The sequence below is a fragment of the Nocardia sp. NPDC004573 genome (assembly GCF_053602135.1).
Genome location: NZ_JBSGDA010000019.1, coordinates 79,211 through 136,881, shown reverse-complemented (window position 1 = coordinate 136,881; position 57,671 = coordinate 79,211). Strand labels below are relative to the sequence as shown.

Genomic DNA, 57,671 nt, shown 5'->3' with positions numbered 1-57,671 from the left:
ATCGAGGCGTCGAAGCTGGGCGAAGCGAAATGCAATGCGCGCGTGTCGGAGTCGACGTCGTAGCGGGCGTTCTGCTCGTCCCGGAAGTTGGCCAGACCGGCGTGGGTGACCACGACGCCCTTGGGCACACCGGTGGAACCGGAGGTGTAGATGACGTACGCGGGGTGCTCCGGCCGCACCGGGCGCACCCGGTCGGCGTCGGTGACCGCGGCGTCGTCGAACCCGCCGAGATCCAGTTCGTCGAGCACCAGCCACTCGACCGACTCGGGCAGCTCGGCGCGCACCGACGCCACGGTCAGACCGATCGGCGAGCCCGAGTCGGTGACCATGTGCGCGATGCGGTCGGCGGGGTAGGTCGGGTCGATCGGCACGAACGCGCCGCCGGACTTGGACACCGCCCACTCGGCGAAGTACGACTCGTCCGACCGAGGCACCGCGACCGCCACCAGATCCTCGGTGCCGATGCCGCGCTCGATCAGCAAGCGGGCCAGGCGGTTCGACCGTGCGTCCAGCTCGCCGTAGGACACACTTCTGCCCTGGAACACCACGGCGGGCGCCTCAGGGTCGATGGCGGCGGCTTCGGCGATCAGGTCCGGCAGCGTCCGCGCGGGTGTGGCGGGCGCGCCGGTGCGCGCGATCAGGTCGGCCCGCTCGGCGGCGTCGAGCACGTCGATCGCGCCGACGGCGACCGAGGCGTCGGCCGCCACGGCCGCGAGCACGCGTTCCCAGCGGTCCACGATGGCCGCGGCGGTCGCCTCGTCGAACAGCTCGGTGGCGTAGGTCAGCGCCAAAGCCATGGCGCCGGAACCGGATTCACCGCGCTCGGCGAGGGTGAACTGCAAGTCGAAGCGGGCGACGTTCTCTTCCAGGTCCAGTGCGGACACCGAAAGGCCCGGCAGCTCCAGGGTGGTGCGCTCCAGGTTCTGGAACGCCAGCATCACCTGGAACAGCGGGTTGCGGGCCTGCGAGCGCTCCGGCGCGAGCAGTTCCACCAGCCGCTCGAACGGCACGTCGGCGTTGCCGTAGGCGTCCAGGTCGGTGCGGCGCACCCGGTCGAGCAGCCCGGCGAACGACTCGCCCGGCTCGATGCCCGTCCGCAGCACCAACGTGTTGACGAACATGCCGACCAGGTCGTCGAGCGCGGCTTCACCGCGGCCCGCGACCGGGGTGCCGACCGCGACGTCGTCGCTGCCGGACAGCCGCGCCAGCAACACCGCCAGCGCGCTGTGCATCACCATGAACAGCGACGCACCGCGCTGCCGCGCGAGGTCCTCCAATGCGGCGACCAGGTCACCGGGGAGTTCGCGGTGCAGCGTCGCGCCGCGATGCGAGGCGACGGCCGGGCGCGGGCGGTCGGTGGGCAGAGCGAGCTCGTCGGGGATGTCGTCGAGCGCGCGCCGCCAGTAGGCGACCTGCTTCGCCAGCAGCGAGTCGGGATCGTCCTCGGACCCCAGGATCTCCCGCTGCCAGACCGCGAAGTCGGCGTATTGCACCGCCAGCGGGGCCCAGCCGGGAGCGCTACCGGCGCTGCGCGCGGTGTAGGCGGCCATCACGTCGCGGGTCAACGGGCCCATCGAGAAGCCGTCGGCCGCGATGTGGTGCACCACCACGACGAGCACGTGCTCGTCCGGCCCGGCCGTGTACAGCCGGGTGCGCAGCGGAACCTGTTCGGCCACATCGAATCCGGTGGTGACGAACTCGGTCACCGTCTCGACCAGCCGCGCCGGGTCGACCGCAACGGGGTGCAGGTCGAGGGCGATGTCCTCGGCGGGCACGATCACCTGCACCGGGGTGCCGCCGTGCTCCGGGTACCGGGTGCGCAGCGATTCGTGCCTGCGCACCACGTCTGCTACCGCCAGCCGCAGCGCCTCGACGTCCAGCGCGCCGGTGAGCCTGATGGCGATCGGCAGGTTGTAGGCCGCCGAGGCGGTGTCGTACTTGTTCAGGAACCACATGCGCTGCTGCGCGAACGACAGCGGCACCAGCTCGCCTGCCGCGCGCTCGCGCGCGACCAGCCGGGCGCGGGCGGCGCCGTCGGCGTGCGATTCGACTCGCGCGGCGAGCGCTTCCACGGTGGACGCCTCGAACAGGGTGCGCACCGCGACGGTCGCGCCCAGCGCGGCGCCGATGCGGGCGACCACTCTGGTCGCGATCAGCGAGTTGCCGCCGAGGTCGAAGAAGTCGTCGTCCACGCCGACCCGTTCCAGGCCGAGCACGTCGGCGAACACCGCCGCGACGGTCTCCTGCACCGGGGTGACCGGCGCGCGGAACGCGCGCGAGGTCGCCGTCGGCGCGGGCAGCGCGCGGCGGTCCAGCTTCCCGTTGACCGTCAGCGGGATCCACTCCAGCCGCACCACGGCCGAGGGCACCATGTAGGCGGGCAGCTGCGCGGCCGCGCCGTCGCGCACCGCGTCGAGCACCGGCTCCGCGCCCGGCTCGGACACCACGTACGCGACGATCCGCTGATCGCCGGGCTGGTCCTCGCGCACGATGACCGCGGCCTGCGCGATGCCCGGCTGCGCCAGAATCGCGGACTCGATCTCGCCGAGCTCGATGCGGAAGCCGCGCACCTTCACCTGATCGTCGGCGCGACCGAGGTATTCCAGCTCGCCGAACCGGTTCCAGCGCGCCAGGTCGCCGGAGCGGTACAGCCGCCCGCCCGGCGCGTCGCCCAGCGGGTCGGCGACGAAGCGGGTCGCCGACAGATCGGGGCGGCCGAGGTAGCCGCGCGCCAATTGCGGTCCGGCCACATACATCTCACCCGCGACGCCGACCGGCACCGGGCGCAGCCTGCTGTCGAGCACGTACACCCGCAGCCCGGCGATGGCGCGGCCGACCACGCTGCCGGAGGCGGCGGCGATGGTCCCGGCGTCCAGCGCGCGGTAGGACACGTGCACCGTGGTCTCGGTGATGCCGTACATGTTGACCAGCAGCGGCCCGGCGGACGCGCCGGTGCCGTCGCCGTGGCGCGCCACCCACTCCGAGAGCCTGCGCAGCTCCAGCGCCTCACCGCCGAACACCACGTAGCGCAGCGCCAGCGGCGCGGCGGCGGGCGCGGCGTTCCGGTCGGCCTCGGCCAGCTGGTAGAACGCCGACGGGGTCTGGTTGAGCACCGTGACGCGCTCGGCGCGCAGCAGTTCCAGGAACTGCTCGGGTGAGCGCGAGGTGTAGTAGTCGACCACCACGAGGGTGCCGCCGAACAGCAGCGGACCCCACAGTTCCCACACCGAGAAGTCGAAGGCGTAGCTGTGGAACAAGGTCCACACGTCCTCGGGCCCGAAACCGAAATCGCGGTCGGTGTTCGCGAACAGCCGCACCACGTTCCGGTGCGCGACCGCGACGCCCTTCGGGCGGCCGGTCGAGCCGGAGGTGTAGATCACGTACGCGACGTTGTCCGGGGTGAGCGCGGCGTTGCGGTCGGCGTCGGTGATCGGCGCGTCGTCGGCGTCCTCGACGTTGCCGGTCTCCACCGCGAACCCGTCGAGCACGACCGACGGCAGCCCCGCGGGCACCTCGACCTGCACCGTGGAGTCGAGCACCACGCTGGTGGGCCGGGAGTCGGCGAGCACGTACGCGATGCGCTCGGCCGGGTAGGTCGGATCGACCGGCACGTATCCCGCGCCGGTCTTCACCACGGCCAGCAACGCGACCACGAGGTCCAGCGACCGCGGCAGGATCACCGCGACCAGCGTCTCCGGTCCCGCGCCGTCGCTGATCAACCTGCGCGCCAGCACGTTCGCGCGCCGGTCCAGTTCGGCGTAGGTCAGCGTCTCCACGCCGAAGCGGGCCGCGACGCGGTTCGGGTGCGCGGCCACGGCCGCGTCGAACAACCCGACCAGGGTGATGTCCGGATCGGCGAACAAGCCGGCGACGCTCTCGGCGCCGGAGGACACCCAGCGCTGCGAGACGTCCAGCCGCTCGCCCTCGCCGAGCAGATCGATGTCGCCGATGGCGACCTGCGGATCCTCGGCGACACCACGCAGGATGCGCACGAACCGATCGGCGAACGCGGCCACCGTCTCCGGGTCGAACAGCTCGGTGGCGTAGTTCCACGACAGCGTCAGCCCGCCGTCGGCGGCCTCGCCCACGGTGAGCTGCACGTCGAATTTCGCGGTGCCCGGGTCGAAGTCGACGGCGGCGACTTCGAGGCCGCCGGGCAGCGCGACGGCGCCGAGCGCGGCCGCCGAGGCGGCCTCGAAGGTCAGCGCGACCTGGAACAGCGGGTGGTGCGCCTGCGAGCGCACCGGGCTGAGCACGTCCACCAGACGCTCGAACGGCACGTCGGCGTTGGCGAACGCGGCCAGATCGGTGCGGCGCACCTGCTCGAGCAGTTCGGCGAACCCGGCGCCCGGATCGACCTCGCTGCGCAGCACCAGCGTGTTGACGAACATGCCGACGACGTCGTCGAGCGCGCGTTCACCGCGGCCCGCGATCGGCGTGCCGATCGCGACGTCGGTGCTGCCGGACAACCGGCCCGCCCACACCGCCAGCGCGGCGTGCACGACCATGAACAGCGTCACGCCGCGGGCGCGCGCCAGCTCGGCGAGCGCCTCGTGTACCCGCGCGTCCACCGAGAAGTCGTGCGTGCCACCGGCGTTGGCGGCGATCTCCGGCCGGGGCCGGTCGGCGGGCAGCTCGATCTGATCGGGCAGATCGCGCAGTTGCTCGGTCCAGTAGGCGATCTGCCGGGCCGCCACGGAGTCCGGATCGGTTTCGCTGCCGAGCACCGCACGCTGCCACAGCGCGTAGTCGGCGTACTGCACCGCCAGCGGGGACCAGGACGGCGCCTCGCCGCGGGCGCGCTCGGTGTAGGCCAGCACGACGTCGCGCAGCAGCGGCCGCAGCGAGAAACCGTCCGCGCTGATGTGGTGCATGACCAGCACCGCGACGTGATCGGTCGCCGACAACGCCAGCAGGTTCGCCCGGAACCCGATCTCCGCGGTCACGTCGAAACCGGCGCTCGCCAGCTCCACGATCCGCGCGGGCAGTACCTCCGCCGCGACGGGTTCGGCGACCAGGTCGAAAGCGACCTCGCCCATCGGCAGGACCCGCTGATAGCCGGTGCCCTCCACCTCGGGGTAGACCGTGCGCAGCGCCTCGTGCCGTGCGAGCACGTCGTTGACGGCCGCACTCAGCGCGGCGACGTCGAGTGCACCGGTCAGCCGCAGCGCCACCGGGATGTTGTTCACCGCCGTGCGGTTGTCGAACCGGTTGAGGAACCACATCCGCTGCTGGGCGAGCGACAGCGGCACCAGCGCGGGGCGCTCCTGCGCGACCAGCGGCGTCCGGCCGCCTTGCCCGGCGGCCGATTCCACCTTCGCCGCCAGCGCAACAACGGTGGACGCCTCGAACAGCACCCGCACCGGGACCTGCGTGTTCAGCGCCTCGCCCAGCCGCGCCGCCACTTGGGTGGCGACCAGCGAGTTGCCGCCGAGGGCGAAGAAGTCGTCGTCCAGACCGACCCGATCCACGCCGAGCACCTCGGCGAAGGTCTCGGCCACGATCTCCTGCACCGGCGTGGCGGGCGCGCGGAACACCGCGGCCTCGAACACCGGTTCCGGCAGCGCCTTGCGATCCAGCTTGCCGGAAGCGTTCAGCGGGAACTCGTCGAGCACCACATAGGCCGTGGGCACCATGTACCCCGGCAGGCGCGCGCCGAGCTCGGCCTTGACCGAGTCGACGTCCACCACCCGGTCCGGGTCCGTCACCAGGTACGCGACCAGCTGGTCACCGGTGCGCTCATCGGTGCGCACCACGACCACCGCCTGCGCCACCGAGTCCAGCGCCGTGAGCGCCGCCTCGATCTCGCCCAGCTCGATGCGCAGACCGCGCACCTTCACCTGGAAGTCGGTGCGGCCCAGGTACTCCAGCTCGCCGTCTTCGGTCCAGGCCACCAAATCGCCGGTGCGGTACATGCGCTCGGCGTCGCCGAACGGGTTGGCCACGAAGCGCTCGGTGGTCAGATCGGGGCGACCCACGTAACCGTGCGCCAACTGCGCGCCCGCGAGGTACAGCTCGCCGGGCACGCCGACCGGAACCGGCCGCAGTCTCGAATCCAGCACGTACACCTGGGTGTTGAACACCGGAGCGCCGATCGGCACCGACACCGTGTCGGCCTCGGTCACCTCGTGGAAGGTGACGTCGACCGCGGCCTCGGTCGGACCGTAGAGGTTGTGCAGCCGCGCACCGGTCAGCTCGCGCAACTTCTGTGCGGTCACCGCGGGCAGTGCCTCACCGGAGGCGAAGACGTTGCGCAGGCTGGTGCACTCGGCCGCGCGCTCCTCGGCGACGAACACCGACAGCATCGACGGCACGAAGTGCGCCGTGGTGACCTGCTCGTCGACGATCAAGCGCGCCAGGTACGCGGGATCGCGATGCCCGTCCGGCTTCGCGACCACCAGGCGGGCGCCGACCTGCAACGGCCAGAAGAACTCCCACACCGACACGTCGAACGTGGCGGGCGTCTTCTGCAACACCACGTCGTAGGCCGCCAAACCGTATTCGGCGTGCATCCACACCAGACGGTTGACGATCGCCGCGTGCGAGACCGCCACGCCCTTGGGGCGGCCGGTCGAACCGGAGGTGAAGATCACGTACGCGGTGTTGGCCGGACGCAGCGGCTTGTGCCGATCGGCGTCGGTCAGCGGCTCGTCGGAGAACTCCGACAGGTCGAGTTCATCGATGCGCACCTGTCGGGAAACCGTGGTCTCCAGGTCGGAACCGGAGGTCAGCACGCACACCGGGCGCGCGGTCTCGAGGATGTAGTCGATGCGCTCGGCCGGATGGTCCGGGTCCAGCGGCACGTACGCGCCGCCCGCGGCGTTCACCGCGTACATGCCGACCACGAGGTCGATCGAGCGGCGCATACCCAGTGCCACATACGATTCCGGGCCGACGCCGTTGACCTTGAGCCAGCGCGCCAGCTGGTGGACCCGGCGGGCGAACTCGGCGTAGGACAGACTTGTCCCCTCGAACGTGACCGCCGGGCTGTCCGGGGTACGCGCGACCTGGGCCTCGAACAGCGAGACCAGGGTCGCCGCGGCGTCGCCGACCGGCGAGGTGAGCGCGGCGTCGACCGCGAACTCGGTGGCGTTCCACCGCTCGATCACCAAGGACCGCTCGGCGTCGTCCAGCAGCTCGATGTCACCGACGGTGACCGACGGTTCGGCGGCGACACCGCGCAGCACGCGCACGAAGCGCTCGGCGAACGTCCCGGCGAACACGCCGTCGAACAGGTCGGTGGCGTAGACGAGTTCGGCGTCCATCGCCGCCTCGCCGCCGGGGACCTCGCTGAGCGTGAGCTGCAGGTCGAACTTCGCCGTCGGCTGGTCGATGCCCAGCTCGGAGACGGTGAGACCGGGCAGCTCCAGCGCGGTGCGGCCGAGGTTCTGGAACGACAGCATCACTTGGAACAGCGGGTGGCGTGCCTGGGACCGGGCCGGGTTGAGCACCTCGACCAGCCGCTCGAACGGCACGTCGGCGTGCGCGAACGCCTGCAGGTCGCGCTCGCGGACCCGGGCGAGCAGATCGGCGAACGAGTCGCCGGGGTCCACTTCGGCGCGCAGCACCAGGGTGTTGACGAACATGCCGACCAGGTCGTCGAGCGCCTGCTCACCGCGTCCGGCCACCGGGATGCCGATGGCGATGTCGTCGGAGCCGCTCAACCGCGCCAGCAGGGCGGCGAACGCGCTGTGCACCACCATGAACAGCGTGCTGCCGTGCGTCTGCGCGACCCGGTTCAGGTCCTCGATCAGCTCGCCCGGCACCCGGAACCGGTGGGTGCCCGCGCCGTAGGAGGCGATGGCGGGCCGCGGGCGACCAGGTAGGCGCAGCTCGTCGGGCAGCCCGGCCAGCGTCTCGCGCCAGTAGTCCAGCTGCTCGGAGATGAGCGAGGTCGGGTCGTCCTCGGAGCCGAGCGTGTCGCGCTGCCACAGCGCGAAGTCCACGTACTGCACGGCCAGCGGCGGCCAGCCCGGCTGGGCCGCGGAGGTCCGCGCCACGTAGGCGGTCATCAGGTCGCGCACCAGCGGGCGCATGGAGAAGCCGTCTGCGGCGATGTGGTGCACCACGACGACCAGCACGTAATCGTCGTGACCGAGCCGGTAGGCGCGCAGCCGCACCGGCGGCCGGGTGGTCACGTCGAAGCCGCGTTCGACGAATTCGTAGAGGACGCCGAGCAGTTGCCCCTCGGCCACCTCGACCACGTCCAGATCCGGAATGGCCCTGGTGGCGTTCAGCACCCGCTGGTAGGCGACCCCGTCGCGGGACGGGTAGATGGTGCGCAGCGATTCGTGCCGCGCGACCACGTCGGCGATCGCGCCGCGCAGCGCGTCCAGATCCAGCGCGCCCTCCAGCCGCACCGCGGCCGGGATGTTGTTCGCGGCGGAATCGGCGTCGAAACGGTTGAGGAACCACATGCGCTGCTGCGCCAGCGACAGCGGCGGATGCTCGGGACGCACCTGTGCCGTGAGCGCTTGGCGCGCACCGCTGCCCGCGTGCGACTCGACCCGCGCGGCCAGCGCGGCCACGGTCGGTGCCTCGAACAGCGCGCGCACGCCGACCTCGGTGTTCAGCGCCGCGCTGAGGCGGGCGACCACCTGGGTGGCCACCAGCGAGTTGCCGCCGAGTTCGAAGAAGTCGTCGTCCACGCCGACGCGCGGCACGCCGAGCAGGTCGGCGAAGATCTCCGCGACGATCTCCTCGATCGGCGTCGAGGGGGCGCGGAAGACCCTGGCCTCGAACACCGGGGCGGGCAGCGCTTTACGATCCAGCTTGCCGGAGGCGTTCACCGGGAACGCGTCCAGCACGACCAGCGCGGCCGGGACCATGTACCCCGGCAGCGCCGCCGACAGCGCGGTCTTCACCTCGTCGATGTCGACGGCCACATACGGTTCGCAGACCAGGTAGCCCACCAACTGGTCGCCGGCGTGCGCGTCGGCGCGCAGCACGACCACCGCCTGCGCGATCCCGGGCTGTGCCAGCAGCGCCGACTCGATCTCGCCCAGCTCGATGCGCAGACCGCGCAACTTCACCTGGAAGTCGGTGCGACCCAGGTAGTCCAGCTCGCCGGCGGGGGTCCAGGCCACCAGGTCACCGGTGCGGTACATCCGGTCGCCCGGCGCGCCGTAGGGGTTGGCCACGAACCGGTCGGCGGTGAGATCCGAACGGCCCAGGTAGCCGAGCGCCAGTTGCTCGCCCGCGAGATACAGCTCACCCGCGACACCCGGCGCGACCGGGTGCAGGCGGCTGTCGAGCACGAAGACGCGGGTGTTCCACACCGGACGTCCGATCGGCACCGACACCGTGTCGGCGTCGGTCGCCTCGTGATACGTCACGTCGACGGCGGCCTCGGTCGGGCCGTACAGGTTGTGCAGACGCGCGCCGGTCAGCTCGCGCAAACGCTGCGCCGTCTGCGCGGGCAGCGCCTCACCGGAGGCGAAGACCTGCCGCAGCCGCGGCGCGGGCAGGCCGTCGCCGTTCTCGTTGCCCAGCGTGGAGACGAACACCGAGAGCATGGACGGCACGAAGTGCGCCGTGGTGATTTCCTTCTCGGCGATGATCCGGGACAGGTACACCGGGTCGCGGTGCCCGTCCGGCTTCGCGACGACCAGCCTGGCGCCGGTCTGCAGCGGCCAGAAGAACTCCCACACCGACACGTCGAACGTGGCGGGGGTCTTCTGCAGCACTGCGTCCTGGGAGCCGATCGGGTACGCGTGCTGCATCCACAGCAGCCGGTTGACGATCGCGGCATGGCTGACCGCCACACCCTTCGGGCGACCGGTGGAACCGGAGGTGAAGATCACGTAGGCGGTGTTCTCCGGCCGCAGCGGGCGCGTGCGCTCGTCGTCGCTGATCGGCGCGCCGCTGGTCGCGGCGAAACCGGGCACGCCCTCGATACCCTCCACCGACAGCGCGGTCACTTCCGGCTGCGGGTCCAGGCCGAAGCCGTCGGCCGACCGGTACAGGATCATCCGCGGCCGAGCGGTCTCGATGATGTAGTTGATCCGCTCGGCGGGCTGGTCCGGGTCCAGCGGCACGTAGGCCGCGCCCGTCTGCACCACCGCGTACATCGCGACGACCAACTCGGTGGAACGCCGCAGCGCCAGGGCCACCAGCGATTCCGGGCCGACGCCCGCGCCGATGAGCTGGCGGGCGATGCGGTTGGCCCGCTCCTGCAACTGGCGGTAGGTCAGCCGTTCGTCGTCGAAGTCGAGCGCGATCGCGTCGGGCGTGGCCGCCGCCTGCGCGTCGAACAGCGACACCAGCGTCGCGACCTGGTCCACCGGGTGCGTGGTGTCGTTCCAGTCGATCAGCACCCGCGCGCGTTCCTCGGACGCGAGCAACTCGATGTCGCCGATCGGGACGTCCGGGTCGACGGTCACGGCCGCGAGGATGCGGTCGAGGCGGCGGGCGAACGCCGCGACGGTCGGCTCGTCGAAAAGATCGAGAGCGTAGGAGAACTCGGCCGACATGCCCGCCGATTCACCCTGCTCGTCCTGCGTCTCCGACAGGGTCAGCTGCAGGTCGAACTTGGCCAGCCGTGCGTCGTAGTCGATGCCGTTGACCGACAGACCGGGCAGCTCCAGGCTCGCCTGCCGGGTGTTCTGGAAGGTCAGCATCACCTGGAACAGCGGGTGGCGCGCCTGCGAACGCGCCGGGTTGAGCACCTCGACCAACCGCTCGAACGGCACGTCGGCGTGCGCGAACGCGTGCAGGTCGGTCTCGCGCGCGCGGGCGAGCAGATCGGCGAAGGTCATCGCGCCGTCCACCTCGGTGCGCAGCACCAGGGTGTTGACGAACATGCCGATCAGATCGTCCAGCGCGGCCTCACCGCGACCTGCGACCGGGGTGCCGATGGCGATGTCGCTGGTGCCGCTGGCGCGGGCCAGTAGCACCGCCAGCGCGCTGTGCAGCACCATGAACAGCGAGGCGTTGTGCCTGCGGCCCAGCTCGATCAGGGCGCGCTGGGTCTCGCCGGAGATCACGAACGGGTAGGTGCCGCCGCGGTAGGAGGCGACCGCCGGGCGCGGCCGGTCCGAGGGCAGCGTCAATTCGTCGGGCAGATCGGCCAGTTCGCGCGTCCAGTAACGGATCTGGTTGGCGATCAGCGAACTCGGGTCGTCCTCGGAACCGAGCACCTCGCGCTGCCACAGCGCGTAGTCGGCGTACTGCACCGGCAGCGCCGACCACGCCGGCGCCTCCCACGACGTGCGCGCCGCATAGGCCACCATGACGTCGCGGGCCAGCGGTCCCATCGACCAGCCGTCGGCGGAGATGTGGTGCACCACCATGCCGAGCACGTACTCGGTCTCGCTGATCTCGAACAGCCGCGCGTGCAGCGGCACTTCGCTGGTCACGTCGAATGCCATCGAGGCCAGCTCGACCAGGTGATCGATCAGGTTGTGCTCGGTCACCGGCACCGGGGTCAGGTCCGGCACGATCTGCGCGGCGTCCAGCACCACTTGCACCGGGCCGGTCTTGGTCTCCGGGAACACCGTCCGCAGCGACTCGTGCCGATCGATCACGTCGATGACCGCGACCTGCAAAGCGGCGATGTCCAGATCACCGGACAACCGGATGGCGACCGGGATGTTGTTCACCGCCGAGGAGGTGTCGAACCGGTTGAGGAACCACATGCGCTGCTGTGCCAGCGACAGCGGTACCTGCTCCGGACGATTCCGGGCCACCAGCGCCTTGCGCGCGCCGTCCCCGGCGTGCGACTCCACCCGCGCGGCCAGCGCCGCCACCGTGGACGCTTCGAACAGCATGCGCACCGGCACCCTGGTGTCCAGCGCGATGCCGAGGCGGGAGGCCACCTGGGTGGCGATCAGCGAGTTGCCGCCCAACTCGAAGAAGTCGTCGTCCACGCCGACGCGGGAGATGCCGAGCACCTCGCCGAAGATCTGCGCGACGATCTCCTCGATCGGCGTGGTCGGCGCACGGAATTCGCGCACCTCGAACACCGGCGCCGGCAGCGCCTTGCGGTCCAGCTTCCCGGAGGCGTTGAGCGGGAACGCTTCCAGCACCACGATCGCCGAGGGCACCATGTACGCGGGCAGCGTGCGATGCAGCGCGTTCTTGATGCTGTCCAGGTCGACCGGGCCCGCTCCGGTCACCACGTAGGCGACCAGCTGATCACCCGCGACGGTGTCCATCACCAGCACCACGGCCTGGGTGACGGCCGGGTGGTCGAGCAGGGCGGTCTCGATCTCGCCGAGCTCGATGCGCTGACCGCGGAACTTCACCTGGAAGTCGGTGCGGCCGATGTACTCCAGCACGCCCGCGCCGCCCACTTCGGGATCGCGCGGATGCACCCAGCGCACCAGGTCGCCGGTGCGGTACAGGCGGGAGCCGGGCGGGCCGAACGGGTCGGCGACGAACCGCTCGGCGGACAGGTCGGGGCGGCCGTGGTAGCCGCGGGCGGTCTGCACGCCGCCGAGGTACAGCTCGCCGGGGACGCCGACCGGAACAGGCGCGAGGCCCTCGTCCAGCACATAGGTCTGCGCGTTCCACACCGGACGGCCGATCGGCACCGACGTGGGGGCGACCCCGTTGACGTGCCAAGCCGTGGCGTGCACGGTGAACTCGGTCGGGCCGTACAGGTTGTGCACCGCGGCCGTGGAGAACTGCCGGAACGCGGTGACGGTCGCGGGCGGCAGCGCCTCACCGGCGACGAGAACCGCACGCAGCGAGGCGCATTCGGCGGTGTCCGCGGACCCGGCGAACACCGACAGCATGGACGGCACGAACGAGGTCATGGTGACCCGGTGCCGCCCGATGATCTCCGACAGGTAGATCGGATCGCGGTGGCCGTCGGGCGCGGCGATCAGCATGCGGGCGCCGACGGCCAGCGTGCCGAACAGCTCCCACACCGACACGTCGAAGGTGACCGGCGTCTTCTGCAGGATCACATCGCCCGGGCCGATCCGGTATTCGGCGGTGATCCAGGCGATCTGGTTGACCACCGACGCATGGCTGACCGCGACGCCCTTGGGGCGGCCGGTCGAGCCGGAGGTGTAGAGCACGTAGGCGGTGTTGGCGGCACGCAGCGGTGCGCGGCGCTCGGCGTCGGTGACCGGCTCGTCACCGAATCCGCTCAGGTCCAGGGTGTCCAGCGTCAGCACCGGGATGCCCGCGGCGGCGACGTCGTCGGCCGTGGTGGTGAGCACGCACACCGGCGCGGAGCTGTCGAGCACGTATTCGGTGCGCTCGGCGGGGTGGTCGGGGTCGATGGGCACGTAGCCGCCGCCCGCGGTGAGCGTGGCGTAGATCGCCACCAGCATGTCCACCGACCGGCGGATGCCGACCGCGACCAGCGTCTCGGGGCCGACGCCCGTCTCGATCAGCTTGCGCGCCAGTCGATTCACCCGCGCGGCGAACTCGGCGTAGGTCAGCTCGACCGGCGCGCCGAAATCCTGCAGGCCGCGCGAGCCGCCGTCGAACACGACCGCCGGATCGTCCGGCCTGCCCCGCACCTGCTGCTCGAACAACTCCAGCACGGTGGCCGCAGGCACGTCGTGACCGGTGTGGTTCCACTCGGCGAGCACCCGGTCGCGCTCGGCCTCGTCGAGGATCTCGATGTCGCGCACTGCCTTTTCCGGCGCGGCGACGGCGGCTTCCAGCACGCGCAGGTAGCGGCGGCCGAACTCGGCGACGGTCGGCGCGTCGAACAGGTCGGTGGCGAAGGAGATGACCGCGCCCATGCCCGCGGGCTCGCCGTTCGCGCCGCGTTCCTCGGTGACCGTCCACTGCAGGTCGAACTTGGCGATGTCGACCTCGAGCTCGTCGGCGGTGACCGAGAGCCCCGGCAGTTCCAGGGTCGCGTGCGACATCTCCTGGAACGACAGCATCACCTGGAACAGCGGGTGGCGCGCCTGCGAACGGGTCGGGTTGAGTACCTCGACCAGCCGCTCGAACGGCACGTCGGCGAACGCGAACGCCGCGAGGTCGGTTTCCCTGGTGCGGCCGAGGAATTCGGCGAACGGCTCGCTGCCGTCCACCTCCGACCGCAGCACCAGGGTGTTGACGAACATGCCGATCAGGTCGTCGAGCGCCTGCTCACCGCGCCCGGCGACCGGGGTGCCGATCGCGATGTCGTTGGTGCCGGACAACCGGGCCAGCAGCACGGCCAGCGAGGCGTGCATGACCATGAACAGGCTCACGCCCTGCGCACGGGCAAGTGCGACGAGCTCGCGGTGCAGCTCGGCGTCGATGTCGAAGCTCACCCGGCTGCCGTGGAAGCTCTGCACCGGCGGACGCGGACGGTCCGCGGGCAGGTCCAGCTGGTCGGGCAGGCCCGCCAGCGCCCTACGCCAGTAGGCGATCTCACGCGCCGCCATCGACGCGGGATCGGATTCCGCGCCCAGCAGCTCGCGCTGCCAGACGCTGAAGTCCTGGTACTGCACCGGCAGCGGCGCCCAGCTCGGCGCCTCGCCCGCGGTGCGGGACAGGTAGGCGGCGGCCACGTCGCGCGCCAGCGGGCCGAAGGAGAAGCCGTCGGCCGCGATGTGGTGCACGACGAACGCCACCGCGTAGTCGGCGACGCCGTTGCCGCGGCCGCCGGTGACCGCGAAGACCCGCACCCGGATCGGCAACTCATGCGAGACGTCGAAGCCGCGCGCGGCGAATTCGGCCAGCGCGCCGTGCAATTCGGCCTCGTCGATCGGCTGCACCTCGATGCCGAGCTCGACCTGGTCGACCGCAAGCACCTGCTGGTAGCCGCCGTCGCCGGACTCGGGGAAGATCGTGCGCAGCGACTGCTGCCGCTCGACCACGTCCAGCAGCGCCGACTGCAACGCGTCCAGGTCCACCTGGCCGCGCAACCGCACCACGAACGGCAGGTTGTAGGTCGGCACGGTGGGGTCGAACTGGTTGATGAACCACATGCGCTGCTGCGCCAGCGACAGCGGCACCCGCTCCGGCAGCTGCTGGGCCACCAGCGGCGGACGCGATTCGCCCACCGGCGCGGCGTTCTCGGCGCGCGCCGCGATACCGGCGACGGTCGGGGTCTCGAACAGCGCGCGCACCCCGATCTGGGTGCCGAACGCGGCGCCGATGCGCGCCACCACCTGGGTGGCGACCAGCGAGTTACCGCCCAGGTCGAAGAAGTTGTCGTCGATGCCGATGCGCTCCTGGCTGAGCACGTCGGCGAAGATGCCCGCCACGATCTGCTCGGCCTGGGTGCGCGGCGCGCGGAAATCACCCGCGTCGGCGCTGAACACCGGCTCCGGCAGCGCCTTGCGGTCCAACTTGCCGCTGGTGTTCAGCGGGAAGGCGTCCAGCACCATGATCGACGCGGGCACCATGTAGCTGGGCAGCTGCTCGGCGGCGAACCTGGTCAGCTCCACCGGCTCCACGGTGTGGCCGGGAGCCGGGACGACGTAGGCCACCAGCTGCTGGCCGGTCGCGGTGTCCACCACCAGCACCACGGCCTGGCTGACCGCGGGATGCGCGAGCAGATCGGTCTCGATCTCCCCGAGCTCGATGCGCTGACCGCGGAACTTCACCTGGAAGTCGGTGCGGCCGATGTATTCCAGCGTGCCCGCTTCGTTCCAGCGCACCAGGTCGCCGGTGCGGTACATCCGCTCACCCGTGCTGGACAACGGGTTGGCGACGAAGCGATCCGACGTCAGGTCGGGACGGCCGCGGTAGCCGCGCGCGAGCTGACGCCCGCCCAGGTACAGCTCGCCCGGCGCGCCGATCGCGGCCGGACGCAGCCGCGAATCCAGCACGTAGACCTGGACGTTCCACTCCGGGATGCCGATCGGCACGGTCACCGTGTCGGCGGCGGTCGCTTCCCAATAGGTCACCGAGACCGCGGCCTCGGTCGGGCCGTACAGGTTGTGCAGTCCCGCGTCGGTGATCGCGCGGAAGCCGGCGGCGGTCTCCGGCGGCAACGCCTCGCCGATCACGAACACCGCGCGCAGCGTGGCGCATTGGGCGCGCGTGGCGTGCGCGACGAACACCGTGAGCATGGACGGGACGAAGTCGGTCACGGTGACGCCGTGCCGGGAGATCATCTCCGCCACGTACAGCGGATCGCGATGCCCGTCCGGCGAGGCGATGACCAGCTTCGCACCCACCAGCAGCGGCAGGAAGTAGCCCCACAGCGACACGTCGAACGTGGTCGCGGTCTTCTGCAGATACACATCCGCCGCGGTCAGCCGGTACTCGTCGAGCATCCACAGCTGCTGGTTGACGATCGCGTGATGGGTGACCGCCACGCCCTTGGGGCGGCCGGTGGAACCCGAGGTGTAGATGACGTAGGCGGTGTTGTCCGGGCGCAGCGGCGCGAGGCGGTCGGCGTCGGTGACCGGATCCGCCGAATACGCCGAGGTGTCCAGGGTGTCGATCTCCACCCGGCGCACCGATTCCGGCAGCTCCAGTTCGTCGGCCGAGTGCGTCAGCACGCACACCGGCGCGGCGCTGTCGAGGATGTAGGCGGTGCGCTCGGCCGGATGATCCGGGTCGATCGGCACGTACGCGCCACCGGCCTTCAGCACGGCGTGCATGCCGATCACCAGCTCCAGCGAGCGGCGCATGCCCAGCGCGACCAGCGACTCCGGGCCCACGCCGTCGGCGATCAGGAAACGGGCCAGCCGATTGACCCGCGCGTCGAACTCCCGATACGTCAGCGTCGCGCCCTCGAAGTCGAGCGCGATGTTGTCCGGGGTCAACGGCATCTGCGCGTCCAGCAGCGCCGCGAGTGTGGTCTCCGGAACCTCCTGCTCGGAGTCGTTCCACTCCAGCAGCGTCCGCTCGCGCTCGCCGGAGGTGGCGACCGGAAGCCCCCACACCGTTTCGTCCACCTCGGCGGCGAGGAAACGATCGAAGAACTCCAGGAAGCGGCCGTGGTGGCGGCGCGCCTCGTCCTCGGTGTAGAGGTTCGGGTTGGTCTCGAAGTCGATGTGCGAGCGGGTGCCTGCGACCGACTGGTAGAAGTTGACGCCCAGGTCCTCGATGCTGCCGGTGGACAGCACGCTGAGCTGGCCGACCATCGGTCCCATCACCAGCTCGTCGTGGAACAGCATGATGTTGACCCACGGCCCGAAGAACTCCGTGGTCACCACGCCGTCACCGGCCGCGTCGCGGCGGATGTCCTCATGCCGGTAACGCTGGTGACGCAGCGCGCCGGAGACCTCGACCTGCACCTGCTTGAGCAGCTCCGACACCGTCGTGTCGTGGCCGACGTGCAGCCGCAGCGGCACGATGTTCGACGACACACCGCCCGAACGGCGCATCGCGGCGGTGGTGCGCGCGGTCACCGGCAGGCTGAGGATGACGTCCTCGACGCCGTTCCACTGCGCCAGGTACGCGGCGAAACCGGCCAGCAGCAGGCCGGCGGGCGAGGAATCGTGCCGCGCGACCGCGGCCTCCAGCAGGCCGTTCTGCTCGTCCGACAGCGCCGCGCTCACGATGCCGTTGATCGCGGCGGGCGGCGCGGAACGACCGGTCAGGCTGGTGCCCTCTTCCAGCCCCTCCACGCGCTGCGCCCAGTACTCCTTGTCGGAGGTGAAACGGGAGCTCTCCCGATAGGCGATCTCCTGCTCGTACAGCGTGTACAGATCGGTCGCCTTGGACGCGGCGGGTTCGGTGCCGGCGACATACGCGGTGTAGAGCTCGGCGATGCGGTTGAGGTTGGTCATCGCGCCGAAGCCGTCGAGCGCGATGTGGTGGGCGCGGGAGTACCAGTACCAATGATCGTCGGCCAGTTGCAGCGCCGCGATCATGATCAACCGGTCGTTCAGCAGGTCGAACGGGCGGCTGTACTCGGCGCGCATCCATGCCATCGCAGCGGCGGCCGGATCGGCCTCGCCGCGCAGATCGACGTAGACGACCTTGTCGTAATCGGCGATGGCGTGGTCGACGTACTGCAACGGCTCGCCGTCGCGCTCGATGATCCGGAGGAAGCCGGAACCGAGCTCGTGCGAGGCATCGATGCTGGCGCGCTCGAGCACATCGACATCCAGCTCACCGTGCAGGTCGACGTATTGCGCGATGGTGACCGGCACCTGCGGGTCGACGTGCTGCGCGTACCAGATGCCCAGCTGAGCGGGAGACAGCGGGAACGCGCCGGACAGGCCGGGTTCTGCCCCAGCACCAGCGTGTGCCCGTTCGCCACCAGTTTCGCCGTTTCCGCCGAAATCCAGCCGGTCCAACCGTAACCTCGCTTCCGGAACACCACGCAAGCGCTCCCCGACCACACCCGGAGGGGGCGCACACCTGTCCGAGCGTGGCGCCTGCGTCTCCGGGTTGAGTTCTCACATCAAATCAGGCAAAAAATGTTCAATTGAACTATCTGTCCAACGTGCCGGGCTTGTTACATGAGCTCGACCGTGCCCAGAACCCACCGACCGGCTCCGCCGGGACCTTCTTTGCGAATCACCGGATCAATCTACCGTCGCCCCCGGCGAGCGACCAACCATCGGTCATAGCGGGCGAACATCATCGCAGGCAGTGGCTTTGCAAAGGTTTGCCGGAAGGATGTTGCGGTTCTCACATGAGTCACCACGGCACCAATTCGGGCGCTTCGGCAGCGGCGGGCGGGCGCCTGAGGCGCCCGCCGTCAGGACCCGCGCACGCGCGCCGGGTCGTAGAGATGCGATTGCGCGCACGACATCGAGGGGGTGAGCGCACGGCCCACCAGGATCACCGCGGCCTGTCGCAGTCCGGCGGCCTCCACCTGGTCGGCGATGTCGGCCAGGCTGCCGCGCAGGACGAGTTGCTCCGGCTGGCTGGCGCGGTAGACGACGGCGACCGGGCAGTCCGGGCCGTAGTCGGCGGACAGTTCGGCGGCCAAGGCGCGGACGCGGGTGATGGCCAGGTGCAGCGCGAGCGTGGCGCCGGTGGCGGCGAAGTTCGCCAGCGCTTCGGACTCGGGCATCGCGGTGGAGCGGGCCTGCGTGCGGGTCAGCACGACCGATTGCACCAGCTCGGGCACCGTCAGCTCCGCACCGAGCACCGCGGCCGCGGCGGCATAGGCGGGCACGCCCGGCGTGACATCCCACGCCACCCCGTGCGCGTCGAGCCTGCGGGTCTGCTCGGTCAACGCCGAATACAGCGACGGGTCGCCCGAGCACAGCCGGGCCACGTCGCGGCCAGCCCGGTCCGCGCGCACCAGCAGCTCGGTGATCTGGTCGAGGTCCAGATGCTGGGTATCGACCAACTCGGCGTCCGGCGCGCAGTACGCCAGCACCCCTGGATCCAGATAGGTCCCCGCGTACAGGCACACCGGCGACGCGCGCAGCAACTCGACCGCGCGCACCGTCAGCAGATCGGCCGCCCCCGGCCCGGCCCCGATGAAATGCACGGTCATGCGCGCGAGTGTATTGACCGCCGGTCACCACGCGGTCGGCGACCGAGCGCCCAAGCCGACCAGTTCCTCGGCTCGCTCGCGCCGGTCCCCCGATCCGCCGCCCTGGGCCGATTCCGATCACCGGGCCCGGCGGTGCGCCGGGACTTCGAGCGCTTCGACCGCTTCCGGCTGGGCGACCGCATCCGCCGCCCAGCACACGCTATTCGCGGCGGCGACGCGACCGTGAATCCCGCGAGGTGCACGGTGGCGCGGCCCCCGCCGCTCAGGCGGTGGCGTCGAAGTGGGCGATCACCTTGTCGGGGCGAAGACGGACGACGAGTTCGCCCGGGACGCCGTTGCGCTTGCCGAATTCCTCGGCGCGGTCCGCGCCCATGTAACGGCCGCCGATCTCGGTGGCGGTGCGCAACAATTCATCGGGGTCTTCCGAGAGCGTGACGGTGCCCCGCAACTGCACCGACGCGTAAGGCGGCTGCTCCAGGTCCACGCACACCGAGACGCGCCCGTCCCTGGCGAACGCCTTGCCCTTCGCGGTGGACTTGCCGGTGTTGAAGACCAGCGCGTCCTCGTCGAGGACGAACCACACCGGCGTCACCATCGGGCTGCCGTCGGCGGCCACGAACGCCACCTTGCCGGTACGGGTGCCGTGGGAGAGGAACTCGCGCACTTCTGGATCGGAAAGAGAGGCCATCCGCCCACCCTAGGTCGCGGCAGAGCACGGAGCACGGGATGAATCGCCGCGTTCGAGGCCGGAGGCGACGCGCCCGCAACATCACAGGACGCCGAAAACAGTTCCGGCCCTGGATCCGCCGCCTTGCTCCGAGGGCACCACGGCTCCCTGACACCGACCCGCTGGGTTTTCATAAGTATCTGCTTATCATCTACCTATGTTTACTAATTCCACCGATCTACCCTCCGACGACCAGCCCGGCGGGCCGGATGAACAGCCGTTCTCCGACGGCACCGTGCTGATGCCCTGGCAAGCCGGGCCGCGACACGACACCCGAGGGCCGGTGTTCGTCAGCGTGACCGACTTCCTGGCCGCCTCCGACGAGGAGGTTCAGGCGATCTACAAGACGGGAATGCGACTGGGCCGCAATTGGCCGGTGATGCACGGCGCGGTCGGCTTGTGGTTGTGGGCTCGGCCGTCGGAAGCGCGCGGCGGTTCGATCTCGGTGTGGGAGACCGAGCAGGACATGCGACGGTTCGTGCGCTGGCCGGTGCACGCCGAGATCATGCGGAAGTGGCGCGGCCGCGTCGGTCTCGCCACCGACTCGTGGCAGGCCGCCGGGTTCGAAGTCCAGGAGGTGTGGGCACGGGCGCGGAACACCATCGAACGGCGCCCGCATCCCCAGGCCGGGTGACCAGCGGGTCAGGGGGGCAGGACCCTGGCGTCGGCCGGGATCATGCCCAGTTCCCGGATCTTCTCCAGCCGCGCCACCGCGCCGTCGATCGCATTGTCGTGCAGACCGGCGTCACCGAGCGCGGCGCGAAAGCGGGAGATGTCGACGCCTTCGACCGCGCGGAGCACCTCCGCGTCGAGGCGCTGACCCTTCTGCGCCATGGCGAAGTCGGAGTCGATATTGATCTCGAGCGGTCGAGTCGACAGCGGGAATGATCGGCCGTGATCGATGGCGACGACTTCGAGCTGTCCGTCACGTTCCACGGTGCGATAGTTGCCGGTATGGCGATCCATGGAGCCGATGACATAGTCGAGTACCGCGACTTGTTGCTGCTGGACTTCGGGATAGTCGGCCACCGGCCTCGACGGCTTGGACTCGACGAACTGCTGGATCATGCCGGGCCCGGACGCTCTGCCATCCGGCCCGATGACGCCGTCGGTCCTTGCCGTCGGAGGCACCCTGCCGAAACCGAGTAGTTCATCGACCCGATAGGCCGCGATTTCCCGGCTCGTCAGCGCGCCGGGAGCGTGCACGAATGGCAGCCCTGCGTCGTATTGCTCACCGTGGATAGGCTTGTAGATATTCAATTCCCCATCGTCGGAACGCATCTTCCGGACTGTGGTGGAACTTTTCGCCACCGCTATTTTCATGTCGCCTTCGAACTCGACATCCGTGGTCAGCCGGCGCGCGCGCATGGCGGATTCGGCCGCACTGGGCTGGTAGTCCCACACCCGCTGCCGAGCCGCCTGCGCCGGATGCGGCTGCACTCGGGTGCGCGCTTCTTCCACCAGGTGCGAGGACCGCTCGTCCGCGTCCCGGAACGTGCGGGCGCCGAGGTCCAGCGTGCCGCTGGTGCGCCGATACGTGCCCGCGGCGGTGCGAGTCCCCAGATCGAGGGTTCTGGTCAGGCGCCGGGTGATGTTGCGGAGGAGCGGGGTGACAGCGTCTCTCACCGAGCCGGCGGCGCCGACGCGCCATTCGAACCCGATGCCGGATTCCCGGACCAAGGCGTGCGACCGCTCGGCCGTTGCGGCTCGGCCGGGCTTTCATCGACAACGCGGTAGTAGCTCATCGCTTGCGAATCGAGCAACGCGCGCAGGAAAGGCGGACCCTCGTCCGGCATTATCCGCCCGGGCGGGTGGAAGACTTTGATACCGCGCTCGTACAACCGTTCGGCAAGGAGGCATCCGTCGGGATCGATCACCGTGAGCGTCACGCCACCGTCTGGATTCGACCCGAATTCGGCTACTCGGCGCGGTTGCGCATGACCGACGTCATAGATTGCGACCAGAGTCGGCGCGTACTCGGCCATGATCCCTCACCTTCACCTGCGACAACCGCCCGGCAGCGGTTCGACGTCCGGCCCGGGCGGAGGTCCGGGACGGACTGTCGACGTCTCAGGAAGGGAACTTACTACCGATCGGTCGGTTTCTTCGGACCAGGGCCGTCGCTCAGCACAGCGGCGCCGCGCTCAGTCCGAGATGCCGCGCGGGCGAGGCCGGGGGCCGATCCGATCGAGCAGCGTGTTCACCTCGTCCGGGAAGCCGTTGGTGACCAGCTTCGGGGTCTTGGCCGGAAAACGGCGTGTCACGTGCTCCTCCGCGGCGGAGCCCGGCAGCACGTAGACGGGTTCCGGCTTGTTCTGCAACGGCCGCACCACCTCCGCCAAGTGCCCCTTCCGGTCGTCGAGGAAAGCTCCGATCACATCCTCACCGGCCGGGCAAACGGCCATGCAGTAGCCGGCCTTGTAGTTCGGTTTGAACGACAGGCTCTGCCACATCGAGAACGACTCACCCGTGGTCACGCGTTCGCGGTACTCGGCACGGTCGGCGCTGTCTGCGATGGTTTCGGCCCACGGCCTCGAAGAGTTAGACGTGCTGGAACACCGGAACTCATCGCGGGACCACCGCAGGACTCTGCCGTCGGCTTCGCTGTTGGAAGCCTGCGGTAGTCACCTTCGTGACGACCTGGGTGGTCGAGCCGAGGACCGTCAACGACGCCGACCGAGGAGGGTGTCGCTCTGGTCGGCGACCATGGCGCGGATCGCCGTGACGACGGCGGCCACTTCGGGGCGGCGGAGGGTCTCGGTGCGGGCGACGAGCCAGTAGCCGAGCGTCACGGTCACCGAATCGGAGAGGACGCGAACGAGATCCGCGTGACGGTCGGCCATGAAGCAGGGCAGCAGACCGAGGCCCGCCGACGCGCGCGTGGCCTCCACGTGCACGAAAACGTTGGTGGAGGAGACGGATTCGCGCATCGTGGGCGCGAAACTGGAGGCCAGGTCGAGATCGTCGACCTGCAGCATCGAATCGATGAAGTAGACCAGCGGATAGCGCGCCAGGTCCTCGATCGTCGCGGGCGCGCCGTGCTCGCGCAGATATTCGCGGGAACCGTAGAGGCCGAGGCAGTAGTCGGCCAGATGCGCGGCGGTGGCGCGATGCACCTGCGGCCGGCCCACCACTATCTCGAGGTCGAGTCCCGACCGCTGTTGCGAGGCGCGCCGGGTGGTCGCCACGATCTCCACCGAGATCTTCGGGTGCCGTCGGCGCACCTCCGCGGCCGCGGGCGCGGCGATGTAGGCGCTGAACCCGTCGGTCGCCGAGATTCGGACCACGCCCTCCAGCACCCGGTTCCCGCTCTCGTCCGCGGCCAGTGATTTCACCGCCGACTCCACCGCCTCCGCCGCGGCCAGGGCCTCCCGGCCGAGATCGGTCAGTTCCCAGCCACCGGCCACCCGGGTGAGCACCCGGCCGCCGAGGGTCTGCTCCAGCGCGGCGATACGCCGGGAGATGGTGGTGTGGTTGATGCCGAGCTCTTCGGCCGCGGTCACGAATCGGCCGGAGCGCCCGACGGCCAGGAGCACGAGAAGGTCGTCCGCGCTGGGACGGCCAGCAGAGGCCGGACGCATATCTGCATCTTTGCAGAGACGAACTGCATTAATGGTCATTGCGGCGCAAATCTTCTGCACTAATACTCGGTGCAGCCAGGCAATGTGGGGGCCGTCACATCGAGTTCGAAGTGTGGCCCCCGGCACGAAGGAGAAGTGCGATGAGGGAGCACAGCGCCGCGACGACAGCGGCGGCGGATTCCGGCGGGACGACCAGCGGCCTGCGCCGCGTGGTGGCCGCGTCGATGGCGGGCACCGTCGTGGAGTGGTACGAGTTCTTCCTCTACGGCACCGCCGCCACGCTGGTGTTCAGCAAGGTGTTCTTCGCCAAGGGCACCAGCGACCTGGACGCCATCCTCGCCGCGTTCATCACCTACGCGGTCGGGTTCGCGGCGCGCCCGCTCGGCGGCGTGGTCTTCGGGCACTTCGGTGACAAGTACGGCCGCAAGAAGCTGCTGCAGTTCAGTCTGGTGCTGGTGGGCAGCGCGACGTTCCTGATGGGCTGCCTGCCCACCTTCGGGCAGATCGGCTACTGGGCGCCCGCGCTGCTGGTGACGCTGCGCTTCATCCAGGGTTTCGCGGTCGGCGGGGAGTGGGGCGGCGCGGTGCTGCTGGTCGCCGAGCACAGCCCGAGCCGCAGCCGCGGCTTCTGGGCGAGCTGGCCGCAGGCGGGCGTGCCCGCGGGCAACCTGCTGGCGACGGTGGTGCTGCTGGTGCTCACCTCCACGCTGTCGGACGAGGCCTTCCTCGGCTGGGGCTGGCGGGTCGCGTTCTGGCTGTCGGCGGTCGTAGTGCTGATCGGCTACTACATCCGCACCAAGATCACCGACGCGCCCATCTTCGTCGCGGCGCAGAAGGAAGCCGAGCAGATCAAGGCGACCTCGCTGAGCGTGGTCGAGGTGCTGCGCCGCTACCCGCGCGGCGTGCTCACCGCGATGGGGCTGCGTTTCGGCGAGAACGTCATGTACTACCTGGTGGTCACGTTCACCATCACCTACCTGAAGACACAGGTGCACGCCGACACCGCGGTGATCCTGTGGTGGCTGCTCGCCGCGCACGCGGTGCACTTCGTGACCATCCCGCTGGTGGGCGGCCTGTCCGACCGCTTCGGCAGGCGGCCGGTCTACCTGATCGGCGCGCTCACCGCGGGCACCTGGGGCTTCTTCGCCTTCCCGATGATGGACAGCGGGCACAACGTGGTCATCATGTCCGCCATCGTCATCGGCTTGATCTTCCACGCCTTCATGTACGCCGGACAGCCCGCGATCATGGCCGAGATGTTCCCCACCCGGATGCGCTACTCCGGTGTGTCGCTGGGCTATCAGGTGACCTCGATCGTGGCCGGTTCGCTCGCGCCGATCATCGCCGTCCGGCTGCTGAACACCTACCACTCCGCGGTGCCGATCGCCTGGTACCTGGCGGGCGCCGCGGCGGTGAGCGCGATCGCCGTGCTCGTCGCACGAGAGACGAAGGGGCTGAGCTTGGAGAGCATCGATCACGCCGACGCCGCGACGCTCGGCGCGCGGGCCGAAGTGACCGTGCGATGAATGCTCTGGCGGGGCGCAGCGCCCTGGTCACCGGCGGCGCGAGCGGCATCGGCGCGGCGTGCGCCCGTGCCCTCGCGGCGCGCGGCGCCACGGTCACGGTCGCGGACGTCGACGAGGCAGGCGCGAAGACCGTGGCCGGGGAACTGGGCGGCACGGCGTGGGCGGTGGATCTGCTCGACGTCGCGGCGCTGGAGGACCTGGCCCTCGACGTCGACATCCTGGTGAACAACGCCGGGGTGCAGCACGTCAGCCCGATCCAGGAGTTCGCGCCGCAGCGCTTCCGCGACCTGCTCACGCTGATGGTCGAGGCGCCGTTCCTGCTGGTGCGCGCGGCGCTGCCGCACATGTACCGGCAGGGCTGGGGACGGATCGTCAACATCTCGTCGGTGCACGGCCTGCGGGCCTCCGAATACAAGGTCGCCTATGTGACGGCCAAACACGGGCTGGAAGGACTGTCGAAGGTCACCGCCCTCGAAGGCGGTCCGCACGGCGTGACGAGCAATTGCGTCAACCCGGGCTATGTGCGGACAGCGCTGGTGGACAAGCAGATCGCCGACCAGGCCAAGGCGCACGGCGTGCCCGAGCAGGAGGTGGTGGAGAAGATCCTGCTCACCGAGAGCGCGATCAAGCGCCTCGTCGAGCCGGAGGAGGTGGCGTCGCTGGTGAGCTGGCTCGTGTCGCCGGAGGCGGGCATGGTGACCGGCGCGGCCTACACGATGGACGGCGGGTGGAGCGCTCGATGAGGGGGCGCTCAACCCAGCGCGGTCAGCGCCATCCCGCGCAGCACCGGCCGAGCCCGTGCGGCGGTCGCCTCGCTCGCGCTGTGCGGGGTGGAGTTGATCAGCCCGAAGACGGCGTGGGCCTGCACCCGCGCCGTCTCCTCGGGTAGCTCCGGATGCAGCTCGCGCAGCACGCCCACCCAGATCTCCACGTACCGGCGCTGGGTGCGGCGGATCTCGCGACGGGCGGCGGCGGGCACGTTGTCCAGATCGCGGTCCTGGATGCGGATCAGCTCCGGTTCGCCCAGCGCGAAGTCCAAGTGGTGATCGACCAGCCCGGCCAGCGCCTGTTCGGCGGAGTTCGCCCCCGCGACCACCGCCTTGCCGCCGTCGAGCAGACGCTGGCTCACTCCGACCAGCAGCTCGACCAGCAGCGCCTCTTTGTTCGGGAAGTGCCGGTAGACCGCGGGACCGCTGATCCCGACGGCGGCGCCCAGGTCGTCCAGGCGCATGCCGAGGAAGCCGCGGTCGGCGATCAACCGCGCTCCGGCCTCCAGCAGTTGTGTCCGGCGTTGCGCCTTCAGTTGCTCGCGACGAGTAGGCGCGACGGATTCGGCACTGGTCACACGCGTTCCTTTCCGCCGACCTGGACAGTTCGGTTAATCAAGACTAACCTGAATTCCAGTTATCGTCGACTAACTGGACGACAGGATGGCGTGATGACCGTTACCGAAGAGGCCGTCGGAAACCGCGCCGCGCACGCGGCGCTGGTCGACGACCTGCGCGCCCGGCTGGCCGCCGCGGCGCTGGGCGGGCCCGCGAAGGCGCGCGACCGCCACGTCGCACGCGGCAAGCTGCTGCCCCGGCAGCGCGTGGACCAACTGCTGGACCCGGGCAGCCCGTTCCTCGAGCTCTCCCCGCTGGCCGCGACCGGGATGTACGGCGACGAGTCCCCCGGCGCGGGGATCATCACCGGGATCGGCCGAGTGTCCGGCCGGGAGTGCGTGATCGTGGCCAACGACGCGACGGTCAAGGGCGGTACCTACTACCCCATGACGGTGAAGAAGCATCTGCGCGCGCAGGAGGTCGCGTTGCAGAACCGGCTGCCGTGCGTATACCTGGTCGACTCCGGCGGCGCGTACCTGCCGCGCCAGGACGAGGTGTTCCCCGATCGGGAGCACTTCGGGCGGATCTTCTACAACCAGGCGACCATGAGCGCCAAAGGGATCCCACAGATCGCCGCGGTGCTCGGCTCGTGCACCGCCGGTGGCGCCTACGTGCCCGCGATGAGCGACGAGGCCGTGATCGTGCGCAACCAGGGCACCATCTTCCTCGGCGGCCCGCCGCTGGTGAAGGCCGCGACCGGTGAGGTGGTCACGGCCGAGGAACTCGGCGGCGGCGAGTTGCATTCGCGCACCTCCGGTGTCACCGACCACTTGGCCGAGGACGACCAGGACGCGCTGCGCATCGTGCGACGCATCGTGGCCACCCTCGGACCGCGCACGCCGGTCCCGTGGGACGTGCGTCCCGTCATCGCGCCCGCCGCGCCGGAATCCGAGCTCTACGACGTGGTACCGGTGGATCTGCGCACCCCCTACGACGTGCGCGAAGTGATCCACCGCCTGGTCGACGGCACACCCGAGGGCGAGAGCGGCTTCCACGAGTTCAAGGCTGAATACGGCAAGACCTTGGTCACCGGATTCGCGCACATCCACGGACATCCGGTGGGCATCGTCGCCAACAACGGGGTTCTGTTCAGCGAATCCGCCATGAAAGGAGCGCATTTCATCGAGCTGTGCGACAAACGCAGCATCCCGTTGCTGTTCCTGCAGAACATCACCGGCTTCATGGTCGGCCGCGACTACGAGGCGGGCGGCATCGCCAAGCACGGCGCGAAGATGGTGACCGCGGTGGCCTGCGCGCGCGTGCCGAAGCTCACCGTCGTCATCGGCGGCTCCTACGGCGCGGGCAACTACTCGATGTGCGGGCGCGCGTATTCGCCGCGCTTCCTGTGGATGTGGCCGAACGCACGCATCTCGGTGATGGGCGGCGAGCAGGCGGCCTCGGTGCTGGCGACCGTGCGCGGCGACCAGCTCGACAGCAACGGGCAGCCGTGGTCGGGCCCGGGTGGGAGCAGGGAGGGATCGGACGCAGCCGAAGAGGCGTTCAAGGCCCCGATCCGGGAGCAGTACGAGAGTCAAGGCAACCCGTACTACTCGACGGCCAGGTTGTGGGACGACGGCGTGATCGATCCCGCCGACACCAGAACCGTTCTGGGGCTGGCTCTCTCGGTGTGCGCGCAAGCCCCGCTCGAACCCGTTTCCTACGGCGTATTCCGGATGTGATGACGATGCTGAACAGATCCGTTCCGGTCGGATTCGACACCGTGCTCGTCGCCAACCGCGGCGAGATCGCGGTGCGGGTGATCCGTACGCTGCGCGCCCTGGGAATTCGCTCGGTGGCCGTCTACAGCGACGCCGACGCGGACGCCCGGCACGTCCACGAAGCCGACACGGCGGTGCGCCTCGGTCCGGCTCCGGCCCGGGAGAGCTATCTCGCCATCGACCGGGTGGTGGCCGCCGCCGTGCGCGCCGGCGCGCAAGCGGTGCACCCCGGCTACGGGTTCCTCTCGGAGAACGCCGCGTTCGCCGCCGCGCTGGCCGAGGCGGGCATCGTCTTCCTCGGCCCGCCGGCCCGCGCCATCGAGGTGATGGGCGACAAGATCACCGCCAAGAACACCGTGGCCGCGTTCGGCGTCCCGGTGGTGCCCGGCATCGCCACGCCCGGCCTGACCGATGACGAGCTGATCGCCGCGGCAGCCGAAGTCGGCTATCCGGTGCTGGTCAAGCCGTCCGCGGGCGGCGGGGGCAAGGGCATGCGCCGGGTGGACGATCCGGCCCGGCTGCCGGAGGCGCTGCGCAGCGCCCGGCGCGAGGCCGCCGCCGCGTTCGGTGACGACACGCTGTTCCTGGAACGCTTCGTCACCCGGCCGCGGCACATCGAGGTGCAGGTGCTCGCCGACCAGTTCGGCAACGTGCTGCACCTGGGCGAACGCGAGTGCAGCCTGCAGCGCCGCCATCAGAAGGTGATCGAGGAGGCGCCCTCGCCGCTGCTGGACGCGGTCACCAGGGCCAGGATCGGCGCCGCCGCCTGCAACACCGCGCGCAGCGTGGACTACGTGGGCGCGGGCACCGTGGAGTTCATCGTCTCCGCCGACCGTCCCGACGAGTTCTTCTTCATGGAGATGAACACCCGGCTGCAGGTGGAACATCCGGTCACCGAACTGGTCACCGGCGTCGACCTGGTGGAATGCCAGGTACGGGTGGCGGCCGGGCAGAAGCTGGCGGTGGCGCAGGACGACATCCGCATGGTCGGGCACGCGATCGAGGCCAGGGTGTACGCGGAGGATCCCGGGCGCGGATTCCTGCCCACCGGCGGCACCGTGCTCGACCTCGACGAGCCGGAGGGCCCCGGCGTGCGGGTCGATTCGGGCCTGCGGATCGGCACGCGCGTCGGCAGCGACTACGACCCGATGCTGTCGAAGGTCATCGCCCATGCCGCCGACCGCACGGCCGCGCTGGCGAAACTGGATCGCGCGCTGGCCGACACCGTCCTGCTCGGCGTCACCAGCAATATCGAATTCCTGCGTTTCCTGCTCGACGATCCGGACGTGGCCGAAGGGCGGCTGGACACCGGCCTGCTGGACCGGCGGGTCGCCGACTTCCGGCCCGCTTCCGTCGGCGACGACGAGTTCGTCGCGGCGGCGGCCTGGCACTGGTTGCGCCGCTGGCCGGTCGCGCCGCGCGATCCCTGGGAGGTGCCGTCCGGCTGGCGGATCGGGAACAACGCGCCCACTCCCCTCCGGCTCGCGGGCGGCGAGCGGGTCGAGCACGTCTATCTCTCCGGCACGCCAGGAAACGGGGCGGTACGGGTCGACGAGGGCGAAAGCCGTTCGCTGAGCGTGTCTTTCACCGCTTCCTCGACGTCCACGGGCGTGCTCACGCTCACCCTGGACGGCTTGCGCCGCACCTACCGGGTCGCCGAACAGGACGGCCTGCTGTGGGTGGCGGGACCGTCCGGCATCGCGGCGCTGCGCGAAGTGGCCGAGGCCAACGTGCGCGGCGGCGACGAACACGTGGGCGACGCCGAGATCCGCTCCCCCATGCCGGGTTCGGTGATCGCGGCCCCGGTCGCCTCCGGCGCCGTCGTCGCCGCCGGAGATCCGGTGGTCGTCGTGGAGGCGATGAAGATGGAGCACGCGCTCACCGCGCCGGTCGCCGGAACCGTCGAATTGCTGGTCGAGCCGGGCGCCCAGGTGCGCCTGGACCAGGTGCTGGCGCGCGTCGTCGCGCACGCCGGAACGAATCACGCCGAACGAGAAGGAATCCCCGCATGACCGACTTCCTGTCCACCGGCACGCTGCCGGAGGAGTATCGCGATCTCGCGCTGACCGTGCGCGACTTCGCGCGGTCGGTGGTCGCTCCCGTGGCGGCCGAACACGACGCGAACCACACCTTCCCCTACGAGGTGGTGGCGGGGATGGCCGAGATGGGCCTGTTCGGCCTGCCGTTCCCCGAGGAGTACGGCGGCATGGGCGGCGACTACTTCGCGCTGTGCCTGGCGCTCGAGGAACTGGGCAAGGTAGACCAGAGCGTGGCGATCACCCTGGAGGCCGGTGTGTCGCTGGGCGCGATGCCGATCTACCGCTTCGGCAACGACAAGCAGAAGCAGGAATGGCTGCCGCAGCTGACCAGCGGCCGCAACCTCGCCGCGTTCGGGCTCACCGAGCCGGGCGCGGGCAGCGACGCGGGCGGCACCAGGACCACCGCGGTCGCCGACGGCGGCGAATGGATCATCAACGGCAGCAAGCAGTTCATCACCAACTCCGGCACCGACATCACCAAGCTCGTCACGGTGACCGCCGTGACCGGGAACACCGGCGGCAAGAAGGAGATCTCCACCATCCTGGTGCCCACCGACACGCCCGGTTTCGTCGCCGAGCCCGCGTACAACAAGGTCGGCTGGAACGCTTCCGACACCCATCCGCTCAGTTTCACCGACGTGCGGGTACCCGAGGAGAACCTGCTCGGCGAGCGCGGGCGCGGCTACGCGAACTTCCTGCGCATCCTCGACGAGGGGCGCATCGCCATCGCCGCGCTCGCGGTCGGGGCCGCGCAGGGCTGCGTGGAGGAGAGCGTGCGCTACGCCAAGGAGCGCGAGGCGTTCGGCTCGGTCATCGGCCGCAACCAGGCCATCGCCTTCAAGATCGCCAGGATGGAGGCGCGGGCGCACGCCGCGCGCACCGCCTACTACGACGCGGCGGCGCTGATGCTGGCGGGCAAGCCGTTCAAGAAGCAGGCGTCCATCGCGAAGCTGGTGGCCAGCGAGGCCGCCATGGACAACGCCCGCGACGCGACACAGATCTTCGGCGGCTACGGGTTCATGAACGAATACGCCGTCGCGCGGCACTATCGCGACAGCAAGATCCTGGAGATCGGGGAAGGGACGACGGAGGTGCAGCTGATGCTGATCGGCCGGGAGCTGGGCCTGTGACCCGCCGCACGGTCGTGCAGCGCGGCCTGTGGTTCGAGGAGTTCGACACCGAGGTGGTCTACGAGCACCGGCCCGGGCGCACCATCACCGAGGCGGACAACGTCCTGTTCACCACGCTGACGATGAACACGCAGGCGCTACACCTGGACGCGGCGTTCAGCGAGCAGTTGCCCCCGTTCAACCAGCGGCTGGTGAACTCGATGTTCACCCTGTCCACCTTGATCGGGCTGTCGGTGGCGCAGCTGACCCAGGGCACCATCGTGGCGAACCTCGGCTTCTCGGAGGTCGCGTTCCCCAAGCCGGTGTTCCACGGCGACACGATGTACGCCGAGACCGTGGTCACCGACAAGCGAGAGTCGAAGAGTCGTCCCGGGGAGGGCATCGTCACCTTCGCGCACACCGGGCGCAACCAGCACGGCGACGTCATCGCGACCGCTGTGCGCAAAACGCTGGTGCGCAAAGCTCCGCAGGGCGCGGCATGAATCGCCCGGCCCGGCGAAGACAGTGCAGCGTCGCCGCGAACAACGCCGCGGATCTCCACAACCGGCACGCCACCGGCGGCCCGGTCCGGAGTCGGCAGCGCAGCGGCACCACGCGCACGCCTGCGCATACCGGCAACCGACACACCACCAGCGGCTCCGCTCGGAGTTGGCAGCGCAGCGGCACCACACGGGACGTCGCACATGTCCACAACATGAGCGGTCGGGTCTGGAGACGGCGGGTCCGCGCTCATACCGGAGGTGTTGTCGCATGAGCTGGCAGATGGCGGGCCCGGCCTGGTTGTTCTGCCCGGCCGATCGCCCGGAACGTTTCGCGAAGGCGGCGGCCGCGGCCGATGTGGTGATCCTCGACCTCGAGGACGGCGTCGCCGCGCCCGACAAGGCGGCGGCGCGCGAGGCGCTGCTCGCCACCCCGCTGGACCCCGAGACCACGGTGGTGCGGGTCAACGCGGCGGGTACGCAGGACCACGCGCTCGATCTGGCGGCGCTCGCCGACACCGCCTACCGGCGGCTCATGCTCCCGAAGTGCGAGTCCGCCGAACAGGTTACGGCGCTGGTCGACTACGAGGTGATCGCGCTGATCGAGTCACCGCTCGGCGCGCTCACGGTCGGCGAGGCGATGACCGCGAGCAACGCGATCGGCGTCATGTGGGGCGCGGAGGATCTGATCGCCGGGCTCGGCGGCACCGCGAGCAGGCACGCCGACGGCAGCTACCGCGCCGTAGCCCGCCACGTCCGCTCCACCACGCTGCTGGCCGCCAAGGCGCATGGCAAGTTCGCGCTGGACTCGGTGTATCTGGACATTCGCGATCTGGACGGACTGCGCGCGGAGGCCGAGGACGCGGTAGCGATCGGCTTCGAGGCCAAGGTCGCGATCCACCCGAGCCAGGTGCCGGTGCTGCGGGCCGCCTACGCGCCGTCCGCGGAAGAGCTCACCTGGGCCAGGCGGGTGCTGGCAGAAGCGCCGAAGCACCGCGGGGTCTTCGCTTTCGAGGGCAGGATGGTCGATGGCCCCGTGTTCCGGCACGCCGAGCAGATCGTGCGGCGCGCCGACCGCGCCTGAGCACCGAGTTTCCACAGTCAGGAGGACCGCGATGCAACCGCAATGGGTGCCGACCGAACAAGACATCGCCGAGGCGACCGTCACCGACTTCGCCCGTTTCGTCGCCGACCGCACCGGCGTGCGCGCGGCCGACTATCACGAGCTGTGGCAGTGGTCGGTGCGGGATCTCGCCGGGTTCTGGCACGCGCTGTGGGACTACTTCCAGCTCGGCGAGATCGCGGGCGAGGTGCTGGCGAACGCCGAGATGCCGGGGGCGCAGTGGTTTCCCGGTACCCGGCTGAACTACGTGGACCAGGTGATCCGGCAGCTGCGCACCGACCGGCCCGCGATCAAGGCGGTCAGCGAGGACGCGCCGGTTCGCGACGTCTCCTGGGCCGAATTGATCGACCACACCGCCGCTTTCGCGCAGACGCTGCGGTCGCTGGGTGTGCGGCCCGGCGACCGGGTGGCCGGATATCTGCCCAACATCCCGGAGGCGGTGGTCGCGTTCCTGGCCACCGCGAGCATCGGCGCGATCTGGAGTGCCTGCGGGCAGGACTACTCGCCCAAGGCCGCGCTGGACCGGCTCGGGCAGCTCGAACCCACCGTCCTGGTCACCGCCGACGGCTACCGCTTCGGCGGCAAGGCGCACGACAAGCGCGACGACATCGCCGCCTTGCGCGCGGGTCTGGACACCCTGAAAGGCACGGTGGTGGTCGCGCGGCTCGGGCTGGAGGTACCGGACGCGACCTCGTGGGAGGACGCGGTGACCAGCACCGAGTCGGCGCCGCCGGTGATCACCACGGAATCGGTGAATTTCGACCACCCGCTGTGGATCGTGTTCTCCTCCGGCACCACCGGCCTGCCGAAGGGCATTGTGCACGGCCACGGCGGGGTCCTGCTCGAACACCTCAAAGCCGTTGCTCTGCAATCGGATATCGGTGTCGAGGATACGTTCTTCTGGTACACCAGCCCGAGCTGGATGATGTGGAACTTCCAGATCGCGGGCCTGCTGGCCGGGGCGACCATCGTCACCTACGACGGCAGCCCGACCGCGCCGGCTCCCGACGCGCTGTGGCGGATCGCCGCCGACGTGGGCGCCACCGTGCTGGGCGCCAGCCCCGGCTACGTGCTGGCGTGCATCAAAGCGGGCGCGGTGCCGCGCACCGATCACGACCTGTCGGCGCTGCGCACCGTCGGCATCACCGGTTCCGCGCTGCCCACCTCCTCGGCGCTGTGGCTGGGCGAGAACGTCGGCGAGCACGTCCAGGTGTCCTCCATCAGCGGCGGTACCGACGTGGTGTCCGCGTTCATCGGCGGCGTGCGCACCGTGCCGGTGTGGCCGGGCGAACTCTCGGCGCCCTACCTCGGGGTCGCGCTGGACGCTTATGATCCGGCGGGGCAGCCGGTGCGCGGCAAGGTGGGCGAACTCGTCGTCACCGCGCCGATGCCGTCCATGCCGGTGGCCTTCTGGCGCGACGAGGACGGAAAGCGGTATCACGACGCCTATTTCGACGTGTATCCCGGCGTGTGGCGGCACGGCGACTGGATCACCATCACCGATCACCACAGCGTGATCGTGCACGGCCGCTCGGACTCGACGCTCAACCGGCACGGCATCCGGATGGGCAGCGCGGACATCTACCAGTCCGTCGAACGACTTCCCGAGATCGCCGAGGCCCTGGTGATCGGCGCCGAACAGCCCGACGGCGGCTACTGGATGCCGCTGTTCGTGACACTTGCCCCCGGCGCGGAACTGACCGACGAGCTGAAAACCCGCATCAACAGCACCATCCGCACCGAGGTCTCCCCCCGCCACGTCCCCGACGAGATCATCCTCGCCCCCGGCATCCCGCACACCCGCACCGGCAAGAAACTCGAGGTCCCGATCAAGAAGCTGTTCCAGGGCGCCGACCCGAGCCGCGTCGTCGAACGCAGCGCGGTCGACAACCCGGACCTGCTCGACTGGTACGGCACGATCCGGCCCGGCGGGCAGGGCTGAGGGCGCCTACGGCCGAGGGCGCGCCGCGCCCGAGTCGAGGCTGCCCTGTGGCACTACCCAGACCTGGGGCTGCCTCGTCACCGTCGCGATGTGCTCGAAATCGGCGTCGTAGTGGACCAGTACGGCTCCGTGGAACTCCGCCACCGCGGCGGTGAGCAAATCCACGATCCCCGCGGCTCGATGGCGACCTCTGCGCGCCATCAGTTGCTGGACTTCGCGCGCACGGTCGGCGATCGTCTCGTTGATCGGGAGGTTGACGTAGAGCGAGCGCCGTCGTTGTGCGATGTTCTGCACGTCGGCGAGGTTGCGCCCGGAGTATCCGGCCTCCAGGTCCACTGTCACACAGGTCGCGGCCGCCCGATCGGCGATCAGCCCCGCGATGACCGTGCGAACCGGCTCATGCGCGAGTCTCGCGCTTGCGGAGGTATCCACGAGATGCAAACGGAGCGGAGTGGCCTCGGTCAACGGCGAGCCTCGCGCATGACGTCCGCGTCGCCGATGTCAGGCCCGACTCCGAACCCGTACGGGTCGGTCAAGACTTGCTCGATCCGGCGGCGCCGGTCGGCAACGAACTTCAGCGCGGCATTGACCGTGTCTTTCTTGGTGGTGGTGCCCAGCTCCTTCGCAGCGAGGGCCAGGGCTTCGTCGTCCAGATCGATCATTGTCTTCATATATCCAAGAATATATCCACAGCAACCTTAACGGCAATACTGTAAACGCGGACCTCGCCGCTCGCACCACCGCGTCGGACCGGATCAACATCGAGCCCGGCCCGCCCTACGACGCGATCATGCTCGCCGGGCGCCTCGCACGCCCGAGTTCGAGGCACCGAGTCCTATCCGCGGTAGGCGCGTCCGCCGATGGATGCGGTGAAGATCGCCGCCTGTGCGCCGCGGGCGGCGTCCGGGTTGCGCTTCTCCTGCGGGGTGAGCCGATAGCGCGCCGTGATCCGCCGTATCGCGGCGATCACGGCGCCGAGCACCGGGATAGGGTCCACCGGGCGCAAAGCCAACGCCATGACGAACTCCTACCAGAAAGACGCACCGGTACAGACGAATTCGGTCGAATACGGTCCACGAAGGCCGGCGATGCCGGCAACGCGCGGACCGCCGATCGCGCAGCGAGATCAAAGCCCGAGCGCGGCAAGATCCGCGACATCACCACGGTGCCGCGCGGCCGGGCTCGCATACTGGCCACCCCGCGCGGATAGCTCCTATGTGAACAATAATTCTTTGTTCAATCTTATCTTGTACTGGACATACATTCGTGTAAGTTTATCTGTGTTCGACAACTATTCTCGGCTCTGCATTCCTGGTGCCCCCCGCTCGGCCGAGTCCGGTTGTCGACTTCCGGACGCACCGGCACGCACGTACCGCCTTCTGGCCTGTCGGCGCGCACCGGAGAACAGGTACGGCTCCCGGGGGCCGCTCATCCCCGGGAGCCGTATCCCGTGACGCGGCGAGCCCGGCCATACGGCCAGGTCGTTACGATGTTCGTCATGAGTGTCGACAATCGCCGTACGGCGCGGAAGGCGAGCAGCGGCGACTCGGCACCTCGCGAGATCCGGCGCAGGCCGAAGAACCGCCGTGCCCAGATCGCCGCGGCGTCGGCGGCCGCGTTCGGCGCGCTCGGCTACCACGGCGTGAGCATGGACGACATCGCTTCGGGTCTCGGCATCAGCTCCGCGGCGCTGTACCGCCACTATCCGAGCAAATACGCGCTGTTCCGGGAAGAACTGCTGCGCGTCGGTCAGGCGATGACCGAATCGGTCGAGCTGCCCGAGGAGGCGGCCGACTGGTCCGCCGAGCAGCGGCTCCGCCACGTGCTCGACGCGCTGATCGCGGTCACCATCGACAACCGCCCTACCGTCACGCTGGTGCGCTGGGAGGTCAGATACCTCGAGCCCGACGACCAGATCACGCTCAACGAGCAACAGGCCACGGTGCTCGGCGCGCTGGGCGGCCAGTTGTCCGCGCTGCGCCCCGAACTCGACGAGGACGACGTGCGCGTGCTGCGCGCGGCCCTGCTCAGCACGATCACCAGCATCGCCGACCACCACGCCGCCTTACCGGCCAAACCCCTTGCCCGCCTGCTGCATTCGGCCTGCTGGGCGATCGCCTACGCGAAGCTGCCCGCCACCCGCGCAGTCGAGCCGGTCGCCGTGGTGGAGATCCCGGACTCGTTCAAACACGAACTGCTGCTGCGCAAAGCGGTCGAACTGTTCCACGAGCGGGGCTATCCGAACGTCAGCGTGGAGGACATCGCCACCGCCGCAGGGCTTTCGGCCGCCTCGGCGGTGTACCGGTTCTATCGCGGCAAGAGCGACATCCTGGCCGCCGCCTTCCGCCGGGCCGCCGAACGCGTTTCCGGCGCGATCGGCCCGGCCGTGGCGGCGGCCACCGATTCCGAGGACGCGCTCACCGCGTTGATCACGCAGTACGTCGCGGGATCGTTCGCCGAACGCGCCCTCACCTTCGTGTATTACACGGAATTCCAGCACGTGCCCACCGAGGAACGCACGGTGCTGCGCAACATCCAGCGGCTCAGCGTCGAGGAGTGGGCCCGGCTGCTGCGCGAGGTGCGCCCGGAACTGACTCCGGCGGAGGCGCGCATCCTCGTCCACGCCGCCTTCGCGGTGGTCGTCGACCTTGGCCGCGCCTTCGACAGCGAGCCGCTGGCCGCTCAGGACCGGGTGCGTCTGCTGATGCAGCTGGTGCTCTTCAGCCGACCCGCGCGATAGCCACGTATGTTATCGCCGATTCTCGATTCGGCTGATTCATAGTGCGACATGGAAGCGGGATCACCAGTCATTTGTGATCTATCATTCGCTTATTCCCCAGACAGGGCCGCCTGCGTGTACCAAACGTTAGGTTGGGTTACCATCGCGGCATGGGTGCCCAGGATCGCCACGCTGCGAACAAGGCGGCCGACGGGACACCGGCACGGGTGATCCGGCGCCGACCACGCGATCGTCGCGCCCAGATCGCGGCCGCGTCGGCCGAGGCGTTCGGCGCACTGGGCTACCACGGCGTCAGCATGGACGACATCGCCTCCCGGCTCGACATCAGCTCCGCGGCGCTGTACCGCCATTACCCGAGCAAATACGCACTGTTCCGCGAGGAAGTGCTGCGGTTGGGCACGGTCGGTCAGGAAGCGGCCCGGCTCCCCGAGGCCACGAGCCAGCCCGCCGGACAACGGCTCGCGCGCGTGCTCGACGCCCTGATCGCGGCCGCGATCACCAATCGGCGCAGCGCGGCACTGCTGCGCTGGCAGCGGCGCTACCTGGAGGAGGAGGACGCGGCCACCCTGGCCGATCAGCTCGCGGGCGTGAACGCGACGCTCACCTCGCTGCTCGGCGCGACCCGGCCCGCGCTGACCAAGGCCGACCGCGCCGTGCTCGCCGCGGCGGAACTGAGCGTGCTCAGCAGCATCGGCGACCACCACGTGTCCATCCCGGTGCGGGCGCTCACCGCGCGGCTGACCGCGGCCTGCCACGCGCTGGCCGCGTGTGAGCTGCCACCGCCCGGCAGCGCCGAGACCGAGAGTTTCGCCGCGACCGAGATCCCGCTGACCTTCAAGCACGAGTTGCTGCTGATGCGCGCCGTCGAGCTGTTCCACCAGCACGGATACCCGAACGTCAGCGTGGAGGACATCGCCACCGCCGCCGGGCTGCCCGCCTCCTCGGCGGTGTACCGGTTCTACCGCGGCAAGGGCGACATCCTCACCGCCGCGTTCCGCCGGGCGGCGGACCGGGTCTCGGCCGCCATCGGACCCGCCGTCACCGCCGCCGAGACGCCCGAACAGGCTCTCGACACCCTCATCGAGCTGTATGTGGCGGGTTCGTTCGCCGAGCGCGAGCTGACCTTCGTCTACTACGCCGAGATCAGCAACGTGCCGCCGGAGGAGCGCACCGTGCTGCGCAACATCCAGCGCCTCAACGTCGAGGAATGGGCCAAACTGCTGATCGGCGTGCGACCCGAGCTGTCCGCCGCCGAGGCGCGCCTGCTCGTGCACGCCGCCTTCGCGCTGGTCGTCGACCTGGGCGAGCGTTTCGGCTCCACCGACCCGGCGTGCTCGCCCCGGCGCGTGATCCGCTTGATGCAAACGATCCTGTTCGACCGGCCTGCGGGGTAGCGTTGCCCCCGAACCGCCGCATTCGAGTGCCGGTTCGCCTCAGGGTGGCACCGGTCCGGGTCCGGGTACGGTGGGGTCCGTGCCGTCTGCCGAGGCATGCCGATGCGCCGGAGGTGAGGCGCGGCCCCGGCTCGGTCGCCAGATCTCGCGGGAGAGTTACGCCATCGGCGAACACCGCGGCGGGAATCGACCTCGCGACAGCGCTGTTGCGGCAGAGAAGAGCGCGGGCCCGGACGGGTGCGGCGCTCAGGGAGTATTCGCGCAGTTTCCGGCTTCGGAAGGACGATCCTCATGAGCACAGATCTCGACGCGCAGCCCGCGGCGGCGTCCGGAACCTTCGCCCTCGGCGGCGATCTTCCGGTGCATCGGCTCGGGTACGGCGCGATGCAGCTGACCGGTCCCGGCGTGTGGGGCGACCCCAAGGACCCGGACGAAGCGGTGCGGGTGCTGCGCCGCGCCGTCGAACTCGGTGTGAACTTCATCGACACCGCCGACTCCTACGGGCCGTTCGTCAGCGAGCAGCTGATCCGCAAGGCCCTGCATCCCTATCCCGAAGGCCTGGTGATCGCCACGAAGGCCGGGCTGACCCGGCAGGGCCCCAACGAGTGGCGTCCGGTCGGCCGGCCCGAATACCTGCGCCAGCAAGCGGAACTCAGCTTGCGCCACCTCGGCGTCGACCGGATCGACCTGTACCAGCTGCACCGCATCGACCCCCAGGTGCCACTGGCCGACCAGCTCGGCGAACTCGTGGCGCTCCAGCAGGAAGGCAAGATCCGGCACATCGGCGTCTCGCAGGTGACCGTCGAGCAGCTACGCGCGGCGCGCGAACTCGCCACCATCGTCTCGGTACAGAACCTGTACAACCTGGCCAACCGCGCCGACGAGGACGTGCTGAACTACGCCGAGCAGGAGAACATCGGCTTCATCCCGTGGTTCCCGATCGCCACGGGCGAACTCGCCGCCCCCGGCGGCCCCCTGGCGGCCATCTCCGCCGAACACGGCGCGACCCCGGCCCAGCTTGCCCTGGCCTGGCTGCTGCGCCGCTCCCGCGTGCTGCTGCCGATCCCCGGCACCTCCAGCGTCGCGCACGTCGAGGAAAATATCGCCGCCGCGCGAATCGAGCTGACGGACAAGGAGTTCGAAGCGCTGTCGGCCGCGACCGGGCCTGCCGGGAACTGACCGGGTCCGGCTGTCGACATCATTTGCGCGGGTGGTGGCGAAGACGGCGAATGTCGGTAGTCACCGGCATTCGCCGACTCGCTATTCGTCGCAATCATGCGCCACTCACGGCACATGTCTAGTCGCGAGGAGGCGACTTTTCGTTGCTCATCCATTCCCATGGGGTGGATGGTTCCGGGGATTCTTCCTGAGCTGTTCCGGGGTCCCGGGGGACAGTCCCTGCCGGGCCCAGCCACGTGCCCAAGTCGACCACGGCGGTGCAATAGTCATCGGTGTCATCGAGAACTCGCCGTGTGGCGAGGTCACCATTGCGCACCAGCGGCGCGAGTTCTTGCGGAAGGTTGGAAAATCCCAGCACGGGGCGGCCATCGGCGCCGACCAGCGGCAGATCGACACCGTAGGTGAGGCCCGTGTCGGTCATCCGAAGATAGATTCGGCACACCCGGGGGTCGGTGAACATGAATCCGGCGAAGGTGTACAGGTCCTCGAACCACGGAATCCCGCCGCCGTGGACGAGCAGACCGAACAGACTGAACAGCCGCTGGTCGGAACTGATCGGGACGGCTGAACCGCCGAAACCGGTCTCGGATGCCGCGACCACGATGTTACCGTGGCTGTCTCGTGGAGAGTGATCATGCGCGCGCCTGAGATCGGCAACAGCCGGAGCGACGGTGAAACGCAGGTGATCCACGGCTGCGCCGACATCCAAGCCACCTCCCTCAGCGACGAGGTCGAAATCCAACGCGACCGCGGTGGACATGTCCTCGGCGACCGACAGCGCTACGCGAGCGTGCGGGCTGTCGGGGCGCACGACACCACGCAGTCGCGCTCCAGTAGGAGGCCACGGGCCAAGCGGAGCGAGCACCAAGGGAACTGTGCTGCACAGCAGGAAATCGAACGTCGCGTCGGCGGTGCCGGTCGTCATCGGCTTCTTTCCATGTCTTCGGCTCGATAAGCAGGGTCAGACCTTGTTAACCCAGTCCGGACACCGATCGTAACCCTCGCAGTACGCGGTGATGACTCCGATGTTCTTGCCGTCGCTGGTAGCGTACCGGCGGTCGTCGGTGCGCGTCGCGGCCTGCACGATGACGCGAATGGTGATGTGGATCCGCCCTTTCGGATCCACCGCGTAGGAGATGTACTCCTGGCGGGCACCCAAGTCTCTGTCGGGCTTGTGAGTCTGAAATGCAGCATGGATCGGCGTACGAGACGTCAGGTTGTGTCGGCCGGCGTAGTACTCCCATCCGAGGTCAGCCTCGTTGCCGATGCGCACCGGAGTGCTCACACCGCGCAGATCACTCTCATCCCAAAGAATCGCCGACCAGTCGCTCTGCTTCTCTCGCACCGGCCATGCAACCTCAACCGCTCCGGCGGAGCGCGGCGCGATGCCGACCCAAGCAGGTGTGCCCCACCTCGTTAGATACTCTGCCCGCGACAGGTAAACCAGGCCCATGCCGGGCACCTCGGCGACGGCGACACCCGCCGAGATCGGAACCGTCAGTGCCATGATCACGAAGAGACTCCGCAAAAGATTGCGCGTCGCCGAGGTCAGGTGCTCGTACCGACTACTCCACCGTTGTGGACGCACCGGCAGTGGGGTCGGCTTTGATTCGCGACGAATCACTCTTGAGGTAAGTGACATACCGATGCAGTGCATCTTCATTCCCCCTCATGTGTTGTGACTTGCTGCCGATCGTCTGATCATCAGCTCCGTGCCGCTGAACGTGCCTATCCAGCGATGGCCTTGCCGGGACATGGTCGAGCGGCGCGCTTAGTTCTGTCCCGTCATGGATTCAGACGTCGGCCGACCCAGAACGGTTCCATCTGATTCGAAGTTCGGGCCGAGGGCGACTCCGCGAACGCCGTAGGCACTGGTCTCGATCTTCTCCGCCGAGGTGTCTGCGGGACAGGGAGAGGGCTGACGGGCCGGGCATGCTTCCCGGCGAATGTGATAGGTGGCGATGGCGCGGACGGCGGTTGTCGAGGATTGTTGAGGGCCAGCGGAATTCGTTGGTCAGGCGCGGCGGGCTCGACCGCCGGGCATGTCGGCGCGTCCGAGATCAGTCCGGTAGATCCACAGGAGCGGGGCAGTATGACGTCGAGTTCGGTGAACACCCCGATTTCCCTGCGTGAGCTGCCGCGGTTGCGAACTCGGCACCTCGGGCGGGTCGGGGGTCTGCTGCGGCCGGGTACGCAGCGTTCGCCGTTGCTGTCGCTCGGCGAGCGGTTCGTCATGTCGCCGCCCGGGTTTCCCACCATGCTGGTCACGCGCAACATGGACGACGTACGGGAACTGCTGTCGCACGAGGACTTTTCACTGGGGCAGCTGCTGCGCCGGTACTCCACGCACGACGCGCTGTTCGGCACGCAGACGCTGATCTTCCTCGACGGCGAGGACCATCGCCGGGAACGCAAAGTGCTGGCCCCGCCCTTCCAGAGCAAGGCCTTGCAGACATACGAAGATCTCATGGCGGACGTGGTCCGGAGCGAGTTGCCGACCTGGCCGGTCGGCGAGCCGTTTCCCTTCGTCGACGTGGGATACCGGCTCGCCCTGGGTGTGCTGCTGGGAGTCGTGTTCGGTGACATGCCGCCGGAGCGGATGACGCGGCTGAAGGTGGCGCTGGGCCGCTGGTTCGGCGCGATCGAGAGTCCCGGCTTCCTCGCCGTCACGGCGATCACCCTGCTCGCGGGCGGCTACACGCCGCCCTATCGGCCGCTCCTGCGAGGGCAGGCCGAAGTCGACGCGATCATCGCCGAAGAGATCGGCGAACGCCGGGCGGCACCAGGCGACAGGCGCGACGTACTGTCCCGGTACGTGGGCACCGAACTGGACCCGCACGACGACGGCACGCTCGTCCGCAATATGCGCGGCATGCTGCTGGCCGGGTACGAGACCACCGCGATCACCCTCGGCTGGATCGCCGCCATGCTGACCACCCACCCCCGGGCGATGGCGGAACTGGACGCCGCCGTCGACGCGGGCGACGACGCACGGCTCGACGCCTACCTCGACGCCGTGGTCGCCGAAACGATGCGGATGCGCCCGGTCAGCCCGTTCACCGGGCGGCGGGCGCTGCGCGACACGGTGCTCAACGGTGTCCGCATTCCCGAAGGCGCCGTGGTGATGGTCCCGATCCTGCTCATTCACGAGTCCCCCGAGCACTATCCGGATCCGGAAGAATTCCGCCCCGAACGTTTCCTCGACGGGCGCATCGACGGACGCACCTGGCTCACCTTCGGCGGCGGCCGGCACCGCTGCCTGGGAGCACATTTCGCCCTCCTCGAAGCACGCATCCTCTTCCGCACGGTCCTGCACCACTACCGGTTGGACCACAACCCCGGCCCCGTCGAACCGCCCCGCCGCTACCACCCCGGCATCAGCCCCGCCCACAACGCGCTGGTCACCCTGCGCCCACGATGACGCGAGTGGCACACCGGCGCGAGTTGTCGTCGCGATTCGCCGCAGCGTGCGCCGCTCGCGTCTTCGGGTAGATGTTCCCCTCCGACATCGACTCGGAAATGGGAGGGAGGGAGGGGCCTCGTATCTCGGGGGTGGGGAGATACGAGGGCCTGGGTGCTGTCGGGGCTCCCTCGCCGTAGTCCCGAAGCACGGGGTGAACTTCGCTGTCGTGCGGATCGCGCCTCATGGCAGCCAGTTCGGCGCGCTGACGCTCGTCAGCGCGAGTATCCATCGGCCCGGCTGTCGGGAACTACCCGGCCGGAGGCGACGAGAGTGCGGAAGGCCGCTTGCTTGCGGGGGCAGGCATCGGCGCGGCAGGGGCGGTGGCCCTGCATCACCCGATGCGCCTGTTCGATGGTGAACGGCTGCTCGGGTGGCCGGTGGGCGTCCTCGGCGCCGCCGCGCGGCAGGCAGGACCCGACGCCGACGATCGCGGCCACCAGCAGCGTGCACATGCCGAGCATGCCCAGCAGTGGTTCCACGGCGGATCACCGATCGGCGGCCTGCCGGAAACAGAACGCCGAGGCGGCTAGATACTGCCTGCACTGCGCGCCGTGCCCGGCGTGCACGGCGCAGAGGAACCGCGCGCGCTCGTAGGTCAGGCCGAGCGGTTCCTGGGTGCAGTCGCGGCTCTGAATCAGCCACAGTTCCCGGACATCCGCGTGCAACACTTCCATCTTCCACCTCCATCAGCGCAGTGCACCCGGCACCGAGAAGGCGCCGCCGGACCGCGCTCGACACGGATGGATCGGGCCGTGTCGGGACCGTGCGCCGGGTTCCGGGCGATGGGCGCCCTCGACAGGGTTTGGGCGGACCCCCGATGCCGGGTGCGATTCAACAGTGCGCGTTGCGATTCGGTAGATAACAGACCCGAATGCGGTAATTGCGAGTACTTTCCGTTTGTAGCGGCCTGGAACGAGGAAGAGAGACCTATGGTGGAGGTCGACTGGACGGGCGAAGCTGTACTTGCGCTTCGCACGGCGATGAAGCGAAGCCGTTACGAATTCGCGCGTCTGGTGGGTGTCACACCGCGCACCGTGGTCCTATGGGAGAACGGCCGGACAACCCGGATGCACGCCGCTAGCCAGCGTCTCCTCGACAGGGTTCTGTCGGAGGTCGATTCCGTCGTCGCCGAACGATTCGAGCGTGCGATCGTCACGGGCCGGGAGACCGCCCCCGACTACGAAAGCGCCGATTCGGCGCCCGAAAGGCACACCAAGCTCGGTAGGGAAATCGGGCTCGACAAGGAAGTCGAGGAAGACGACGTGAGAAGGCGAGAACTGCTGGCCTGCATCGGCGCAGGCCTGGCAGGCCAGGCGGCGGACCTGGTGGCGAGCGAACCGGAACGGATGCTGGCAACCCTCGACGCGGGGTCGATCAGCGAACGCAGACTGGCGTTCCTCGAGCAGTCGGCCGAGGTCCTCGGCACGCGGGTGGTCCAGGTGCCGCCGCACGAGCTGCTGCAGACCGGGCTCGAGCAATTCCGGCTGGTGCGCGGCTGCCTCGGCGAACGGCAGCCGACCCATCATCAGGTCCGGCTGGTGCGCACGGCGGGTCGGCTGGCGAACGTGGTGGGCGAGATCCTGTTCAACGAGGGCCATTTCGGTCAGGCGCGCATGTGGTATGCCACCGCGATCCATGCCGCGCAGGACATCGGCGACCGCTATTCGGAGGACATCGCCCTGGCCGGACTCGCGTATTTGCCGACCTATAGCGATAAGCCGAAGGAAGTTTTGCAGTTACTCGACGGCCGCTTGCAAGAAAATCCGTCGTACGGCGCGGCCGCCGCATGGTTGTGGGGAATGGCGGCGCGCGCGCACGCCAGTCTCGGGCACGCCGACGAATTCGCGCGCTGTATCGCACGATCGGCATCGGCTTTGGAAGACGTCGGTCCAGAAGACCTTTCGGTCGGTATTTTTTCCTTCCGGCCGGAGAAACTCGCTTTTTATCAAGCGATCGGATATTCCCGCCTCGGCCGCGCCGACGAGACCGCCGTGGCGGCCGCTCGCGCGATGTCGCTCTACGACCCGTCCGAGACCATGGAACCGGCCTTGGTGCGCTTCGAGCACGCCACGGCGCTGCTGGCCTCGGGCGAGATCGACGAAGCCTGCGCGGTGGCGACCAGCGCCATCACGAACGCGCACACCTACGTCGGGCTCACGGTCACCAAGCGCGCCAAACAGTTCGACTCGGCGCTCGGCGGCCTGCGCACCAAAGCGGTCAGCGAATGGCGGCAGCACGCGCACGCGGTGATCGACTCCGCGCACACGAAGGTCTGAGCCCGGAGACGGGGCGGGGCGCGCCGGTCGACGGGGGATGTGGACCGGCGCACCCCGCGCATTCAGGTGGTCACTTCGTTTCGCCGGACATGGCCTGGATGAGCGAGTTGGGGCGCATATCCACCCAGTGGGTCTCCACGTATTCGAGGCAGGCTTTGCGGTTGGCGGCCCCGTAGGCGATGGTCCAGCCGCCGGGGACGGCGGCGAAGACCGGCCATAAGGAGTGCTCGCCCTCTTGGTTGATCAAGACGTAGAACTTGGCGTCGTCGTTGTCGAACGGGTTGGTCATCTCGGTTTTCCTTCTTCCTGGTCGGGTCAGGTGTTGGGGGATCTAGGGGCGGTCGGTGTCGGCCGATAGCGCGGTGAGGACGTGGCCGATTCGTGCCAGGGCGGACTCGGAGGTCATCCGCCAGTGCGTGGCGTGCACCGCGTGGTTGTGCACGGTGCCGTCCACGGCGTCCGCCCAGCTCGCGGCGCCCGCGGCGCCGGTCGGATCGTCCAGCGCGGCGGTGAAGTACACGAGGTTGCCCTTGTACGGGCGGGGGCGGTAGCGCCGGATCAGCTCCAGCGACCCGGCGCCCGCGCCGAACGCGCGGTTCAGGCGGTCGGCGCCGAAGGAGGCGAACGGCTCGGGCAGCTGCGCGATCCGGCGCGCGAGCCCGGCCAGGTCGAGTTCTGCGTCGTCGGCGTCGGCCGCTTCGCCGAGCAATCCGCCGAGCAGATCGGCGACGGGAGGCGTCGCGGTGACGTCCGCGGTGACTTGCAACGAACTGTCCATCATGGCCAGGACCGCTACCCGCTGGCCCTGCTCCTGCAGTTGCACCGCGACCGCGTGCGCGAGTACGCCGCCGAGCGACCAGCCGAGCAGGTGATACGGGCCCTCGGGCTGTACGGCGCGGATCTCCCGCACGTAGCGGCTCGCCCAGTCATCGATGGATTCCGGCAGCGCCGCCGCCGAGTTCAGCACCGGCGACTGGATGCCGTACACGTCCCGCTCCGGATCCAGGTGCGCCGCGAGTCCCGCGAACGACCATGCGACACCGCCGGCCGGATGGAGGCAGAACAGCGGCTCCCCGGTGCCGCCGGTGCGCAGCGGAAGGACGACGTCGAACGCGGCGGCCGGGTCGACCCGGCCGCGACCGGAACGGTGCTGTTCGAGCCGGTCGATCAGGCGGGCGGGCGTCGGCGCGGCGAACAGCCACAGCACCGGGATCTGCTCGCCGAGCGCCGCGCTCAGGCGAGCGGCCAGGCGGGTGGCCAGCAGCGAGTTGCCGCCGCGTTCGAAGAAGTTGTCGTCCAGGCCGACCCGCTCGACGGCGAGCACTTCGGCGAAGTCCGCGCACACGGCACGTTCCAAGTCGGAGCCGGGGGCGCGGAATTCCCGGGAGCGCGGCTCCAGCCGCGGCAGCGCCGCGCGGTCGACCTTGCCGTTCGCGGTGAGCGGCAACGTCTCCAGTTGCCGCAGCACCGTGGGCACCATGTAGCTCGGCAGCACGTCGGCCAACGCGGCGCGCAACGCGCCCGGGTCGACCCGCTCGGTAGCGGTGAAGTACCCGGCCAGCACCGCGTTCGCGCCCTCGGTGGCATAGGCGAGGACAACCGCCTCGCCGATCTCCGGCCGGGAGCGCAAGGCGTGCTCGATCTCGGCGAGTTCGATGCGGTAACCGCGAATCTTCACCTGGAAGTCGCGCCGCTCGACGTATTCCAAGTGGCCCTCGGCGGCCCAGCGCACCATGTCGCCGGTGCGATACAGGCGGCTCCCCGCAGGCCCGAACGGGTCGGCCACGAAGCGCTCGGCGGTGAGGTCGGCCCGGTCGTGGTAGCCGCGGGCGAGTTGCGCGCCGCCGATGTACAGCTCGCCGGTCACCCCGGCGGGCACGGGGTGCAGCCGGTCGTCGAGCACGTAGACCCGGTTGCCGGATTCGGGTGTGCCGATGGGCGCCAGCGCTTGCCTGGTGCCCGCGGCGGTGCGGAACCGGGTGACCGATACCGCGGTCTCGGTGGGTCCGTAGAGATTGTCGATCCCGGCCGCGGTGAGCGTCTCGACGCGCCGCACCGTCGCGGTGGGCAACGCCTCGCCGATGACCAGCAGCCGGCGTAGCGAACGCGGCAGGCGGTGTTGGCCGGACGCCTCGGCCAGCATCGCCAGCAGCGAGGGCACCAGCGTCAGCGTCGTCACCGACGCGCGCCGCACCAGGTCGAGTAGACCAGCCGGATCGCGGTGCCCGTCCTGCGGCGCGAGCACCAGCCGGGCTCCGGTGCGCGGCGCCCACCAGTACTCCCACACCGACAGGTCGAACGCGGCGGAGGTCTGCACCAGTGCGGCGTCGTCCGGGCCGAGCGCGTATTCCGACTGCATCCAGTCCAGTTGGTGCGCCACCGCCGCGTGCGGCACCGCGACGCCCTTCGGCACGCCGGTGGAACCGGAGGTGAAGATGACGTACGCGATGTTCGCGGGCGACAGCGCGGCGATCCGCTCGTCGTCGCGCACCGGTTCGTCGGCCACGGTGTCGGCGACGGACGAGACATCCAGCACCAGGCTGTGTTCCGACGCCGCCGCGGGCAGCATCGGCTCCCGCGCCGAGGTGAGCACCAGATGCGGTTCGGCGGCGGCGAGCACGCTCGCGGTGCGTTCCAGCGGATGCGCCGGATCCAGCGGCACGTACGCGCCACCGGCCGTCACCACCGCGTACATCGCGACGAGCAGGTCGACGCTGCGCGGAATGGCCAGCGCCACCAGCTTTTCCGGGCCGATGCCGCGGACGATGAGCACCCGGGCCAGGCGGTTGACCCGCGCGCCGAACTCCTGGTAGGTGACCGTCGCGGCGTCGTCGACGATCGCGATCGCCTGCGGCGTCCGGGCCACCTGCGCCTCGAACGCGGCCACGAGTGTGGCGGGGGCGAAAGCGTGCTCGGATCGGTTCCAGGAGACCAGCACGCGCTCGGTCTCGGCCGGATCCAGCAGCGCCAGATCGCCGACCGGCGACCGCGGGTCCGCGCACACCGCGGTCAGCAGCCGTTGCAGGCGGGTGGTGAACCCGGCCACCGTGGACTCGTCGAACAAGGCGGTGGCGTAGGTGATCGAGGCCGCCATGCCCGCGGGGGTCCCGTCGGGGCCGTAACGGTCGGTGACCACCAGGTGCAGGTCGAACTGGGCGACCTGGGAGTCGAAGTCCGCGGCGGTGGCGGTCAATCCGTCCAACGAGAAGTCGGCTTCGGCCTGGTTGTGAAAGGAGAAGCCGACCTGGAACAGCGGGTGGCGGGCAGTGGAGCGCTCCGGGTCGAGGACCTCGACCAGACGCTCGAACGGCACGTCGGCGTGCGCAAAGGCCGCGACGTCGGCGGCACGGACGCGGGCGAGCAGGTCGGCGAAACCCTCGCCCGCATCGACCCGGGCGCGCAACACCAGCGTGTTGACGAACATGCCGACGACGTCGTCGAGCTCGGCGGCTCCGCGCCCGGCCACCGGGGTGCCCACCGCGATGTCCGAGGTCCCCGACAGGCGGGCGAGCAGCACCGCGAACGCCGCGTGCAGCACCATGAACAGCGTCGCTCCGGATGCCCGGCCGAGTTCGACCAGCCGCGTGTGCACGTCGGGGGCGATCGCGAAATCGACATGCCTGCCCCGGCTGGCGACGACGGCCGGACGCGGGCGATCGGCGGGCAGGCTGAGCTGCGCGGGCAGCTCGGCCAGCGTCTCGGTCCAGAACCGGATCTGGCGCGCCGGCAGCGAGGCGGGGTCGTCCTCGGAGCCGAGCAACTCCCGCTGCCACAGGCTGAAATCGGTGTACTGCACCGGAAGTGGCGGCCAGTCCGGCGCGGTGCCGTGTTTGCGGGCGGCGTATGCGGCCATGACGTCGCGCGCCAGCGGCGCCAGCGACGAACCGTCCGCCGCGATGTGGTGCACGACCACCACGAGCACGTGCTCGGTCCCCGGCGCGGGCGCGTCGCCGTCGACGGGAGCGAACAGCCGGGCGCGCACCGGGACGGTCTCGGTGACGTCGAATCCGCCGCCGACGAAGTCGGCCACCGCCGCGCCGAGATCATCGGCCGGGACGGCGACGGGCGCGAGCACGGGGGTGCTGTCCGCGGCGGGCAACACGACCTGCACCGGCCCGGACTCGTGCAGCGGATAGACGGTACGCAGTACGTCGTGGCGGGCGACGACGTCCGCGATCGCGGCGTTCAGCGCCGCCACGTCCAGTTCGCCCGTCAGCCGCACCGCCAGCGGGATGTTGTAGGCGGTGGACTGCCGATCGAGGCGATTGAGGAACCACATGCGCTGCTGCGCGAGCGAGAGCGGCACCGGACCGGTCAGCGCACGCCGGGTGAGCGCGGGACGCGCGGCCGCACCGGAGGCCTCGCCCAGTGCGCGGGCGAGCGCCGCGACCGTCGGATGCTCGAACACCGCGCGGACGCCGACAGCGGTCGACAGCCGGTCGGCCAGGCGCGCGGCCAGCTGGGTCGCGGTCAGCGAGTTGCCGCCGCGCGCGAAGAAGTCGTCGTCCGCGCCGACGTCGCCGTCGAGTCCGAGCACCTCCGCGATGGTCTGTGCGACCGCCCGCTCGAGCTCGGTGCGGGGCGCGCGGAACGGGGCGGCGCGCAGCTCGGGCCGCGGCAGGGCATTACGGTCCAGCTTGCCGACCGGAGTCGACGGCAGCTCGTCGAGCACCAGCACGCTGCTCGGCACCATGTAGGCGGGGAGGGAGCGCGCGGCGTGAGCCAGGAGGGCTGCGGTGTCGATCGTGTGTCTCGGCGCCGCGACCACGTAGGCGACCAGCGACACCGCGCCCGAAGTGTCGGTGTGGCCGAGAGTGACGGCCGTGCGCACCGTCTCCTGCGCGGCGAGCACGGCGTCGATCTCGCCGAGTTCGATGCGCAGACCGCGGACCTTGACCTGGTGCTCCGAGCGCCCCACACAGCGCAGCGCGCCGGTGCTCGTCCACCGCACCAGATCACCGGTCCGATACAGCCGTCCTCCTGCGGGGCCGTAGGGGTCGGCGACGAACCGGGACGCCGAAAGACCCGGCCGTGCATGGTATCCCCGGGCCAGACCGGGGCCGCGCAGATACAGCTCGCCGGTGACGCCGATCGGCACCGGCCGCAACCTGCCGTCCAGCACCACCGCGGACATGCCGTGGATCGGCGTGCCCAAATCGAGGGGATCGCCGGGGCGTAGCACCGCGCTGATGGTCGCGATGACGGTGGTCTCGGTCGGGCCGTAGGTGTTGTGGAACGACCGGCCGGACGCCCAGCGCCGCACCGTGTCCTGTGCATAGGACTCGCCGCCGACGGTGAGCCGCCGCAGACAGCTCAACTCGGCCGGGTCGAGCGTGGGCAGGACCGCGGGCGTGAGGAACGCGTGCGTCACCCGCTGGTCGCGGATGAGCGCGGTGAGTTCCGCGCCGCCGTAGACGCCAGGGGGCGCGATCACCAGCGTGGCTCCGGCGGACAGGGCCAGCAGCAGTTCGAGCATGGACGCGTCGAAGCTGGGCGAGGCCACGTGCAGGACCCGCGCGTCGGCGGTGACCTCGTAGCGGTCCCGCTGGGCCAGCGCCACGCCGGCCAGCCCGCCGTGCGTGGCGACCACGCCTTTGGGCGTGCCGGTGGAGCCGGAGGTGTAGATCATCCAGGCCGGGTTCTCCACCCGCACCGGGCGGATCAGCTCGGCCGCTTCGATCGGGGCTCCGCTGTTGCGGCGCATCCGCGCGGCGGTGGACGGCGCGTCCAACACCAGCCAGTCGACGTCGCCGGGGAGCGCGGCACGGCAGGTGGCGATCGTCAAGCCGAGCGCCGCACCGGAATCGGTCAGCATGTGCGCGATCCGCTCGGCGGGATAGGTCGGGTCGACCGGGACGAACGCGGCTCCGGTCTTGGCCACCGCCCACACCGCGAGCACGGAGCTGATCGAGCGCGGCACCGCCACGGCCACCACGTCCTCGGCGCCGAGACCGTGCCCGATGAGCATGCGCGCCAGCCGCGACGACTGCTCGTCCAGCATCCGGTAGGTCAGCCGCCGTTCGCTCGCGACCAGCGCGACCGCGTCGGGATCGGCCGCTACTGCCGCGGCGGCCAGTTCGGCCAGCGTGCGCGGCGGCACCGCAGCGTCACCGTGGCGGCCGAGCAGGTCGGCGCGTTCGGCGGGCGAGAGGAGATCGACCGTGGCGATCGGCGCGTCCGGTCGCGCGGTGAGCGCGCCGAGCAGCCTGCCGAAGCGGCGCAGCAGAGCGCGTGCGGTGGCGCTGTCGAACAGGTCCGTGGCGTAGTCCAGTTCGACCGCGAGATGACCGTCGGCGTCCGGCTCGGCGGACACGGTGAATCGCAGGTCGAATCGGGCCACGGGCTCGTCGAACTCGACGGCGGTGAGTTCGAGACCCGGCACGGCGAAGGCGGCGTCAGTGGCGTCGAGGTAGCTCAGCGCCACGGTGAACAGCGGATGTCGAGCCTGGGAACGCGGGACGCCGACTGCGTCGACCACTCGGTCGAACGGCACGCTCGAATGCCCGAACGCCGCGAGATCGACGGCCTTGGTCTGCGCGAGCAGGTCGGCGAAGGAACGGTCCTGATCCGGGCGGGTGCGCAGCACAACGGTGTTGACGAACATGCCGACCAGGTCGTCCAGGGCGGCCGCGCCGCGTCCGGCCACCGGCGTGCCGATCGGGATGTCATCGGAGCCGGACAGCCGGGCCAGCAGGACGGCCAGCGCGGCGTGCACCACCATGAACGGCGTCGCGTCGTGCCGCAGCGCCACCGCGCGGATCCGCGCGGCGACCTCGCCGCCGATCCTGGCCCGCACGTGCGCGCCGCGCTTGCTCGCGACGGCCGGACGCGGGCGGTCGGTCGGCAGTTCGAGTTCGCCGGGCAACTCGCGTAGTGTTTCGGCCCAGTACGAAAGCTGTTGCGCGGCAGTAGCATTCAGATCGTCGCGCTGCCAGAGGGCGTAGTCGGCGTACTGGGCGGTGAGAGCGGGCCACACCGGCTCCGTGCCGAGGACGCGGGAGAGGTAGGCCGTCAGCAGGTCGCGCAGCAGCGGGCCCATCGAGTAACCGTCGGCCGCGATGTGGTGCACCACCGCGACCAGCACGTGACTGGTGGCGTGCTCGCGCAGCAGCGCCGCGCGCACGGGGACCTCCGCGGTGACGTCGAACCCGGCGCCGAGGAGTTCGGCGATCCGGTCGGCGGCGGCGCGGCCGTCGAGCGCTTCGACCGTCAGGGGCGCGGCGTCGTTCGCGGGCAGGATCACCTGGTGGCCCGCGCCGGTCTCGTCGGCCGGATACACCGTGCGCAAGCTCTCGTGCCGCGCGACGACATCGGTGAACGCGGCGGCCAAGGCGTCGGCGTCCAGCCTGCCCTCGACGCGGACGGCGACCGGGATGTTGTGGGCGGGCGACGCCGGATCGAGCCGGTTGAGGAACCACATGCCGCGCTGGACCGGCGCCAGCGGAATCCGTTCCGGGCGTGGCCCCGCCACCAGCGGCACCGCCTGCTCGCTCGCGGCGGTGTCCGCGGCGAGCAGTCCGGCGAGGCCGAGCACCGTCGGCGCCTCGAACAGCAACCGCACCGGCACCCGGCGGCCGAGCCGCTCGCCGACCCGGGCCAGTACCCGGGTGGCGTTGAGCGAGTTGCCACCCAGCGCGAAGAAGTGGTCGTCGAGGCCGATCGGCGCGGCGCCCAGCACTGCCGCGAAGGCGTCGGCCACCAGACGTTCGGCGGGCGCGACCGGTGCACGATAGGCGACCCGGTCGGAAACCGGTTCCGGCAATGCTCCGCGGTCCAGCTTTCCGGAGGCGTTGAGCGGGAAGACGTCCAGTGTGACCAGCACCGAAGGAAGCATGTACGACGGCAGCGCGGCCGCGGCGGCGCGCAGCACCTCGGTATCCGCGAGCACAGCGCCCGGCTCCGCGGTGACGTAGCCGACCAGATGGTCGTCGCCGATGACGGTGGTGACCACCTGGGCCGCCGCCTGGGCCACCCCCGGTGCGGCCGCGAGCGCGGCCTCGATCTCGCCGAGTTCGACGCGCTGGCCGCGGAACTTGACCTGGAAGTCGGTGCGGCTTAGGTAGATCAGTTCGGCCGCGCCGCCGCCGGCGTCCCAGCGCACCAGGTCACCGGTGCGGTACATCCGCTCCCCCGGCACCCCGAACGGGTTGGCCACGAAACGATCCGCCGTGAGATCGGGCCTGCCGTGGTAGCCGCGCGCGAGCTGCGCACCCGCGAGATACAGCTCGCCCGCGACGCCGGGCAGCGTCGGGCGCAACCGCGAATCCAGCACGTAGACCCGGCTGTTCCAGACCGGGTTGCCGATCGGCAGCACGGCACGGTCGCGCTCGCCGGTGACCTCCCGGTGGGTGATGCTCACCGCCGCTTCGGTCGGGCCGTACAGGTTGTGCACCCGCGCGGCGCTCACCGCGCCGAATGCTCGCACGGTCTCGGCAGGCAGCGCCTCCCCGATCACGAAGACGGTGTGCAGCGACTCGAGCGCCGCACCGCGCCCCGCGGCCGTGACGTGCCCGGCGAAGACGCTCAGCATCGAGGGCACGAAATCGGTGAGCGTGACCCGCCGTTCGGCGATCACCCGGGTGAGGTAGCCCGGGTCGCGATGCTCGTCCGGTGCGGCGAGCACGAGCGTGGCGCCGACGCGCAGCGGCAGGAAATAGCCCCACAGCGACACGTCGAACGTGGTGGCGGTCTTCTGCAGGTACACGTCCTCGGCAGTGAGGCCGTAGCGCGACTGCATCCAGGTCATCTGGTTGACGATCGCGGCGTGCGACACGCCGACGCCCTTGGGTTTTCCGGTGGAGCCGCTGGTGAAGATCACGTAGGCCGGGCTGCCCGGGTGGATCGGCGCACGGCGCTCGTCGACCGCGATCGGGTCGTCGGAGTAGGCGTCCAGCGCGACGGCGTCAACCAGGACGGTGGGCGTGGATTCGCCCATATCGATCCGATCGGCGGAGGTGGTGAGCACGGCCACCGGGCGCGCGGTGTCGAGGAGGTGGGCGATGCGCTGTGCGGGGTGGTCCGGGTCGATCGGCACATACGCGCCGCCCGCTTTCAGCACCGCGTACATCGCGACCGCCAGCTCCGGTGAGCGCCGGATCGCCACCGCCACCAGAGTTTCGGGACCCACGCCCGCCGCGATCAGGTAGCGGGCCAGCCGGTTGGCGCGCCGGTCCAGCTCGCCGTAGGTCACGGTGATCGGGGGCGTCGCGTCGCCGGGCACGAACACCAGCGCCGGCTCGGCGGGCGTCGCGGCGGCCTGCGCCTCGAATTCGTCCAGCAGCAGTTCATCGGCCAGTGCGGTGTGCGCGGAATCGTTCCACTCGGTGACCACGCGATGCAGTTCGCCCGTGCCGAACAGATCGATGTCGCCGACCACCTGTTCCGGATCGGCGGTGACCGCGGCGAGCAGGCGGGCGAAGCGGTCGCCGAAGGTTTCGACGGTGGCGGCGTCGAACAGGTCGGTGGCGTAGGTCCAGCGCAGCCCGGCGCCGGTGACGGTGAGCTGGAGGTCGAACGGCGTGGTCTCGTAGTCCAGTTCGTGCTCCGCCACGGTGACACCGGCCATGTCCAGGGTGACCGGCGCGAGATTCTGGAAGAACAGCGCGATCTGGAACAGCGGGTGGCGGGCCTGGGAGCGCGGCGGGTCGAGCACCTCGACGAGGCGCTCGAACGGCACGTCGGCGTGGGCGAAGGCGTCCAGGTCGTGCTCGCGCACCCGGCGCAACACGGCGGCGAAGGTGTCCGAACCGGGAACCCGCGCACGCAGCACGAGGGTGTTGACGAACATGCCGACCAGGTCGTCCAGCGCCGCGTCGCCGCGGCCCGCGACGGGCGCGCCGATCGCGATGTCGGCCGTGCCGGACAGCCTGGCCAGCAAGGTGGCCAGCGCGGCGTGCACCACCATGAACGGGGTGGCCTCGTAGCGCGCGGCTACGGCGGCGATGCCGGGGCCGATCCCTTCCGGCAACGTCGTGGTGGTGCTCGCCGCCGCGTGCGAGGCGATCGCGGGGCGCGGCCGGTCGGCGGGCAGGTCCAGCTGGGCGGGCAGCGCGTGCAACGTCTCCCGCCAGTACGCCAGCTGGCGCGCGGCGACCGATTCCGGGTCGTGCTCGGCGCCGAGCACCTCGCGCTGCCAGAGCGTGTAGTCGGCGTACTGCAGGTCGAGCTCGGTCCAGACCGGGGCGGTGCGCGTCGCGCGGGCCGCGTAGGCGGCGGCGAGGTCGCGGGCCAGCGGGCCCATGGAGAAGCCGTCGGCCGCGATGTGGTGCACCACCAAGGCCAGCAGGTGATCGCGATCGGACCGGGTCACCAGGCCGATGCGCAGCGGTACCTCGGCGGTCAGGTCGAACGGGGCCGCGACGAATTCCCGCAGCGCGCTCGCGGATTCCAGCACCTCGACCACCGGAACCCGGCCGATGTCGAGCACGCGCTGGTAGCCGATGCCCTCGTGGTCGGGATACACGGTGCGCAGGGTCTCGTGCCTGCCGACCACATCGCCGACGGCGGCGGCGAGGGTGTCCGGGTCCAGGTAGCCGGTGAGGCGGACCACCACCGCGATGTTGTGCACGGTCGTAGTGGGATCGAAGCGGTGCAGGAACCACATGCGCTGCTGGGCGGGCGAGAGCGGGATGCGCTCCGGGCGCGGCCGCGGCGCGAGCGCGGGTTTGCCGCCGGTGCCCGCGAGCCGCTCGGCCCGCGCGGCCAGCGCGGCCGCGGTCGGCGCCTCGAACAGCAGCCGCACCGGGATCTCGGCGTCCAGTTCGGCACCGAGCCGGGCGGCGACCTGGGTCGCGAGCGACGAGTTGCCGCCGAGGGCGAAGAAGTCGTCGTCCGCACCGACGCGCTCGACGCCGAGCAGCGCCGCGACGATCCGCGCGACCCTCGCCTCGGTGCGGGTGGCGGGAGCCCGGTAGCCGACGGCCGCGAACTCCGGCGCGGGTAGGGCGGAGCGATCCAGCTTGCCCGACGCGTTGACCGGGAACCGCTCGAGCGGGACGAACGCGGTGGGCACCATGTAAGCGGGCAATTCGGTGCTCAGCGCGGCGCGCACGTCCTCGACGTCGATCTCGTGGCGACTCGCCGGGACGAGATAGGCGACGAGCTGATCGCCCGACCGCTCGTCCGAGCGGACCAGCACCACCGCCTGCGCGACCGCGTCCAGCGCCAGCAGCGCCGCCTCGATCTCGGCGGGCTCGATGCGCAGACCGCGCAGCTTCACCTGGAAGTCCGTGCGCCCCAGATACCGCAGCTCACCGTCGGGCCGCCAGGCCACGAGGTCGCCCGTGCGGTACATGCGCGCCCCGGCGGGCCCGAACGGGCCGGCGACGAAGCGGTCCGCGGTCAGCTCGGGGCGAGCGACATACCCCTGGGCCAGCTGCGCGCCCGCCAGGTACAGCTCGCCCGGTACTCCCACGGGCACCGGCCGCATCCGGGCGTCCAGCACCAGCAGGCGGGTGTTGGCCACCGGCCTGCCGATCGGCACGGACTCCACGTCCGCATCGGTCACCTCGTGATAGGTGACATCGACAGCGGCCTCGGTAGGGCCGTACAGGTTGTGCACCCGCGCTCCGATCACCTCTCGCGCCCGCTGCGCGGTAACCGCGGGCAATGCCTCGCCCGATGCGAAGACGTTGCGCAGCGTAATGCACTCCCCC

General features: G+C 70.1%; 31 protein-coding genes (2 of these 31 running past the window's edge). 14 read left to right on the top strand and 17 right to left on the bottom strand.

The window, feature by feature from the left end; all coding sequences use genetic code 11:
• The 3 genes from ACWEKR_RS25985 to ACWEKR_RS25975 form a co-directional block, all read right to left on the bottom strand.
• On the bottom strand, positions 1-18,158 hold part of the coding region annotated (locus ACWEKR_RS25985; RefSeq protein ID WP_452356683.1) for a non-ribosomal peptide synthase/polyketide synthase (this coding region is incomplete at its 3' end). The annotated region extends 17,148 nt beyond the left edge of the window; 18,158 of 35,306 annotated nt are visible.
• Positions 18,159-18,565: 407 nt separating this feature from the next.
• Positions 18,566-19,315 (bottom strand): precorrin-4 C(11)-methyltransferase, encoded by a 750-nt coding sequence (gene cobM, locus ACWEKR_RS25980; protein ID WP_452356682.1) that lies wholly within the window; start codon positions 19,313-19,315, stop codon positions 18,566-18,568.
• Between the two features lie 262 nt (positions 19,316-19,577).
• Positions 19,578-20,003 carry a PPOX class F420-dependent oxidoreductase gene (locus ACWEKR_RS25975; protein WP_195085585.1) on the bottom strand — a complete coding sequence of 142 codons (426 nt, stop codon included), beginning with the start codon at positions 20,001-20,003 and terminating at the stop codon, positions 19,578-19,580.
• Between the two features lie 196 nt (positions 20,004-20,199).
• On the opposite strand from ACWEKR_RS25975, the gene ACWEKR_RS25970 reads away from it, so the two are divergent.
• Positions 20,200-20,676 (top strand): hypothetical protein, encoded by a 477-nt coding sequence (locus ACWEKR_RS25970; RefSeq protein ID WP_452356681.1) that lies wholly within the window; start codon positions 20,200-20,202, stop codon positions 20,674-20,676.
• An 8-nt stretch (positions 20,677-20,684) separates the two neighbouring features.
• Here ACWEKR_RS25970 and ACWEKR_RS25965 read toward each other — a convergent pair whose 3' ends face one another.
• The 4 genes from ACWEKR_RS25965 to ACWEKR_RS25950 form a co-directional block, all read right to left on the bottom strand.
• Entirely contained in the window at positions 20,685-21,668 is a 984-nt protein-coding gene (locus ACWEKR_RS25965) for a protein kinase family protein (protein ID WP_195085590.1), read from the bottom strand.
• Complete coding sequence (locus tag ACWEKR_RS25960) at positions 21,665-22,027, bottom strand: hypothetical protein (RefSeq protein WP_452356680.1); 363 nt, start codon at positions 22,025-22,027, stop codon at positions 21,665-21,667. The genes ACWEKR_RS25965 and ACWEKR_RS25960 overlap by 4 nt, the downstream gene beginning before the upstream one ends.
• Positions 22,028-22,186: 159 nt before the next feature.
• A complete protein-coding gene (locus ACWEKR_RS25955) occupies positions 22,187-22,519 on the bottom strand; it encodes a hypothetical protein (RefSeq protein WP_452356679.1) in 333 nt (110 codons plus the stop codon).
• 186 nt (positions 22,520-22,705) lie between these two features.
• A complete protein-coding gene (locus tag ACWEKR_RS25950; RefSeq protein ID WP_452356678.1) occupies positions 22,706-23,623 on the bottom strand; it encodes a LysR family transcriptional regulator in 918 nt (305 codons plus the stop codon).
• Positions 23,624-23,763: 140 nt separating this feature from the next.
• Here ACWEKR_RS25950 and ACWEKR_RS25945 point away from each other — a divergent pair, with 140 nt between their 5' ends.
• Both ACWEKR_RS25945 and ACWEKR_RS25940 read left to right on the top strand, forming a co-directional pair.
• On the top strand, positions 23,764-25,149 hold the full coding sequence (locus ACWEKR_RS25945; RefSeq protein WP_452356677.1) for an MFS transporter: 1,386 nt from the start codon (positions 23,764-23,766) through the stop codon (positions 25,147-25,149).
• Positions 25,146-25,892 carry a 3-hydroxybutyrate dehydrogenase gene (locus ACWEKR_RS25940; protein WP_452356676.1) on the top strand — a complete coding sequence of 249 codons (747 nt, stop codon included), beginning with the start codon at positions 25,146-25,148 and terminating at the stop codon, positions 25,890-25,892. Before ACWEKR_RS25945 ends, ACWEKR_RS25940 begins: the two co-directional genes overlap by 4 nt.
• A gap of 8 nt (positions 25,893-25,900) precedes the next feature.
• On the opposite strand, the gene ACWEKR_RS25935 is transcribed toward ACWEKR_RS25940, so the two are convergent.
• Positions 25,901-26,494, bottom strand: coding sequence for an SACE_7040 family transcriptional regulator (locus ACWEKR_RS25935; RefSeq protein WP_159843465.1), 594 nt, complete (start codon positions 26,492-26,494; stop codon positions 25,901-25,903).
• A gap of 93 nt (positions 26,495-26,587) precedes the next feature.
• On the opposite strand from ACWEKR_RS25935, the gene ACWEKR_RS25930 reads away from it, so the two are divergent.
• The 6 genes from ACWEKR_RS25930 to ACWEKR_RS25905 all read left to right on the top strand — a co-directional run bounded on the left by ACWEKR_RS25930 (position 26,588) and on the right by ACWEKR_RS25905 (position 34,965).
• Positions 26,588-28,213, top strand: a complete 1,626-nt coding sequence (locus ACWEKR_RS25930) for a carboxyl transferase domain-containing protein (RefSeq protein ID WP_452356675.1) — start codon at positions 26,588-26,590, stop codon at positions 28,211-28,213.
• A 5-nt stretch (positions 28,214-28,218) separates the two neighbouring features.
• Complete coding sequence (locus tag ACWEKR_RS25925; RefSeq protein ID WP_452356674.1) at positions 28,219-30,264, top strand: acetyl/propionyl/methylcrotonyl-CoA carboxylase subunit alpha; 2,046 nt, start codon at positions 28,219-28,221, stop codon at positions 30,262-30,264.
• Entirely contained in the window at positions 30,261-31,421 is a 1,161-nt protein-coding gene (locus ACWEKR_RS25920; protein ID WP_452356673.1) for an acyl-CoA dehydrogenase family protein, read from the top strand. The genes ACWEKR_RS25925 and ACWEKR_RS25920 overlap by 4 nt, the downstream gene beginning before the upstream one ends.
• Positions 31,418-31,903 carry a MaoC family dehydratase gene (locus ACWEKR_RS25915; protein WP_452356672.1) on the top strand — a complete coding sequence of 162 codons (486 nt, stop codon included), beginning with the start codon at positions 31,418-31,420 and terminating at the stop codon, positions 31,901-31,903. Before ACWEKR_RS25920 ends, ACWEKR_RS25915 begins: the two co-directional genes overlap by 4 nt.
• 268 nt (positions 31,904-32,171) lie before the next feature.
• On the top strand, positions 32,172-32,984 hold the full coding sequence (locus tag ACWEKR_RS25910) for an HpcH/HpaI aldolase/citrate lyase family protein (protein ID WP_452356671.1): 813 nt from the start codon (positions 32,172-32,174) through the stop codon (positions 32,982-32,984).
• A gap of 31 nt (positions 32,985-33,015) precedes the next feature.
• Entirely contained in the window at positions 33,016-34,965 is a 1,950-nt protein-coding gene (locus ACWEKR_RS25905; RefSeq protein ID WP_452356670.1) for an acetoacetate--CoA ligase, read from the top strand.
• Positions 34,966-34,971: 6 nt separating this feature from the next.
• Here the strand turns inward: ACWEKR_RS25905 and ACWEKR_RS25900 are convergent, their stop codons facing one another.
• The 3 genes from ACWEKR_RS25900 to ACWEKR_RS25890 all read right to left on the bottom strand — a co-directional run bounded on the left by ACWEKR_RS25900 (position 34,972) and on the right by ACWEKR_RS25890 (position 35,983).
• Positions 34,972-35,397: a PIN domain-containing protein gene (locus ACWEKR_RS25900; protein ID WP_452356669.1), complete on the bottom strand. Its 426-nt coding sequence runs from the start codon at positions 35,395-35,397 to the stop codon at positions 34,972-34,974.
• Between the two features lie 29 nt (positions 35,398-35,426).
• Complete coding sequence (locus ACWEKR_RS25895; RefSeq protein ID WP_452356686.1) at positions 35,427-35,627, bottom strand: type II toxin-antitoxin system VapB family antitoxin; 201 nt, start codon at positions 35,625-35,627, stop codon at positions 35,427-35,429.
• Between the two features lie 173 nt (positions 35,628-35,800).
• The gene (locus tag ACWEKR_RS25890) at positions 35,801-35,983 is read right to left on the bottom strand and encodes a hypothetical protein (RefSeq protein ID WP_452356668.1); all 183 of its coding nucleotides are present in this window, start codon (positions 35,981-35,983) and stop codon (positions 35,801-35,803) included.
• Between the two features lie 480 nt (positions 35,984-36,463).
• Between ACWEKR_RS25890 and ACWEKR_RS25885 the strand changes: the two genes are divergently transcribed.
• The 3 genes from ACWEKR_RS25885 (at position 36,464) to ACWEKR_RS25875 (ending at position 40,278) form a co-directional block, all read left to right on the top strand.
• The gene (locus ACWEKR_RS25885; RefSeq protein WP_452356667.1) at positions 36,464-37,705 is read left to right on the top strand and encodes a TetR/AcrR family transcriptional regulator; all 1,242 of its coding nucleotides are present in this window, start codon (positions 36,464-36,466) and stop codon (positions 37,703-37,705) included.
• A 149-nt stretch (positions 37,706-37,854) separates the two neighbouring features.
• Positions 37,855-39,099 carry a TetR/AcrR family transcriptional regulator gene (locus ACWEKR_RS25880; RefSeq protein WP_452356666.1) on the top strand — a complete coding sequence of 415 codons (1,245 nt, stop codon included), beginning with the start codon at positions 37,855-37,857 and terminating at the stop codon, positions 39,097-39,099.
• A 291-nt stretch (positions 39,100-39,390) separates the two neighbouring features.
• Positions 39,391-40,278 carry an aldo/keto reductase gene (locus tag ACWEKR_RS25875; RefSeq protein WP_452356665.1) on the top strand — a complete coding sequence of 296 codons (888 nt, stop codon included), beginning with the start codon at positions 39,391-39,393 and terminating at the stop codon, positions 40,276-40,278.
• Between the two features lie 118 nt (positions 40,279-40,396).
• On the opposite strand, the gene ACWEKR_RS25870 is transcribed toward ACWEKR_RS25875, so the two are convergent.
• Both ACWEKR_RS25870 and ACWEKR_RS25865 read right to left on the bottom strand, forming a co-directional pair.
• Positions 40,397-41,020: a hypothetical protein gene (locus tag ACWEKR_RS25870; protein ID WP_452356664.1), complete on the bottom strand. Its 624-nt coding sequence runs from the start codon at positions 41,018-41,020 to the stop codon at positions 40,397-40,399.
• A 219-nt stretch (positions 41,021-41,239) separates the two neighbouring features.
• Positions 41,240-41,791: a hypothetical protein gene (locus ACWEKR_RS25865; RefSeq protein WP_452356663.1), complete on the bottom strand. Its 552-nt coding sequence runs from the start codon at positions 41,789-41,791 to the stop codon at positions 41,240-41,242.
• Between the two features lie 579 nt (positions 41,792-42,370).
• Here ACWEKR_RS25865 and ACWEKR_RS25860 point away from each other — a divergent pair.
• Positions 42,371-43,699: a cytochrome P450 gene (locus tag ACWEKR_RS25860; RefSeq protein ID WP_452356662.1), complete on the top strand. Its 1,329-nt coding sequence runs from the start codon at positions 42,371-42,373 to the stop codon at positions 43,697-43,699.
• A gap of 254 nt (positions 43,700-43,953) precedes the next feature.
• Here the strand turns inward: ACWEKR_RS25860 and ACWEKR_RS25855 are convergent, their stop codons facing one another.
• Positions 43,954-44,220, bottom strand: coding sequence for a hypothetical protein (locus ACWEKR_RS25855; protein WP_452356661.1), 267 nt, complete (start codon positions 44,218-44,220; stop codon positions 43,954-43,956).
• Between the two features lie 6 nt (positions 44,221-44,226).
• The gene (locus ACWEKR_RS25850; protein WP_195085794.1) at positions 44,227-44,415 is read right to left on the bottom strand and encodes a hypothetical protein; all 189 of its coding nucleotides are present in this window, start codon (positions 44,413-44,415) and stop codon (positions 44,227-44,229) included.
• 108 nt (positions 44,416-44,523) lie between these two features.
• On the opposite strand from ACWEKR_RS25850, the gene ACWEKR_RS25845 reads away from it, so the two are divergent.
• Positions 44,524-46,017: a helix-turn-helix domain-containing protein gene (locus ACWEKR_RS25845; RefSeq protein ID WP_452356660.1), complete on the top strand. Its 1,494-nt coding sequence runs from the start codon at positions 44,524-44,526 to the stop codon at positions 46,015-46,017.
• 70 nt (positions 46,018-46,087) lie between these two features.
• On the opposite strand, the gene ACWEKR_RS25840 is transcribed toward ACWEKR_RS25845, so the two are convergent.
• Together ACWEKR_RS25840 and ACWEKR_RS25835 are read right to left on the bottom strand one after the other, a co-directional pair.
• Positions 46,088-46,306, bottom strand: coding sequence for an MbtH family protein (locus ACWEKR_RS25840; RefSeq protein WP_452356659.1), 219 nt, complete (start codon positions 46,304-46,306; stop codon positions 46,088-46,090).
• Positions 46,307-46,348: 42 nt separating this feature from the next.
• Positions 46,349-57,671 carry the final stretch of a non-ribosomal peptide synthase/polyketide synthase gene (locus ACWEKR_RS25835; RefSeq protein ID WP_452356658.1) on the bottom strand. It continues 13,973 nt past the right edge of the window, so the window shows 11,323 of its 25,296 coding nt (coding positions 13,974-25,296); its start codon lies off the right edge, out of view; its stop codon occupies positions 46,349-46,351.

What these genes read in the sequence shown, in the direction of transcription:
- cobM (WP_452356682.1), bottom strand. Translation starts at nt 19,315, where the DNA reads ATGACCGTGCATTTCATCGGGGCCGGGCCGGGGGCGGCCGATCTGCTG.
- ACWEKR_RS25975 (WP_195085585.1), bottom strand. Translation starts at nt 20,003, where the DNA reads ATGGCCTCTCTTTCCGATCCAGAAGTGCGCGAGTTCCTCTCCCACGGC.
- ACWEKR_RS25970 (WP_452356681.1), top strand. Translation starts at nt 20,200, where the DNA reads ATGTTTACTAATTCCACCGATCTACCCTCCGACGACCAGCCCGGCGGG.
- ACWEKR_RS25960 (WP_452356680.1), bottom strand. Translation starts at nt 22,027, where the DNA reads ATGGCCGAGTACGCGCCGACTCTGGTCGCAATCTATGACGTCGGTCAT.
- ACWEKR_RS25950 (WP_452356678.1), bottom strand. Translation starts at nt 23,623, where the DNA reads ATGCGTCCGGCCTCTGCTGGCCGTCCCAGCGCGGACGACCTTCTCGTG.
- ACWEKR_RS25945 (WP_452356677.1), top strand. Translation starts at nt 23,764, where the DNA reads ATGAGGGAGCACAGCGCCGCGACGACAGCGGCGGCGGATTCCGGCGGG.
- ACWEKR_RS25940 (WP_452356676.1), top strand. Translation starts at nt 25,146, where the DNA reads ATGAATGCTCTGGCGGGGCGCAGCGCCCTGGTCACCGGCGGCGCGAGC.
- ACWEKR_RS25930 (WP_452356675.1), top strand. Translation starts at nt 26,588, where the DNA reads ATGACCGTTACCGAAGAGGCCGTCGGAAACCGCGCCGCGCACGCGGCG.
- ACWEKR_RS25925 (WP_452356674.1), top strand. Translation starts at nt 28,219, where the DNA reads ATGCTGAACAGATCCGTTCCGGTCGGATTCGACACCGTGCTCGTCGCC.
- ACWEKR_RS25920 (WP_452356673.1), top strand. Translation starts at nt 30,261, where the DNA reads ATGACCGACTTCCTGTCCACCGGCACGCTGCCGGAGGAGTATCGCGAT.
- ACWEKR_RS25910 (WP_452356671.1), top strand. Translation starts at nt 32,172, where the DNA reads ATGAGCTGGCAGATGGCGGGCCCGGCCTGGTTGTTCTGCCCGGCCGAT.
- ACWEKR_RS25905 (WP_452356670.1), top strand. Translation starts at nt 33,016, where the DNA reads ATGCAACCGCAATGGGTGCCGACCGAACAAGACATCGCCGAGGCGACC.
- ACWEKR_RS25895 (WP_452356686.1), bottom strand. Translation starts at nt 35,627, where the DNA reads ATGATCGATCTGGACGACGAAGCCCTGGCCCTCGCTGCGAAGGAGCTG.
- ACWEKR_RS25890 (WP_452356668.1), bottom strand. Translation starts at nt 35,983, where the DNA reads ATGGCGTTGGCTTTGCGCCCGGTGGACCCTATCCCGGTGCTCGGCGCC.
- ACWEKR_RS25885 (WP_452356667.1), top strand. Translation starts at nt 36,464, where the DNA reads ATGAGTGTCGACAATCGCCGTACGGCGCGGAAGGCGAGCAGCGGCGAC.
- ACWEKR_RS25880 (WP_452356666.1), top strand. Translation starts at nt 37,855, where the DNA reads ATGGGTGCCCAGGATCGCCACGCTGCGAACAAGGCGGCCGACGGGACA.
- ACWEKR_RS25875 (WP_452356665.1), top strand. Translation starts at nt 39,391, where the DNA reads ATGAGCACAGATCTCGACGCGCAGCCCGCGGCGGCGTCCGGAACCTTC.
- ACWEKR_RS25860 (WP_452356662.1), top strand. Translation starts at nt 42,371, where the DNA reads ATGACGTCGAGTTCGGTGAACACCCCGATTTCCCTGCGTGAGCTGCCG.
- ACWEKR_RS25850 (WP_195085794.1), bottom strand. Translation starts at nt 44,415, where the DNA reads ATGGAAGTGTTGCACGCGGATGTCCGGGAACTGTGGCTGATTCAGAGC.
- ACWEKR_RS25845 (WP_452356660.1), top strand. Translation starts at nt 44,524, where the DNA reads ATGGGCGCCCTCGACAGGGTTTGGGCGGACCCCCGATGCCGGGTGCGA.
- ACWEKR_RS25840 (WP_452356659.1), bottom strand. Translation starts at nt 46,306, where the DNA reads ATGACCAACCCGTTCGACAACGACGACGCCAAGTTCTACGTCTTGATC.